This window comes from Ferribacterium limneticum (assembly GCF_020510565.1).
GTDB classification, from domain to species: Bacteria; Pseudomonadota; Gammaproteobacteria; order Burkholderiales; family Rhodocyclaceae; genus Azonexus; species Azonexus limneticus_B.
In genome coordinates this window covers 227,642-285,312 of the sequence record NZ_CP075189.1, presented here as the reverse complement: position 1 = coordinate 285,312, position 57,671 = coordinate 227,642, and the positions used below count along the sequence as shown (strand labels likewise).

General features: G+C 60.6%; 43 protein-coding genes (2 of these 43 running past the window's edge). 18 read left to right on the top strand and 25 right to left on the bottom strand.

What is annotated here, in order from left to right; translation table 11 throughout:
- On the bottom strand, positions 1-133 hold the beginning of the coding sequence (locus tag KI610_RS01355) for an ABC transporter ATP-binding protein (protein ID WP_226496936.1). 650 nt of this gene lie to the left of the window's left edge; the window shows 133 of its 783 coding nt (coding positions 1-133); it begins with the start codon at positions 131-133; the stop codon falls past the left edge of the window.
- 2 nt (positions 134-135) lie between these two features.
- Complete coding sequence (locus tag KI610_RS01350; protein ID WP_226496935.1) at positions 136-2,103, bottom strand: AMP-dependent synthetase/ligase; 1,968 nt, start codon at positions 2,101-2,103, stop codon at positions 136-138.
- A gap of 174 nt (positions 2,104-2,277) precedes the next feature.
- Between KI610_RS01350 and KI610_RS01345 the strand changes: the two genes are divergently transcribed.
- Together KI610_RS01345 and KI610_RS01340 are read left to right on the top strand one after the other, a co-directional pair.
- Positions 2,278-2,952, top strand: a complete 675-nt coding sequence (locus tag KI610_RS01345; RefSeq protein ID WP_226496934.1) for a Crp/Fnr family transcriptional regulator — start codon at positions 2,278-2,280, stop codon at positions 2,950-2,952.
- 157 nt (positions 2,953-3,109) lie between these two features.
- Positions 3,110-5,023, top strand: a complete 1,914-nt coding sequence (locus tag KI610_RS01340; protein ID WP_226496933.1) for a PP2C family protein-serine/threonine phosphatase — start codon at positions 3,110-3,112, stop codon at positions 5,021-5,023.
- A gap of 24 nt (positions 5,024-5,047) precedes the next feature.
- Here the strand turns inward: KI610_RS01340 and KI610_RS01335 are convergent, their stop codons facing one another.
- Positions 5,048-6,373, bottom strand: a complete 1,326-nt coding sequence (locus KI610_RS01335; protein ID WP_226496932.1) for a M48 family metalloprotease — start codon at positions 6,371-6,373, stop codon at positions 5,048-5,050.
- 190 nt (positions 6,374-6,563) lie between these two features.
- A complete protein-coding gene (gene icmF / locus KI610_RS01330; RefSeq protein WP_226496931.1) occupies positions 6,564-9,827 on the bottom strand; it encodes a fused isobutyryl-CoA mutase/GTPase IcmF in 3,264 nt (1,087 codons plus the stop codon).
- A gap of 140 nt (positions 9,828-9,967) precedes the next feature.
- On the opposite strand from icmF, the gene KI610_RS01325 reads away from it, so the two are divergent.
- The 3 genes from KI610_RS01325 to KI610_RS01315 all read left to right on the top strand — a co-directional run bounded on the left by KI610_RS01325 (position 9,968) and on the right by KI610_RS01315 (position 12,604).
- Positions 9,968-11,047 carry an AraC family transcriptional regulator gene (locus KI610_RS01325; protein ID WP_226498492.1) on the top strand — a complete coding sequence of 360 codons (1,080 nt, stop codon included), beginning with the start codon at positions 9,968-9,970 and terminating at the stop codon, positions 11,045-11,047.
- An 8-nt stretch (positions 11,048-11,055) separates the two neighbouring features.
- Entirely contained in the window at positions 11,056-11,619 is a 564-nt protein-coding gene (locus KI610_RS01320; protein ID WP_226496930.1) for a DUF1439 domain-containing protein, read from the top strand.
- Positions 11,620-11,779: 160 nt separating this feature from the next.
- Positions 11,780-12,604: a phosphate/phosphite/phosphonate ABC transporter substrate-binding protein gene (locus tag KI610_RS01315; protein ID WP_226496929.1), complete on the top strand. Its 825-nt coding sequence runs from the start codon at positions 11,780-11,782 to the stop codon at positions 12,602-12,604.
- Here KI610_RS01315 and KI610_RS01310 read toward each other — a convergent pair.
- The gene (locus tag KI610_RS01310) at positions 12,601-13,047 is read right to left on the bottom strand and encodes a hypothetical protein (protein WP_226496928.1); all 447 of its coding nucleotides are present in this window, start codon (positions 13,045-13,047) and stop codon (positions 12,601-12,603) included. The two genes, KI610_RS01315 and KI610_RS01310, sit on opposite strands and share 4 nt — an antisense overlap.
- 45 nt (positions 13,048-13,092) lie before the next feature.
- Between KI610_RS01310 and KI610_RS01305 the strand changes: the two genes are divergently transcribed.
- On the top strand, positions 13,093-15,639 hold the full coding sequence (locus KI610_RS01305; protein ID WP_226496927.1) for a response regulator: 2,547 nt from the start codon (positions 13,093-13,095) through the stop codon (positions 15,637-15,639).
- Here the strand turns inward: KI610_RS01305 and KI610_RS01300 are convergent.
- The gene (locus tag KI610_RS01300) at positions 15,612-16,370 is read right to left on the bottom strand and encodes a TerC family protein (protein WP_226496926.1); all 759 of its coding nucleotides are present in this window, start codon (positions 16,368-16,370) and stop codon (positions 15,612-15,614) included. The two genes, KI610_RS01305 and KI610_RS01300, sit on opposite strands and share 28 nt — an antisense overlap.
- A gap of 234 nt (positions 16,371-16,604) precedes the next feature.
- Between KI610_RS01300 and KI610_RS01295 the strand changes: the two genes are divergently transcribed.
- The 6 genes from KI610_RS01295 to KI610_RS01270 all read left to right on the top strand — a co-directional run bounded on the left by KI610_RS01295 (position 16,605) and on the right by KI610_RS01270 (position 19,546).
- Positions 16,605-17,027, top strand: coding sequence for a hypothetical protein (locus KI610_RS01295; RefSeq protein ID WP_226496925.1), 423 nt, complete (start codon positions 16,605-16,607; stop codon positions 17,025-17,027).
- Positions 17,028-17,058: 31 nt separating this feature from the next.
- A complete protein-coding gene (locus KI610_RS01290; protein WP_226496924.1) occupies positions 17,059-17,418 on the top strand; it encodes a hypothetical protein in 360 nt (119 codons plus the stop codon).
- A gap of 15 nt (positions 17,419-17,433) precedes the next feature.
- Positions 17,434-17,997 (top strand): low molecular weight protein-tyrosine-phosphatase, encoded by a 564-nt coding sequence (locus KI610_RS01285; RefSeq protein WP_226496923.1) that lies wholly within the window; start codon positions 17,434-17,436, stop codon positions 17,995-17,997.
- 129 nt (positions 17,998-18,126) lie between these two features.
- Complete coding sequence (locus KI610_RS01280; protein WP_226496922.1) at positions 18,127-18,642, top strand: phasin family protein; 516 nt, start codon at positions 18,127-18,129, stop codon at positions 18,640-18,642.
- A gap of 378 nt (positions 18,643-19,020) precedes the next feature.
- Complete coding sequence (locus KI610_RS01275) at positions 19,021-19,269, top strand: transcriptional regulator (protein ID WP_226496921.1); 249 nt, start codon at positions 19,021-19,023, stop codon at positions 19,267-19,269.
- 70 nt (positions 19,270-19,339) lie between these two features.
- Complete coding sequence (locus tag KI610_RS01270; RefSeq protein WP_226496920.1) at positions 19,340-19,546, top strand: hypothetical protein; 207 nt, start codon at positions 19,340-19,342, stop codon at positions 19,544-19,546.
- 108 nt (positions 19,547-19,654) lie between these two features.
- On the opposite strand, the gene gpmI is transcribed toward KI610_RS01270, so the two are convergent.
- Positions 19,655-21,295, bottom strand: a complete 1,641-nt coding sequence (gene gpmI, locus KI610_RS01265) for a 2,3-bisphosphoglycerate-independent phosphoglycerate mutase (RefSeq protein ID WP_226498491.1) — start codon at positions 21,293-21,295, stop codon at positions 19,655-19,657.
- 172 nt (positions 21,296-21,467) lie between these two features.
- Here gpmI and minC point away from each other — a divergent pair, with 172 nt between their 5' ends.
- From minC to clpX, 4 genes are read left to right on the top strand one after another with little or no spacing between them, the layout of a single operon-like run.
- Positions 21,468-22,238: a septum site-determining protein MinC gene (minC, locus tag KI610_RS01260; protein WP_226496919.1), complete on the top strand. Its 771-nt coding sequence runs from the start codon at positions 21,468-21,470 to the stop codon at positions 22,236-22,238.
- 51 nt (positions 22,239-22,289) lie between these two features.
- The gene (minD, locus tag KI610_RS01255) at positions 22,290-23,105 is read left to right on the top strand and encodes a septum site-determining protein MinD (protein ID WP_226496918.1); all 816 of its coding nucleotides are present in this window, start codon (positions 22,290-22,292) and stop codon (positions 23,103-23,105) included.
- Between the two features lies 1 nt (position 23,106).
- Positions 23,107-23,364 (top strand): cell division topological specificity factor MinE, encoded by a 258-nt coding sequence (minE, locus tag KI610_RS01250; protein WP_226496917.1) that lies wholly within the window; start codon positions 23,107-23,109, stop codon positions 23,362-23,364.
- 40 nt (positions 23,365-23,404) lie between these two features.
- Complete coding sequence (gene clpX, locus KI610_RS01245; protein ID WP_226496916.1) at positions 23,405-24,403, top strand: ATP-dependent Clp protease ATP-binding subunit ClpX; 999 nt, start codon at positions 23,405-23,407, stop codon at positions 24,401-24,403.
- A gap of 100 nt (positions 24,404-24,503) precedes the next feature.
- Here clpX and KI610_RS01240 read toward each other — a convergent pair whose 3' ends face one another.
- The 9 genes from KI610_RS01240 to KI610_RS01200 form a co-directional block, all read right to left on the bottom strand.
- Positions 24,504-27,563, bottom strand: a complete 3,060-nt coding sequence (locus KI610_RS01240; protein ID WP_226496915.1) for a bacteriohemerythrin — start codon at positions 27,561-27,563, stop codon at positions 24,504-24,506.
- A gap of 151 nt (positions 27,564-27,714) precedes the next feature.
- On the bottom strand, positions 27,715-30,507 hold the full coding sequence (locus KI610_RS01235; RefSeq protein ID WP_226496914.1) for a cache domain-containing protein: 2,793 nt from the start codon (positions 30,505-30,507) through the stop codon (positions 27,715-27,717).
- A 197-nt stretch (positions 30,508-30,704) separates the two neighbouring features.
- Positions 30,705-32,378 (bottom strand): cation acetate symporter, encoded by a 1,674-nt coding sequence (locus tag KI610_RS01230; RefSeq protein ID WP_226496913.1) that lies wholly within the window; start codon positions 32,376-32,378, stop codon positions 30,705-30,707.
- A complete protein-coding gene (locus KI610_RS01225; RefSeq protein ID WP_226496912.1) occupies positions 32,375-32,689 on the bottom strand; it encodes a DUF485 domain-containing protein in 315 nt (104 codons plus the stop codon). The genes KI610_RS01230 and KI610_RS01225 overlap by 4 nt, the downstream gene beginning before the upstream one ends.
- A 105-nt stretch (positions 32,690-32,794) precedes the next feature.
- Entirely contained in the window at positions 32,795-34,438 is a 1,644-nt protein-coding gene (locus tag KI610_RS01220; protein WP_226496911.1) for an electron transfer flavoprotein-ubiquinone oxidoreductase, read from the bottom strand.
- A 2-nt stretch (positions 34,439-34,440) separates the two neighbouring features.
- Positions 34,441-36,219, bottom strand: coding sequence for an acyl-CoA dehydrogenase C-terminal domain-containing protein (locus KI610_RS01215; RefSeq protein WP_226496910.1), 1,779 nt, complete (start codon positions 36,217-36,219; stop codon positions 34,441-34,443).
- Positions 36,220-36,242: 23 nt separating this feature from the next.
- Positions 36,243-37,172 carry an electron transfer flavoprotein subunit alpha/FixB family protein gene (locus KI610_RS01210; protein WP_226496909.1) on the bottom strand — a complete coding sequence of 310 codons (930 nt, stop codon included), beginning with the start codon at positions 37,170-37,172 and terminating at the stop codon, positions 36,243-36,245.
- 2 nt (positions 37,173-37,174) lie between these two features.
- Entirely contained in the window at positions 37,175-37,927 is a 753-nt protein-coding gene (locus KI610_RS01205; protein ID WP_226496908.1) for an electron transfer flavoprotein subunit beta/FixA family protein, read from the bottom strand.
- Positions 37,928-37,990: 63 nt separating this feature from the next.
- Positions 37,991-39,628, bottom strand: a complete 1,638-nt coding sequence (locus KI610_RS01200) for an acyl-CoA synthetase (RefSeq protein WP_226496907.1) — start codon at positions 39,626-39,628, stop codon at positions 37,991-37,993.
- 162 nt (positions 39,629-39,790) lie between these two features.
- Between KI610_RS01200 and KI610_RS01195 the strand changes: the two genes are divergently transcribed.
- Both KI610_RS01195 and KI610_RS01190 read left to right on the top strand, forming a co-directional pair.
- Positions 39,791-41,806, top strand: coding sequence for a PAS-domain containing protein (locus tag KI610_RS01195; RefSeq protein WP_226496906.1), 2,016 nt, complete (start codon positions 39,791-39,793; stop codon positions 41,804-41,806).
- Positions 41,803-42,525, top strand: coding sequence for a response regulator transcription factor (locus KI610_RS01190; RefSeq protein WP_226496905.1), 723 nt, complete (start codon positions 41,803-41,805; stop codon positions 42,523-42,525). Before KI610_RS01195 ends, KI610_RS01190 begins: the two co-directional genes overlap by 4 nt.
- A 628-nt stretch (positions 42,526-43,153) precedes the next feature.
- On the opposite strand, the gene fusA is transcribed toward KI610_RS01190, so the two are convergent.
- The 9 genes from fusA to pilQ all read right to left on the bottom strand — a co-directional run.
- Positions 43,154-45,205, bottom strand: coding sequence for an elongation factor G (fusA, locus tag KI610_RS01185; protein ID WP_226496904.1), 2,052 nt, complete (start codon positions 45,203-45,205; stop codon positions 43,154-43,156).
- Between the two features lie 80 nt (positions 45,206-45,285).
- Positions 45,286-45,600: a hypothetical protein gene (locus tag KI610_RS01180; protein ID WP_226496903.1), complete on the bottom strand. Its 315-nt coding sequence runs from the start codon at positions 45,598-45,600 to the stop codon at positions 45,286-45,288.
- Complete coding sequence (gene glmU / locus KI610_RS01175) at positions 45,600-46,958, bottom strand: bifunctional UDP-N-acetylglucosamine diphosphorylase/glucosamine-1-phosphate N-acetyltransferase GlmU (protein ID WP_226498490.1); 1,359 nt, start codon at positions 46,956-46,958, stop codon at positions 45,600-45,602. The genes KI610_RS01180 and glmU overlap by 1 nt, the downstream gene beginning before the upstream one ends.
- Positions 46,959-47,132: 174 nt before the next feature.
- Positions 47,133-47,867, bottom strand: a complete 735-nt coding sequence (locus KI610_RS01170; RefSeq protein ID WP_226496902.1) for a YEATS-associated helix-containing protein — start codon at positions 47,865-47,867, stop codon at positions 47,133-47,135.
- Positions 47,868-48,048: 181 nt separating this feature from the next.
- Positions 48,049-49,515: a glutamate synthase subunit beta gene (locus KI610_RS01165; protein WP_226496901.1), complete on the bottom strand. Its 1,467-nt coding sequence runs from the start codon at positions 49,513-49,515 to the stop codon at positions 48,049-48,051.
- Complete coding sequence (gene gltB, locus KI610_RS01160; protein WP_226496900.1) at positions 49,515-54,152, bottom strand: glutamate synthase large subunit; 4,638 nt, start codon at positions 54,150-54,152, stop codon at positions 49,515-49,517. The genes KI610_RS01165 and gltB overlap by 1 nt, the downstream gene beginning before the upstream one ends.
- 187 nt (positions 54,153-54,339) lie before the next feature.
- The gene (gene aroB, locus KI610_RS01155) at positions 54,340-55,422 is read right to left on the bottom strand and encodes a 3-dehydroquinate synthase (protein ID WP_226498489.1); all 1,083 of its coding nucleotides are present in this window, start codon (positions 55,420-55,422) and stop codon (positions 54,340-54,342) included.
- Positions 55,422-55,913 carry a shikimate kinase gene (locus KI610_RS01150; protein ID WP_264179231.1) on the bottom strand — a complete coding sequence of 164 codons (492 nt, stop codon included), beginning with the start codon at positions 55,911-55,913 and terminating at the stop codon, positions 55,422-55,424. Before KI610_RS01150 ends, aroB begins: the two co-directional genes overlap by 1 nt.
- A gap of 119 nt (positions 55,914-56,032) precedes the next feature.
- A protein-coding gene (gene pilQ / locus KI610_RS01145) for a type IV pilus secretin PilQ (RefSeq protein WP_226496898.1) crosses the window boundary here: on the bottom strand, positions 56,033-57,671 show its 3' portion. 545 nt of this gene lie beyond the right edge of the window; only the last 1,639 of its 2,184 coding nucleotides appear in the window; its start codon lies beyond the right edge, outside the window; it ends in the stop codon at positions 56,033-56,035.

The following is a 57,671-nucleotide window of genomic DNA, read 5'->3' as shown; positions in this document are numbered from 1 at the left end:
CGTTCGGGCCGATGATGGCGCGGATTTCGTGCTGACGGACATCGAAGGAAATGTCGGTCAGCGCCTTGACGCCACCGAAGCGCAGGGAAATGTTCTGCAGGTCGAGAATGACGTCGCCTATTTTCTTGCTCATGTTCAGGCTGCCTTTTTCACGATCGGGAAGGTCTTGGCATCGATGATCTTGAGATCGGCTGACACCTTGCCGCGCCGGCCATCTTCGAACTTGACCTCGGTTTCGATGAACTGATTGGCCTTGCCCTCATAGAGCGCGTCGATCAGCACCTTGTATTTTTCGGCAACGAAGTTGCGGCGCACCTTGCGCGTGCGTGTCAGCTCGTCGTCGTCCGGATCGAGCTCCTTGTGCAGGACAAGGAAGCGATGAATCTGCGAGTCGGCGACCATACTGTCGTGCACGAGGTCGGCATTGATCTGCTCGACGCACTCGCGGATCAGTTCCAGCACCTGCGACTTGCTGGCCAGATCGGTATAGCCGGCATAGGAAATTCCGCGCCGTTCGGCCCAGTTGCCCACCGCGCCGACATCAATATTGACGAAGGCGGTGACCATGTCGCGGTCGTGACCAAAGCACACCACTTCCTTGATGTGCTGGAAGAACTTGAGCTTGTTCTCGATGTAGTTCGGGGCGAACATCGCGCCGTTCGACAGCTTGCCGACGTCCTTGGCACGGTCGATGATCTTGAGGTGGCCATCTTCGTCAAGGAAACCGGCGTCGCCGGTCATGAAGTAGCCGTCGGCATTGATCGACTCGGCCGTGGCGTCCGGGCGCTTGTAATACTCCTTGAGCAGCATCGGACCCTTGACCAGCACTTCGCCGTTATCAGCAATCCTAATTTCGACGCCCGGGGCCGGTTGACCGACGGAATCGAACTTGATCTGGCCGTCCGGCTGCAGGCAAACGTAGGCGCAGGTTTCGGTCTGGCCGTAGAACTGCTTGAGGTTGATGCCCATCGAACGGTAGAAGCGGAACAGCTCCGGCCCGATCGCGGCACCGGCCGTATACGCAACCTTGATCCGGCTCATGCCGAGCACATTGCGCAGCGGACCGTAGATCAACAGGTTGCCCAGCCAGTATTGGAAGCGGTCGCCGAAACCGACCGACTTGCCGTCGAGGATGTCGGCACCGCAGCGCTTGGCGACGGCCATGAAGTGGTGGAACATTTTCTGTTTGATCTTGCCGGCGTCTTCCATGCGGATCATGACCGACGTCAGCAGACTCTCGAAAACGCGCGGCGGCGCGAAATAGCAAGTCGGGCCAATTTCGCGCAGGTCCGACATGACGGTTTCGCCCGATTCCGGGCAATTGATGGTGAAACCAGCGACCAACGCCTGGGCGTAGGAAAAGAGGTGATCACCAACCCAGGCCATGGGCAGGTAGGACAGGATGTCGCCATCGGCGCCCAGCTTGTCGACCTGCACCCCGCCCTGCGCCGCGGCGATGAAGGCCGCGTGCGTCTGGCAGACGCCTTTCGGCTTGCCGGTGGTGCCCGAGGTGTAGAGCATGACCGACACATCGTCAAAATGCCCTTGTTCAATCTCGGCATTGAGGAAGTCCGGATGGTTGCGGTCATGAATCCGCCCCATCTCCATCAATTCATGGATGTCGTGCAGGAAGGGCTGGTTGTAGTGCCGCATGCCGCGCGGATCGTCGTAGATGATGTGTTCGAGCGTGCCGACCTGATCGCTGACTTCCAGCATCTTGTCGACCTGCTCCTGATCCTCGACAACGACAAAACGAATGCCGGCATCCTGCAGCACGAAGAGCATTTCGCTGGCCACGGCGTCCTGGTAGAGCGGCACCGGCACGCCGCCGAGGCACTGGGCGGCGGTCATCATCATGTAGAGATGCGGACGGTTGTCGCCGATGATGGCCAGGTTATCGCCACGCTTGAAACCGAGCGAGGCCAGACCACAGGCCAGAGCACGGACGCGTTCGCCGACATCGGACCAGGTCCAGGTCTGCCAGATACCGAGATATTTTTCGCGCATGGCCGGCGCATTCGGCCGGATGCTCGCGTGATGAAACAGTAGCCGCGGGAAGGTATGCAAACCATCCAGCGCGGCGAAATTCGCCTGCGTGGGCATTCTTAGTCTCCTCCGCCGCGACTCATTGTTCGCGGTCTAACGTTCGTTTGAATCATTGTGGGGACGGCTGGCTTACACAGACCTTGCAGCCCCGGACAGTCTCTCACTTTGCGGCTCAGTGTATGCATCTGCCCGCCGTATAATTGTCATCCGGCAGACAATCCAGGAAATAAATTGAAAAACGCCGAAGAACTCCTTCGCACCTCCGTCTGGGGCCCGGCACTGAGCGCCGAGGAAATGGCCAGGGCGCTGGCCGGCACCTTCGAACGCAGCTTCGCGCCGGGCGCCTTCATCTGCATGAAGGGCGAGCCAGTCGATTACTGGATGGGCATCATCGACGGCCTGGGCAAGATGGCCAGCCACTGGACGACCGGCAAGACCACTTCGCTGACCGGCATCAGCACTGGCGGCTGGTTCGGCGAAGGCTCACTGCTCAAGAGCGAAGCGCGCCGCTACGACGTCATGGCCATCCGCGAAACGCGCGTCGCCTTCATGAGCCGCGCCACCTTCCTGTGGCTGCTCGACCACAGCATCCCGTTCAACCGCTACATGATCGCCCAGCTCAACGAGCGCCTCGGCCAGTTCATCGGCATGATCGAAAACGAGCGCATGCTCGACACCGATGCCCGCATCGCGCGCGGCCTGGCCGCCCTGTTCAACCCCGTGCTCTACCCCGGTACCAACCGCCTGCTGCAGATTTCGCAGGAAGAACTCGGCTATCTGGCCGGTGTTTCAAGACAACGGGCCAATCAGGCGCTCAAGGTGCTCGAAGACGCCGGGCTGGTGCGCAGCGAGTACGGCGGCATCAACATTCTCGACCTCGACGGGCTGCGCAGCTTCGGCGACTGATTCCCACGGTCAACCGGAAAAAGCGGCCAAAATCAAAATGGCCCGAGCCGACGCGACATGGCACAAGGCGTGAAATGGTCGACGGTATTTCGCTTCCCGATTCAGATACCCTGATGACCTTTGCTTAACCAGCGCCAGACTCCAGGCCCGAACGCCAGTGCCCCACTCAAACGCCACGCCGTCAACGGAAAACCTGCCCGACGACTCGGGACGCCTAACTACCCTGCTCAACGCCAGCGGCCTGATGTCGAGCTGGCGCAAACTGTCCTACTGCTGGCGAGACCCCGATGCACCGGCCGATGTCGCCGCCGTCCATCGTTTCCGGCAGTTCCGCGCCTTGCTCCAGCAAATGCCGGTCAGCGCCTTCGACTGCATGGTCTGCTCGCTCATCTACGCCTGGATTTTCTGGGCGGACGCCACGCCCGGCCTGCTTATCGGCTGGTGCGCCGCGGTCTGGGCCAGCTCCGGCGCCGGCCTGATCATCTGGCAACGCAACAAGGCCGAAACCAACCATCAAGCCTGTGCCCGTGCCGTTCGCCTGCTGACTGCCTCGGTCGCCATCTCCGGCCTCCTCTTCGCGGTCATGCTGGCCTATCTGTTCGGCCGCACCAACATCACCGGCCAGATATTGGTCACCGCCTTTTTTGCCACGGCCATTCCCCACGGCGCTTTCCACACCGCCCGCTGGCCATGGGCTGGCGCTTTGTGGGGCGCTGCCATGTGTGTCGGCGGGACGGTCACCATGCTCCTCCTCTATGGCATGACCTATGTCTATCTCGCCATCCTCCTCTCGCTCTACGGCATTTCGGTCGTTGCCTCGGTGCTCATCACCTCCCGCCTGTTCGTCAAGAGCCTGATCGCAGAAAGCGAAGTGGAGCGGCAAAAGCAGGTCATCGGTCTGCTCCTCAACGACTTCGAGGACGATGCCAGCGACTGGTTGTGGGAAACCGACGAACAGGGCCGTTTGCGCCACATTTCGACGCGACTGGCCGACACCCTGGGCATGCCAGTTGCCGCCCTGCACACCCAGCCGCTGTCGATCGCCCTGCTCGGCCGGAAAGGGTCGGCGGACGCCGAGGGGCGGCAAGCCTTTACGCAACTTGAGGACGCCCTTGGTTCAGCCACGCCGTTTCGTGACATTGTCGTGCCCATCGAGCTGGCCGGAGAAATCGGCTGGTGGTCGCTGAGCGGCAAGCCGCTGACCGACGCGGCGGGCACGATTACCGGCTGGCGCGGAGTGGGCTCGGACATTACCGCCGAACGCCGGCGCCAGAAAGCGGAACGCGATTTGCTGGCAACCCGCGAAGCAGCAGCACGCCTGGCCGGCGAACTCGATACGGCGCGCCGTATCCAGATGGGCCTGCTCCCCGACCTGGCAACCAGCTTTGCCGGCGAAACCCGCTTTTCGATAGCGGCCATCCTCGAACCGGCCCGCGAAGTCGGCGGTGATTATTACGAATGCTTCCGGCTCGACGAACGCCGGATCTGCTTTGCGGTGGCCGATGTCTCGGGCAAGGGCGTCCCCGCCAGTCTCTTCATGGCCATGACCAAGGCATTGGCTGCGAGCATGGCGAGACTGAGCAAAGATCTCGGCGCCGCGGTGCGGGAAGTCGCCAACGAGCTGGATCGAAACAACCCGGAAATGCTGTTCGTTACTGCCTTCATCGCCGTTCTCGACATCGTCAGCGGCGAGCTGTGTTTCGTCTCGGCCGGGCACGACGCGCCGGTGCTGCTTCGCCACGGGGCACTATCACGGATCGACCTGGGCGAGGCGCTTGGGCCACCGATGTGTGGTGTCCCGGATTATCCGTTCCGGGCTGTCACCCGCCAGCTCGAGCCCGGCGACACCCTTTGCCTGTTCACCGACGGCGTCACCGAGGCAACCGACGGCCAGAGCTTTTTCGGCACCGAGCGCCTGCTCCAGTCACTCGCCGCCCAGTCGGCACAAACACCGGTGGCGACCTGTGCCGAAGCCCTGCGCATCAGTGTGCGCAGCTTCGAAGCGACGCAGTTGCCGGTCGACGACCTGACCATTCTGGTCCTCCGCTGGCATGGCGGCTCAAGCCGCTAAGTCAGCCGGGATAAAGGGCCAGAATCATTTCAGATAGCCCCAGCTCTTCAAGCGGCTAATCGAATACTCCGCGGCCTTGCCCTGCTGCGTGCGTTGCAGATAGGCGGCATACTGTTTGGCAGCTTCCGGCCGCTTGCCCATGCCTTCCAGCGAAATCCCTTTCAGGAAGGTCACGCCGGCATCGCCGGGCAACTGCCGGTCATAGCGATCGAGATGCTCGAAAGCCATGCCAGGATCCTTCTGACCGAGCGCCAGCACACCGACCAGCTTGTGGGCCTGGGCTTCCTGCGGATAAACCCGGGTCGCCGTCTGGGCGTATTCCAGGGCCTGGGCATCCTTGTCCTGTTCCGACAGGCATTTCGCCATCAGCACATTGGCTGCGTAATCGTGTGGCGTGGCCTTCAAGGCCGTGCGGAAACGCTCCTCGGCCTTGCCGTACTCCTTGGCCGCCATCGCCACTTCGCCTTTCTGGCAGGCGTCGATGGTCGGCTTGATACGGCGCAGTGAGGCCGTGTTGTCCATGAAACGCTCACGCCCGGCGTCGCGCTTGTTGCTCGTCGCGTACTTGCTCTCAGCCAGCTGCTTCGCCGAGTCACGCCGTTCACTGCTCATCGGGTGGGTTGAGAACATCGTCTGCAACATCCCCGGCGATTCCTTCTGCTGTTCGACCAGCAATTGCTGCAGGCCGACCATGCCGCTGGCCGGATAGCCGGCCCGGACCATGTATTCCTGCCCCAGCGCGTCGGCCTCGCGCTCGTTGTCGCGTGAATAGCTGGAGAGCAGCACGCTGGCCCCGAGCTGGGTGCCCAGGTCGGTCAGGCCGCCGAACCCGGCAGCGGTACCGATGATGTTCACGCCAGTCATCGCCGCCTGCGTCACCATCGCCTGGCCCTGCCGCTGCGCGGCGTGACGGGCATTGACGTGACCGAGCTCATGGCCGAGCAGCGCCGCCAGTTCGGCTTCGTCGTCGAGATCGACCAGGATGCCGCGCGTCACGCCCATCGCCCCGCCGGGGAAGGTGTAGGCATTGACGTAGTTGGCATTGAGTACGCGGTAGGAATACGGCATCTGCGGCCGATGCACCTTGGCATCCAGACGCCGGCCAACATCGCTCAGGTACTGGTTGATGGCCTCATCCTGCACCGCCCCCAGATCCTGCGAGAACTGTTGCGGCGCCACCTTCTGATCTACGGCCTTTTCCTCGTCTTCGCTCATCCCGACCAGGATGGAACCGCCCCCGACCGGCGAGGTGGCACAGCCCGACAGGGCGCTGGCGCCGAGCATCCAGAGCACCTGGCGACGGGTAATGCGGTTGGACTGTAGGCAGGAAGCGAGATCCGCATGGTTCATGATGCACTCCGAATAGGCGGAAGAGAGGACAGCGCGATTCTCCGGCATCCGCCATCGATCTGGCAACTTGCAGCACAGGCCTCCGCTGGCGCCCGACGCGCCAATGAAAACGGCGAGGTACTTAGCCTCGCCGTCTTTTTTCTCCTCCGCCCTTTCGGGTAGGGTTTGCTGTTCGCCTTTTACGGCGGCCTTACATGCTGCGCCGATACTGGCCGCCGACTTCATAGAGCGCGCTGCTGATCTGGCCGAGCGAGCAGCACTTGACAGCATCGACGAGCACGGCGAAAACATTGCCGTCCTCGATCACGGTCTGCTTGAGCTTGGCCAGCATGACCGGCGCCGTTGCTGCATGGCGGGTCTGGAAGTCGCGCAGGCGCTTGATCTGCGACTGCTTTTCTTCGTCACTCGAACGGGCCAGCTCGATTTCCTGCTGGGCCATGCCCTTCGGGTTGAGGAAGGTGTTCACGCCGATGATCGGGTAGGAGCCATCGTGCTTCTTGTGCTCGTAATACATCGACTCTTCCTGGATCTTGCCGCGCTGGTAGCCGGTTTCCATGGCACCGAGCACGCCGCCTCGCGAGGCGATGGCTTCGAATTCCTTGAGCACGGCTTCTTCGACGAGGTCAGTCAGTTCGTCGATGACGAAGGCGCCCTGATTCGGGTTCTCGTTCTTGGCGACGCCCCACTCGCGGTTGATGATGAGCTGGATGGCCATGGCGCGGCGCACGCTTTCCTCGGTCGGCGTGGTGATCGCTTCGTCATAGGCGTTGGTGTGCAGCGAGTTGCAGTTGTCGTAGATGGCGATCAGCGCCTGCAGCGTCGTGCGGATGTCGTTGAAGTCCATCTCCTGCGCGTGCAGCGAGCGGCCGGAAGTCTGAATGTGGTACTTCAGCTTCTGGCTGCGCTCGTTGGCACCGTACTTGTTCTTCATCGCCACGGCCCAGATGCGGCGGGCGACGCGGCCGATCACCGAGTATTCCGGATCCATGCCGTTGCTGAAGAAGAAGGACAGGTTGGGCGCGAAGTCATCGATCTTCATGCCGCGTGCCAGATAGCTTTCAACGTAGGTGAAGCCGTTGGATAGCGTGAAGGCCAGTTGGCTGATCGGGTTGGCACCGGCTTCAGCGATGTGATAGCCAGAAATCGACACCGAGTAGAAGTTCTGCACTTGGTGATGGACGAAAAACTCCTGGATGTCGCCCATCATCTTGAGGGCGAATTCGGTGCTGAAGATGCAGGTGTTCTGGCCCTGATCTTCCTTGAGGATGTCGGCCTGCACCGTGCCGCGCACGGTGGACAGCGTCCATTCGCGGATTTTCTCGGCTTCGTCTTCGGTCGGCTGGCGGCCGTTGTCCTTTTCGAACTTGGCCATCTGCTGGTCGATGGCGGTGTTGAAGAAGCAGGCCAGAATGATCGGCGCCGGGCCGTTGATGGTCATCGACACCGAAGTGCTCGGGGCGAGCAGATCGAAACCGTCGTAGAGCACCTTGAGGTCGTCGAGCGTGGCGATCGAGACGCCTGAATTGCCGATCTTGCCGTAGATGTCCGGACGCTCGTCGGGATCGCAGCCGTACAGCGTCACTGAGTCGAACGCCGTTGAGAGGCGATGCGCCGGCATGCCTTCGGACACGCGCTTGAAGCGGCGGTTGGTGCGGAAAGCATCGCCTTCGCCGGCGAACATGCGGGTCGGATCTTCGCCTTCGCGCTTGAAGGCGAAGACGCCGGCGGTGTACGGGAAGGAGCCGGGGACGTTCTCGCGCATCAGGAAACGCAGGGTTTCGCCGTCATCGCCGAACTTGGGCAGGATGACCTTCTTGATCTTGGTACCGGACAGCGATTCCGACACCAGCTTGGTACGGATTTCCTTGTCGCGAATCTTCACGACGTATTCGTCGCCGGAATAAGCCTCGACGGTGGCCGGCCACATGTCGAGCAGTTTCTTCGCCTTCGGATCCTGCTGGGCATCCTTGAAGGCGAGCATTTCGTCGAAATCGCCCGTGTTTTTCTCGCAACCGGTGAAAATCTGCTTGGAAATTCGCAGCGCCTGACGCTCGCGGGCAATCGTCACCTGCGACTCGGTGTGCGCGTGATAGCCGCGCACGGTGTCGGCGATTTCGGCCAGGTAGCGGACGCGCTGGGCCGGGACGATGGCGCGCTGGGTCGACGACTGCTTGACGGTCACGATGGGCAACTGGCCAGGCTTGAGCTTGAGACCCTTCTCGGTCAGCGCCGGAACGAGGGCCTGATACAGAGCTGTCACGCCGTCATCGTTGAAGCGGGCGGCCTGCGTGCCGAACACCGGCATGTCGTCGGTCGGCGTGGAGAAGGCCTCGCGATTGCGCTGGTATTGCTTGCGGACATCGCGCAGCGCATCCTCGGCGCCCTTGCGGTCGAACTTGTTGATCGCCACGAAATCGGCGAAATCGAGCATGTCGATCTTCTCGAGCTGCGAAGCGGCGCCGAACTCGGGGGTCATGACGTACAGGGACAGATCGACGAAGGGCACGATGGCCGCATTGCCCTGGCCGATGCCGGAGGTTTCGACAATGACCAGATCGAAGCCGGCCAGCTTGCAGGCAGCGATGACCTCGGGCAGCGCGACGGAAATTTCGGAGCCGGTATCGCGGGTGGCCAGCGAGCGCATGAAGATGTTCGGGTGTTCGATGGCGTTCATGCGGATGCGGTCGCCGAGTAGCGCACCGCCGGTCCGCTTGCGCGACGGGTCGATCGAGATCATGCCGATCTTGACGGTATCGCCCTGATCGAGGCGGAAACGACGGACGATTTCATCGGTCAGCGAGGACTTGCCGGCACCGCCCGTGCCGGTGATGCCGAGAACCGGCGTTTCCAGCGCAGCTGCCGCCTTGAGCAGCGGCTCTTTGAGGGCCGGCACTTCGCCGTTTTCGAGCAGCGTGATGAGGCGTGCCAGCAGGCGCTTGTCGCCCGCCTGCAAACCGGCCAGCGCCTGCTCGACACCCGGCACGCCTTCATCAGCGACGTCGAAGTCAGCGTTCTGCACGACCTCGTTGATCATGCCCTGCAGGCCCATGTGCACACCATCTTCCGGCGCGTAGATACGGGTCACGCCGTAAGCGTGGAGCTCCTTGATTTCAGACGGGACGATTACCCCGCCGCCGCCGCCGAAAACCTTGATGTTGGCCCCGCCGTTGGCTTTCAACAGGTCGATCATGTACTTGAAAAATTCGACGTGGCCGCCCTGATACGAGGTGATGCAGATACCCTGCACGTCTTCCTGCAGCGCGGCATTGACGATTTCCTGCACCGAGCGGTTGTGGCCGAGGTGGATAACTTCGGACCCGGTCGATTGCAGAATGCGGCGCATGATGTTGATCGAGGCGTCGTGCCCGTCAAACAGCGAGGCGGCAGTGACGAAACGCACCTTGTTCTTCGGCTTGTACGGGGAAAGCTTCTTGGCAACGGAAAGATCGGTCATGACGCCTGCCTCAACGATAAGGGGGAAAGGCGCCCATGGTAGGCCGCTTTTGGCACGGCGCCATTGTTGCGAATGACGACAATCGTGCAAATTCCGCCAAGGTGATACAGTGCGACGGTGAACCGGAAAAAATGGCCAAAATGCTGCATAGCACCAACCAGGAATCCCCAGCCCGAACGCAAGCCACTGTTGCAATGGGTTTTGTTACCGGAATGCTGGCCGGCCTGACTCGCCGCCAGATCAACCCAGCCCCCCTGCTCGCCGCCACCGGGATCAATATTGCAGACACCGCCAGCCGGATTCCCATCGACCGCTACGCCGCCCTCTACAACCGACTGAACCGTGAGCTCGACGACGAGGGTTTCGGCCTGTTCGCCCAGCCCATGCGCATCGGCAGCTTCGAGTTCCTGTGCCGCGGCTGCCTCAGCGCACCGACCCTTGCCGACGCGCTCAACCGGGCCAGCCGTTTCCTGCATGTCGTCTTGCCCGATCTGGCGGTCAGCGTGCGGCGCTCGCACGGCCATGCCGAGCTGGTCATCGCCGAAACACGCAAGCTCGCCGACAGCTCCGACGACCCCGGCCGCATCTTCGCCTTCGAATGGCTGCTTCGCCTGCTGCACGGCCTGGCCTGCTGGCTGGCCGGGCGCGGCATCGGGCTCGACAGCGTCATTTTCCCCTACCGCCGACCGGCCCACTCGGCCGACTACCCGCTGATCTTCACCGAGGATTCGCGCTTCGCCCCGACCGTTCCCGGCGGCGTCGGCACGCTGGTCGCCAGCTTCAACGCCAACCTGCTCGACCTGCCCATCCGCCGCGATGACGCGGCGCTAACCACCTTCCTCGAGGGCGCCCCGGGCAAGATCACGATGCTCTATCGGCGCGACCGCGAAATGGTGATCCGCGTCCGCGACCTGCTGCGCGCCGCCCTGCCCGCCACGCTGAGCCTCGACGACATCGCCGACCGTCTCTACCTCTCGCCGCGCACCATCCACCGCCGGCTCGAAGAAGAAGGTTCGAGCTTTCGCGGCATCAAGGACGCCCTGCGCCGCGACATGGCGCTGGCCCGCCTGACCAAGAGCAAGGATTCGATTGCCCAGGTTGCCGCCGATCTGGGCTACGCCGACACATCGGCCTTTTATCGTGCCTTTGTCGAATGGACCGGCATGGCACCGGTACACTACCGACGCAAATGGGCGGGCAAGACCGCCGGGACGAATTGAGGACACGCATGAATACAAGCATCAGACTGAGAGCGGCGCTAACCGCGCTGGCCCTGTTCGCCAGCGGCACCTTGTGGGGCGCCGGCTTTCTCGAACGCGAAATCTACTTTTCCGAGGCCGATATCCAGACTCAGGTGGAAAAGAGCGGCACGATGCAGAAAAGCTACGGCAACGGCCTCGTTGTCGTGTCGCTCATCGAGCCACCCCGGATTTTCCTCGGCACCCCGGAAGGCAGAGCCACGCTGTCAGCCCGCATCAATGTCTCGCTGCTCGGCAGCCCACCCGTTCCGGTCGCCTTCGAAGGCACCTCCGGCATCCGCTACGACGACAACGCCAAGGCTTTTTTCCTCGAAAACCCGGTTGCCCACTCGGTCCAATCGCAAGCCATCGGCCGCGAGTCGGAACCAATGGCCCGCCAGGCTGTGACCCAGTTGATGAGCAATTATTTCCGCGCGAAGCCAGTTTACATCCTGCGCGAAGACGGCACCGCCCAGGAGAAGGCCGCCCGCTGGCTGCTTCGTTCGATCCGCATCGAACCGGGCCGCGTCGTCGCCATCCTCTCGCCGGTCTGATCAAGAGGCGAAGCGCAAAAAGATCTGCACTTCATGCCGATCATCGGGGCCCATGATCGTCCAAAAAATAGGCGGCGCCAAGCCATGAAAATGCTTTTACCTGGAGACAAATGAGGCAGATAATCTATAAATAACAAATACAAAAAATCCGGAGCCTCACATGGATTCCTTGCGCGCCATCACCTCCCTTCTGCTCATCTTCGCACTGCTGCTCAGCGGTCCGGCGAAGACCGAAGAGAGCTACACCTTCGCCGTCGCTCCCCAATACGAACAACGCAAGCTGTTCGCCATATGGCAGCCTGTCGTTGACGAACTCAGCCGGCGCACCGGCTACAAGCTCAAACTGGTTGCTACCCTGACCGTACCCGACTTCGAGAACGAACTTGCCAAGGGCCGCTTCGATTTCGCCTACATCAATCCCTACCTCGTAGTAAAGAAGGACCAGCGTCAGGGCTATATCCCGCTCGTCCGCGACCAGCAGCCACTGCGGGGCATACTGGTCGTTCGCAATGACAGCCCGCTCAGGACGCCGGCTGAACTCAACGGCGCCAAGCTAGCCGTTCCCGCGCTCGATGCGCTGGGCGCCTGCCTGTTGTTGCGCGCCGAACTGGAACAGACATTCAAGACAAGACTCACCCCGGTCGACGTCAAGTCGCATAGTTCCGTCTATCTGCAAGTTGCGACCGGCCAGCTTCCGGCCGGTGGCGGCGTCGAAAAGACGCTGCAGGTGCAGGAAAAGACGGTACAGGACGCGCTGCGCATACTCCACACCACGCGTGACATGCCGTCTCACCCGATTGTCGCCCACCCCCAAGTGCCGGCCAGGGTGCGTCAGTCGCTACAGCAATCCCTGCTGGGGCTCGCCACAACCCAGGATGGCAAGAGACTCCTGCAAACCATACCGATGCCAGATCCAGTCTCCACCTCGATGCAGGATTACTTGCCTTTGAAGAAACTGGGCTTGGAAGCTTATTTGAGTGACTAGCCGATACGGCCATGAAACTTCGCCAGAAACTCCTGTTGCCATTGATTCTGATCGGCGCGCTGATTGGCGGACTCCTGCAATTCACCTGGATACCGGATTCGATTCGCAACGCGGAAGAAAGCAATCTCCGCCTGATTGAACGGCATATCGATAGCGTGGCGGAAGGACTTGTCCCGCTGCTTCTCAGTGACCAGTTGGCAAATATTTACGAGAATCTCGACGCCGTCAAAACACGCAACGGGGAATGGCAGCAAATTAGGCTGATCAACGCCGACGGGCAGCAGCTCTACCCCCTTCAGCCAGCCCCCTCGGGCCAGCAGCCGCCAGATCAGGCGATAGCGCACACCCTGAAACGCCCGATTCGTTTCCTCGACAAGGATCTCGGCCAGTTGCAGGTAACCGTCGACATGCAACCCTTCATTGCCGACAACCTCGCCCATCATCACGAATTGCTCTACCTGCTGCTGGCCATCGTCCTCGCCCTGACCGTGATCATCGCTGTCGTTCTGGAACTTACCGTGATCCGCCCGGCCAGCCGCCTTGTCTCCGCCTCCAGCGCACTAGCCAGAGGACGCTATGACACCCCGCTCCCATCCGTTGGCAACGATGAGATCGGTGCGCTGGTCAGCAGCTTCGCAACCATGCGCAGTGAATTACAAACCAATCACGCGGAGTTGCTCGAAGAAATCGCCAAACGGAAAAATGCGGCCCATGCCTTGCAGCAACACCGCGAACACCTTGAGGAGGTCGTCTACCAAAGGACTCAGGAACTCGAACAGGCAAAGGATGTTGCCGAGTCAGCAAACCGCGCCAAAAGCGCCTTCCTGGCCAACATGAGCCACGAACTCCGAACACCGATGAACGCGATCATCGGGCTGACCCACCTGCTACACCGGGATGTCGAGAGCGCTCACGCCAACAGCCAGCTCAACAAGATCAACCAGGCTGCACAACACCTGCTCGGTATACTCAACGACATCCTCGACTTCTCGAAAATCGAGGCTGACAAGCTGACGCTCGACCCCGGCGACTTTGAATTCAGCCAGATATTTCGCCAGTTGAACAACCTGATCGGCATCCAGGCGGAAAACAAGAATCTGGAATTGATCGACCGCATCGACCCGGACATTCCCGAGTTCGTCCATGGCGACGCCATGCGCCTCAGCCAGATACTCGCCAATTTCGCCAGCAATTCAATCAAATTCACCGAGCACGGCAGCATCATCCTCAGCGCTCGCCTTATGGCGCAAGACGCGACCAGCCTACATGTGCGCTTCGAAGTCACTGACACTGGCATCGGGCTGACGCCGGATCAACAGATCCGGATTTTTCAGGCCTTCGAACAAGCCGATTCTTCGACCACGCGCAGATATGGCGGGACCGGACTTGGTCTGGCCATCTGCAAGCGACTGACCAAGCTCATGGGAGGAGAGATCGGCGTCTTCAGCACCCCGGGGAAAGGCAGCACTTTCTGGTGCGAAATTCCTTTTCAACATGCCATCAGCCAGATAAACCAGCTGCCCCGGGGAAGCCTGCCCGAAGGACTCAATGTTCTGGTCATTGACGACGATATCAACGCCCGCGACGCGATGAGCCACATGTTACAAAGCTACCGGGCACAAGTCAGCACTGCCGAGTCGGGCGAGGCTGCGTTGCGTTGTGTCGAAGCTGCACTCGCTCAGGGAAAAACCTTTGATGTCATCCTGACCGACTGGGCAATGCCCGGCATGGACGGCATCGAAACCGCACGCCGCATTCTCCGCATCGGCAAGGGAATCCCCCGCATCGTACTGGTTACGGCCTATGGCCGTGACTGGCCGCAGGCGCGCCTGAATGAAGCCGGCATCGTTTACCAGCTGAACAAACCCGTTATGCCATCGGACCTGCATGAGGCGCTGAACCATGCCCTGCTCGGCCCCGCCCGCTACATGGAGCCCCTCCTTCACCATCAGGACAGCCTAAACCTGGCCCCACTGAACGGTCGCCGCGTCCTGCTGGCCGAGGACAACCAAGTCAATCAGGAGGTTGCCACCGAACTTCTCAGGGATATCGGCATGCACGTTGACGTTGCGGCGGACGGCCAACAAGCCATCGACCTGGCCAGTAGCAGTGACTACGACCTTATCCTGATGGATATCCAGATGCCCAATGTGGATGGCATCGAAGCAACCCAAGCTATTCGCCGCATGCCCGGGCACACGTCGGTTCCCATCATTGCCATGACGGCCAACGCATTTAACGAGGATCGGGATATCTGCCTGGGGGCAGGCATGAACGACCACCTTGCCAAACCGGTCACCCCGGAGAAGCTGTACGCCACGCTGCTGCGCTGGATTCGCATCGAGTCTACGCGCCCGCCGTCAAATACGTCTGCCCCTGCAGCGCCTAGCGCGCCCGACGCCGGCACGCTGCGTACGCTGCACGGCATAACAAATCTGGATGTCAAAGAGGGGCTAAAAGTGGTGGCCGGAAAGCTGCCGCGCTACTGCCGCCTGCTGAAACTGTTCGCACTCAGCCACCGTGACAACGCTGACGAGTTGCTTCGCGCGCTCGATGACAACCGCCTCGATGAAGCCCGGAGCCTCGCCCACTCGCTGAAAGGTGGCGCTGCCAGCATTGGCGCTCGAAGAATCCGCGAAATTGCGGAGAGCATCGAACTACCACTCAAGCAGCAGCTGAGCAATGCATCCGCTCTCGCCCGTGAGCGCCTGCTCGATTTAAAGCCGGAACTTGCCAAATTCATAGCCCAACTCGACAGCCTGCCGGACGAAATTTGCGCCGCCCCGCTACCGACCGCTCCCCGTGAGGCGACCGATAGCACACTGCTGATCCGAAAACTGGGCGAGTTGCTGGCGACTGACGACATGGCTTCACAGGTCTATTTCGCGTTGTACCGTGCGGAATTCGAGCAGCTACTGGGCAGCGCGCGAACCCGGCAAATTGCCCAGTTGATTGAGACTTTTGACTTTGCACCCGCTTTCGAGGCCCTCGAGGGGAGCTTGCCGGATCAGGTTCCTTCCTGTTCGCGCACGTAGGGTTCACGCAGATCGACCGGCTTGACCGTCTTCTTGCGCATGCGGATGTTGAGCATTTCGACACCGACCGAGAAGGCCATGGCGAAGTAGATGTAACCCTTCGGCACATGGTGACCGAAACCATCGGCGATCAGCACGACGCCGACAACGACCAGGAATGACAGCGCCAGCATCTTGATCGTCGGGTGGTTCGAGACGAATTCGCCGATCGAGCGGGCGAACAACATCATCAGGCCGACCGAGGCGACGACGGCGGCGATCATCACGCCAACTTCGCTGACCATGCCGACCGCCGTGATGATCGAGTCGAGCGAAAACACCAGGTCGATGACGATGATCTGGGCGATGACGCCAGCAAAGCTCGACGCCACCTTGCTCGAGGCCTCGCCCTCCTCGCCTTCGAGCAACTGGTGCACCTCGCCAGTACTCTTCCAGATCAGGAACAGGCCGCCGGCGATCAGGATCATGTCGCGCCCGGAAATAGCAAAGTCGAACAGCGTCAGCACCGGCTCGGTCAGGCCGACGATCCACGACAACAGCAGCAACAACCCGATGCGCATGAACATGGCGAGAAACAGGCCGATGCGACGTGCCACCTCCTGTTTTTCCTTGGGCAGCTTGTCGACCAGAATCGAAATGAAAATGATGTTGTCGATGCCAAGTACCAACTCCAGCGCGGTCAGCGTGAAGAAGGCAATCCAGATTTCGGGGGAGAGCAGGAATTCGAGCATGGGGAAATAGCCAGGCGAAAGATCAGGCGACCATTGTAAGGAGCCCGGCACATTGAAACCACCCCACACATCATCATCAATGCTTCGAAAAAACCGAAGCATGCAACCCACTTAATCAAAGAATACCGCTCACATCCACCGACAAAAAATATTCCTTTTGCATTTTTTGTCCATTCTCTACGGCAGCGGCTATTCTTGTAGACTCAGTGCAGCCAGCGACACAGGAGAACACCGATGGAAAGTTCCACCTTACTGGGTAAGGAATGGCAAACCCTGCAGGACAATCACGAGCAGCACGAACAAAACGCCCTGTTCATCAAACTGGCCTGCCTGGCCTTGTCCATAGCCGGACTGGCCACCGGTTTGCCGCTGACCTGGATCGCCTTCACGGTCCTGATCTGCTGGATACAGGAAGGCATTTTCAAGACTTACCAGTCGCGCCTGGCCGATCGCCTGCTCAGTGTCGAGGCACGCCTCGCTCAACCGAACCCGACGCCGTCCGCCATGCAACTTCATACCGACTGGCTGGCCAGCCGCCCAACTGGCGGCGCCCTGCTCGGCAGTTACCTGGTCAGCGCCTTGCGCCCGACCGTCGCCTTTCCCTACCTGCCGATACTCCTGATGCTGGGACTTGGCCGCTGGTTGTCGTGGCTTTGATCGGCCCCGCCCAGAACCCCCGGAGAATCAAATGAACCACGCCAAGTCACGCGAAGTCACCCTCGCCGCAAAAATCACCGACGAACTCGGCGCCGCCCTGGAAACGCTTCGCCTGGCCTGGAAAGAGAATCCGTCCACCGTGCCAAAAGGGCTGTCGTGTTCGGAATCGCGCGAGGGGCAATTCGTTCTGGTCGCCGCCGAATCGGCTTTCGTCACCCTTCCCGGCGCCTGCGTCATCAAGGGCATTGGTGCCATCGAACTGCTCGGCGATGAACCCGCCTTCGACGCCGGGGCCAAGTCGAAATCCCTGCTCCTCAAAGCCACCCCGGAAGGCTGGCGGTTTTCAGTGAAATTCGTGCCCCCCATCGTGCGCGAAAGAAACCTGAAGTAGCGCCACCGTGGCCGAATGAAAACCCCCTTCCGCATCCTCTGTGTCTGCATGAGCAACGTCTGTCGCTCGCCGACAGCCGAGGCGATACTGCGCCAGTTAATCGAGCAAAACGGACTGGCCGACCGGATCGAGGTCTGTTCTGCCGGGACCCACGGCTATCGCGTCGGCGAGGCTTGCGACGGCAACAGCCAGCGGGTGGCGCGGGCGAAGGGCTATGACCTGTCACAAATCCGCGCCCGGCGTATCGGCTGGCAGGACCTGGACTATTTTGACCTCATCCTGGCCATGGACCGGACCAATCTGTACAACCTGCGGCGCATGGCGACCGAAGAGCAATTGATGCGAATCAGGTTGGTCATGGACTACGCCAGACGCTTCACCGAAGACGAGGTTCCCGATCCCTACCTCACCCTCGGCGGACGCTTCGAGCTGGTTCTCGACATGATTGAGGATGCCGTCGCCGGCTTGGTAGATGAACTCGGACGACAATTCGAGCCGGCCGAGAATAGTCGCCTTGAATTTCAAGCTCCCGAGCCGAAAGTCCTGCATTGGCAAGACTCTTCACAGAAACGAAAATGAAGTCGGCTGGCCACGTTCAATAACGCCTGCATCACCCACGACAACAAAATTGTTGCAGTGCACAATTTTCACAGATTGTGCGCTATACTCGTTGCCGAACACACCGATAACCCTTTCTGGAGACAACACATGTCTATCAATCCTGAGCAATTCGCCGCCGCCAACAAAGCAACCGTTGACTCCCTGTTGTCCGTCGCCAACACCGCCCTGGCATCCGCCGAGCGCATCGCTGCCCTCAACCTGAACACCGCCCGCGCTGCTCTGGAAGATACCGTTTCCGGCGTCAAGTCGGTCATGGGTGCCAAGGATCCGAAGGAAGCCCTCGCCGCTCAAACCGCCCTGGCCCAGCCGGCTGTCGAGAAGGCTGTTGCCTACTCGCGTTCCGTCTATGAAATCACTGCCCAGACCCAACAGGATCTGGCCAAGATGGTCGAAGCCCAGTTCGGTGACTTCCAGAAGTCCATCGCCGGCATGGTCGAAAAGGCCACCAAGTCGGCTCCGGCTGGTTCCGAAGGTGCTGTTGCCGCGATCCAGAGCGCCATCGCTGCCGCCAACTCGGCTTTCGGCAACATGAACACCATGGCCAAGCAATTTGCTGATGCAGCCCAGGCCAACATCGCTGCCGTCACCAAGAAGTCCAAGTAATTCTTTCGGGCCTCCCGAAATCGAAAGCCCCGCGCCTGCCGCGGGGCTTTTTTTGGCCTGCGTTTAATCGCTGGAACATCGACACAGAGAGCCAAAGCGACGATTAGCCAGTCGCGAAAAACCCGTCGACACAATTTGATACATAAAACATGTTGCGGTGCACAATACTTGGGGGCATAATGAACCTTGTCTCCTCCATCTCCTCCAAGAAATGGATTTAAGCCCGCCCCGTGCGGGCTTCTTTTTTTGTTTGCCTTGCCCCGGCCGCCGTGTGCAGGCGCAACAAAATGCGGAGTTTGTTTTATTGCCGAAAGCGGCCATCCATTCCGCGTCGTAACGCGGAAGCGAAACCCGTTCAAGCCATCGAAAGGAATCCTGATGCACGCCACAAAAGTTCTCGAACACCTCAAGAAACATGGCCAGTTGCTCGATTTCGATATCGCCGCAGCGATCAATATGCCCCTGGCCGATGTCCGCGCCTCGCTGACCGAGCTATCCGCCCGCGGCGACATTTCGCGCTGCAGCGTGACCAGCTACGTCAAAGGCAAGGCAATTGAAGGCTTTCAATGCCGGATTTCGGGGTATATTCCACGCCCGGCGCCGGGCCGAAAACCGGGCGTCAAATAACGATAGCGACTTGGCGCTGCCCACCCTGAGTGAAGCGCCAAGTCTGTAGCCGATCCTGATGGAGATTCCGATGCCGGACAAAGATCTCGACGAAAAAGTCGAGCGTATGCTCAGCGCTGCCATGGGCGGCCTGACACCGCACGAAGCGCTGCTCAAGGCGTCGCTGGACGAAGCCGCCAAGGTGGCCGAACGCGCCGCCGCCAAGGAAAAAAACCGGGAACGCGCCTTGCGACTGCTGGCGGAACTCGACAAGGCGCAAGGCAAGTCGAAAAGCTAGTTTTTTCTGGCTGCCGACCGGTTGCCACGGTCAACCGGAAAAAATCGCAAAAAATGAAATGGGCGTCTGCCACACGGCAAGACGCCCATTTTCTTGTGCCGGAATTCCTTATTTGATATCGAGCACGCTGTCGTCCCAGGCTGCATGCTTCTCCAGCCCGAGCAGGTTGGCAACGGTGGCGGCGATGTTCGACAGGCCGGCCGTTTCCGTCTGCTTGAGACCCAGTTTGCCGCCACTCACGTTGTCGTAGAGGATTAGCGGCACGGGGTTCAGCGTGTGCGCGGTCTTGGCCTTGAACGAGCCGTCCTTGTTCATGGCCGGCAGCTTGGTCTTCTTGTCCAGTTCGAACATTTCGTCGGCATTGCCGTGGTCGGCCGTGATCAGCGCCACACCGCCGGCCGCATCGACGGCCTGGAGCACGCGGGCCAGCGACAGGTCGACGGCTTCGACGGCGAGCGTCGCGGCGTAGAAGTTGCCGGTGTGGCCGACCATGTCGCCGTTGGCGAAATTGCAGCGCAGGGTCTGGTACTGGCCGGACTGGATGGCGGCGATCATGGCATCGGCGATTTCGGCCGCCTTCATCCACGGGCGCTGCTCGAAAGGCACGACGTCGCTCGGCACTTCCTGCCAGGTTTCGCCGTCGAACTTGCCGGAGCGGTTGCCGTTCCAGAAATAGGTGACGTGACCGAATTTCTGCGTTTCCGAGCAGGCAAACTGCGCGATGCCCGACTTGGCGAACCATTCGCCCGTCGTGTCTTTGATCGCCGGCGGGGCGACCAGGAAACGGGCCGGCAGCTTGAGGTCGCCGTCGTATTGCAGCATGCCGGCGTAGGTCACCTGCGGGGCGCGGATGCGGTCGAACTTGTCGAAAGCCGCTTCCTCGAAGGCCCGCGTGATTTCGATGGCGCGGTCGCCACGGAAGTTGAAGAAGACGACCGAATCGCCGTCCTCGATGGTACCGATGGCCTTGCCACCGTCGGCGATGACGAATTCCGGCAGATCCTGGTCGATGGTGCCCGGATTTTGCTCGCGCAGGCCGTTGACCGCAGCAGTCGCGTTCGGGAACTGCGTGCCCAGGCCGAGCACGTGCGTCTTCCAGCCCTTTTCGACCATCGCCCAGTTGGCGTCGTAGCGATCCATGGTGATGTACTGGCGGCCACCGCCCGAGGCGATGCGGGCATCGAAGCCGTCGGCGCTGATCTCGGCGAGAAAGGCTTCAAACGGCACGACGTAATCGAGCGCACTGGTTTCCGGCACATCGCGGCCATCAAGCAGGGCGTGCACGCGCACGGTCTTGATTCCTTCAGCCTTGGCCTGGACGACCATGGCTTTGAGATGGTCGATATGGCTGTGCACGTTGCCGTCGGAGAACAGCCCCAGCAAATGCAACACGCCGCGACCGGCCTTTGCGCCGGCAATGATCTGCTGCCACGCCTCGCCCTGCCAGATGGCGCCGGAAGCAATGGCGTTCGAGACCAGCGAGGCGCCCTGGCTGTAAACCTGACCGGCGCCGATGGCGTTGTGGCCAACTTCGGAATTGCCCATGTCGTCGTCGGACGGCATGCCGACGGCCGTACCGTGGGCGCGCAGGCGGATATTCGGGTAGTTGGCGAAAAGGCGGTCGAGTGTCGGCTTGCGGGCGGCGGCGATGGCGCTGCCGACATCGGTCTTGGGCAGGCCGTAGCCGTCCATGACGATGATGACGACCGGGCCGTGAACACCGGGGAAGGCGGAGAGCTTGTTCAGCATGGGCTGGCTTTCGGCAAAAACCGTCATTTTACCCGCTTGCTGCGACTCGCCCCAGCCCATCTCTATCCATTCTGCATTGGCCTGCACCGGAACGCACCGTTACACAAGTTTCATTTTTTACACTGGTCGCCTATGGGATAATCGCGCCCCTTTCCGCAACACCGCAGCAGGCATGGCCAAAGACGCACCGATTCAGTTCAAGGGCACTTCGCTCAAGATCATCCAGACACAGCTCCGTACCACCGACCTCGCCACGCTGCACGCCGCACTGGGCGAACTGACCGGCAATAGCCCGGACTTTTTCGAGAACGAGCTAGCGGTCCTTGATTTCAGCCCCGCCGAAAATCTACCGGATAGCCCCGATTTGGCCGGGATTTGCGATTTGCTGCGCGGTTCCGGCCTACACGCCATCGCCACACGCGGCCTACCGGAGGAGTTGGCCAGCACGGCGCTTGCCGCCGGTCTGCCGGCAGTTGGCGCCGATGCTCTGGGCCGCAGCACGGCCCGTCCGAAAGCAGCCGAAGCGCCGCCGCCCGCCACCGCGCCAGAACCGGCACCGATCGTCGCCCCGCCGCCCGCTCCCGAACCCGCCCCGCGCACCGTCACGCTCGACAAACCGCTGCGCTCCGGCCAGCGTTTCTACGCCAAGGGCAGCGACCTGATCGTCACGGCCATGATCAGCGCCGGCGCCGAGGTCATCGCCGACGGCAACATCCACGTCTACGCCCCGCTGCGCGGCCGCGCCCTGGCAGGCGCCAGCGGCGACAAGACAGCCCGCATCTTCACCACCTGCCTGGAAGCGGAACTGGTTTCCGTGGCCGGCATCTACCGCACTTTCGAGGCCGGCGTTCCCGCCGAACTCGCCCGCCAGCCGGCGACCGTCTGCCTGATCGAGGACGGTGGCGAAAGCCGCCTGACCGTCGCGGCCCTGGCCCTCCGTTAATCGCGCGTTTCGACGCGACTCCTTTTCATAACCTACCCAGCGAGAACTCACGTGACCAGAATCGTCGTCGTAACTTCCGGCAAAGGCGGGGTCGGCAAGACCACCACCAGCGCCAGCTTTTCCACCGGCCTCGCCCAGCGCGGCTTCAAGACGGCCGTCATCGACTTCGACGTCGGCCTGCGCAATCTCGACCTGATCATGGGCTGCGAACGCCGCGTCGTTTATGACCTGATCAACGTCATCAACGGCGAGGCGACGCTGACCCAGGCGCTGATCAAGGACAAGCACGCCGACAATCTCTACGTGCTGCCCGCCTCGCAAACGCGCGACAAGGATGCGCTGACCGAGGAAGGCGTCGAGAAAGTCATCAAGGAACTCGAACACCAGGGCTTCGACTACATCGTCTGCGACTCGCCGGCCGGTATCGAATCGGGCGCCATCATGGCCCTGACCTTCGCCGACGAAGCACTCGTCGTGACCAACCCGGAAGTCTCGTCCGTGCGCGACTCCGACCGCATCCTCGGCATCCTGCAGGCCAAGTCGCGGCGTGCCATCGAAGGCCGCGACCCGATCAAGGAACACCTGCTCATCACGCGCTACAACCCGACCCGCGTCGAGGCCGGCGAAATGCTGTCGTACAAGGACATCCAGGAAATCCTCCGGGTGCCCATCATCGGCGTCATTCCGGAATCGGAAGAAGTCCTGCAAGCCTCCAACCAGGGCTCGCCGGTCATCCACCAGAAGGATACCGATGCGGCCGAGGCCTACAACGACGTGATCAGCCGCTTCCTCGGCGAGGACAAGCCGCTGCGTTTCGTCGATTACGTCAAGCCGGGCCTCCTGAAGCGCCTGTTCGGAGGCAAGTGAGATGTCCTGGCTCCAGAAACTGTTTGGCAACCAGCCGAAAACCGCTCACCTGGCCAAGGAACGCCTGCAACTGATCATCGCCCACGAACGCGATGGTGGCGGCAGCAGCGCCAATTTCCTGCCCGACCTGCAACGCGAGCTGATCGCCGTGATCTCCAAGTACGTCAAGGTGAACACCGAGGACATTCGCGTTTCGCTCGAGAAACAGGGCAATTACGAAGTCCTCGAAGTCAATATCGTCCTTCCCGAAAAGGGCTGAGAAGACTAGCATCGGGGCATTCCGTCCGAGGAGCGCCCCGATGTCCACCCAGCTCAAACCCAGCGAAATCGTCCGCCAGCTTTCCGAACACGTCATCGGGCAGGAAGAAGCCAAGCGCACGCTGGCCGTCGCCATTTACGCCCACTTCCGGCGCATGGCGGCGAATGCTGCGGTGGACAGCGTCGAACTGACCAAAAGCAACATCCTGCTCATCGGCCCGACCGGCACCGGCAAGACCCTGCTCTGCGAAACGCTGGCGCGCATTCTCGACGTGCCTTTCGTCACCGCCGACGCCACCTCGCTGGCCCAGACGCAATTCGTCGGCGACGAGATCGAGGCTATCCTGCATCGCCTGATTGACCGCGCCAACGACGACATCGAGCTTGCCCAGCGCGGCATCGTCTTCGTCGATGAGGTCGACAAGCTCAAGGCCGTCGGCGGCCAGGCCCGCGCCACCTCGGGCGAAAGCGTCCAGCACGCCCTGCTCAAGATCATGGAAGGCGCGCCGGTGCGGCTCAAGGACGGGCGGCATATCGACACGACGAACGTGCTGTTCATTTGCGGCGGCGCCTTCGTCGGGCTCGACCACATCCTGACCAAGACGCACACCTTCGGCTTCATTTCGACGACCGAGGGCGAAGACCAGAAAATCCTCGAACGCCTGAACGCCCGCGTCAAACCGACCGACCTGCTCGAATTCGGCCTGATCCCCGAATTCGCCGGTCGCCTGCCCATCGTCACCCGCCTGCATGATCTTTCCCAGGACATGCTGGTGCGCATCCTGACCGAGCCGAAGAACGCCATCTACCGCCAGTTCCGGGCCATGCTGGCGGCCGACGGCGTCGACCTCCAGATCGCCCCCGACGTCTTCCGCCAGATGGCCGAGCTGGCCATCGAGTACAAGGCCGGGGCGCGCAGCCTGCGCGGCATTTTTGAGGAAATGATGACCGACGTGATGTACGCCGTGCCGGACAATCCGGGCATCCGCCGGGTCGTCATCCGCTCGCTGTTCGAGCGCGCCGAGATTGCCACGGGCTGAGAAGCCGGCCGTGTTCCCACGGTCAACCGGAAAAACAGCGCAAAAATGAAATCCCGGGCGACGCCAAGCACCTCGCTCCGCCCGGCACATCCGGCCTGATTCAGCTCTCCGGCAAGGCCTCGAAGTTCCTGAGCAAGGTCGCGAACAGCACATCCGGATTGACCGGCTTGGCGATGAAGTCGCTCATGCCGGCGACCATGCAGCGCTGCCGGTCATCAACGAAGGCGTTGGCGGTCATGGCGATGATCGGCGTCGCGCTGTATCCCGCCAGCCGGCGGATCCGCTGCGTCGCCTCGAGGCCGTCCATCTGCGGCATCTGCATGTCCATCAGCAGCAGATCGTAGGACTGGTCGGCAGCGGCGGCAACGGCTTCGACGCCGTCATTGGCGACATCGACGACGAGGCCGACGTCTTCCAGCAACATGCGGGCAATTTCCTGATTGATCGGTTCGTCTTCAACGAGCAGAACGCGGCGGCCGGCGAAATGGCCGCGCAGCGTTGCCTCGGTATTCGCCGGCGACGCATCGCCCGAGCCCGTCGCGGCCGGCCCGACAACTTTGAGCCGGGCCGTGAACCAGAAGGTGCTGCCCTGCCCGGGAACGCTCTCGGCCCCGGCATCACCCTGCATCAACTGGGCGAATTTCTTGGTGATGGCCAGGCCGAGGCCGGTGCCACCGTACTTGCGCGTCGTCGAATTGTCCGCCTGCTCAAAAGCAGAGAAGAGCCTGGGCAAGGCGTCGGCCGGAATTCCGATCCCGCTGTCCCTGACTTCGAGACGGATCAGCACCTCGTCCGGCGTCGATTCGACGACCCGGCAGCCGAGCTCGATCTGGCCGGCATCAGTAAATTTCACGGCATTGGACAGGTAGTTCAGGACAGCCTGTTGCAGCCGGGTCCGGTCGCCCCGCAGCCGCAGATTCGGGGCATGCGTGACCAGCAAGGCGACATTCTTGGCCCGGGCCTTGTCGTGCACCATGGCCGCGGCGTTGTCGAGAATGGCATTGATGTCGATGGCGCTGTCTTCCAGTTCCAGCTTGTCAGCGTCAATTTTCGACAGATCGAGCACGGCATTGACGATTTCCAGCAGATGCTGGCCGGCCGTATCGATTTTTTCGAGGCGCCCATCCTGTTCCGCTGTGACGCCCGAACGACGCAGCAGATGCACCATGCCGCTGATGGCATTGAGCGGCGTGCGGATCTCGTGCGACATGTTGGCGATGAAGGAGCTTTTGGCTTTATTGGCCGCCTCGGCCTTTTCTCGCTGGACCCGGGCGCGCAGGCCGATGATGCCAAAGCTCAGGTTGGACGCCAGCTCCTCGAGCAAGCTGACCTCTTCCGGGCCGAAGGCATGGGATTCGGCGGCATAGACGCAGAGCCCCCCGAGAACGCTGTCACCCTGCTTGAGCGGCAGGGCGATGGCGGCCTGGTAGCCTTGCCGGATGGCGGCGAGGCGCCAGGGCTCCTGGCCGTTATTGGCCGGCAGCTCCTGGTTGATTTGCGTCTGGCCGGAACGAATCGCCCGGGCCGTCGGCCCTTCGGAATAGGGGCTGACGCCATCCCAGGAAATTCTCGCCTTGTCGAGATAAGCGGCCTCGCAGCCTGACTGCGCGACCGGACGAACGGTTTTTCCCGCATCGTGTTCGCCATAGCCAACCCAGGCGCTCATGTAGCCGCCAGTCTTGACGATCAAACGACAGACGTCTTTCAAGAGCTCGACTTCGCTGTCGTTTCTGACCAGCGCCAGATTGCACTCGCTGAGCAGGCGCAAGGCCCGATTGAGCCGGTTTTGTTCGTTCAGCGATTTCTTGCGCTCGGAAATATCGGTATGAATGCCGATCATGCGCAGCGGGCGATTATCGCCATCGCGCTCGACAACCTCGCCGACCGACTGCATCCAGATCCAGTCGCCCGATGAGGTCCGCCGCCGGTACTCCATGGTCTGTGCCCCCGGGAGCTTGAGGCAGCGATCGAATTGCTGCTTGAGCGCCACGATGTCGTCAGGATGGATGTGGTCGAGCCAGTTGGCCAGGCTGGATTTGAACTCAGCCGCCTCCTCGCCGAGCATCCGTGCGTAGTTCGGGCTGACGACGACCGCCCCGGTGCCCAGGTCGAGGTCGAACCAGGCCTGATTTGCCGCCAGCAAGGCCAGCCGGAGTCGCTCCTCGCTCTCCCTGAGCGCTTCGACGCCGACCTTGCGCGCCGTGATGTCGTCGTAGATGCCGAGGACGCCGATGATCTCGTTGTTGCCGTCCTTGAGGGGAACCTTGGATGAGCGCAGCCAGATGGTTTTGCCGTCCGGCGTCGTCTGCGGCTCCTCGTAGTTGAGCTTGGGAATACCGGATTCGATGACCTTGCGATCATCGGCGCGATACAGATCGGCTTCCGGCGCCCAGCCCATCTCGTAGTCGCTCCGGCCAATCAGTTCCTGCGGCGACTGCTTGCCGGCATCCCGGGCAAAGGCCGGGTTGCAGCCCAGGTAGTCGAGCTCACGACTTTTCCAGAAAATGCGCACCGGCACGTTGCCGACGACCGTCTGGAGCAGGCTGTTCGACGCCTCCAGCGCCGCCTTGGCCTCGTTGAGCGAGGTCTGGGCCTGGCGGTGTTCGGCCAGTTCGCGCATCAGTCGCAAGGTATTGTTGGACAAGGTGCCGTAGATGGACAGGATGATGTCGATGAGCGTCCGCGTCGTTCCGCCCATCTGTTCCTTGGCCCGAACCTTGGCGGCGTCGACCGGCAATCCATCCTTGATGGCCAGAACGGTATAGGCCATGTAGCGGTCGGTCTCGAGAATGTGCGAGGCGAGCCAGCGTGCGAGAAAGCCGAGCGTCTCTTCGGCTACTTCCATCAAGGGCCGCGAAGCCAATCCCTGGCGCATGCGCACGACTTCGTCGACAAAGGAAGCATGCGTCCTGCGGTGCGCTATCTCGCCGGGGTCATTGACCAGATACGTGCGCCAGATCGCCTCTTCCGAGTCGAAATGGTAGACCGCGTACTCCGCCAGCTCGTCGAACAGGCGATCGAGCACCAGTTCATCGGTCTTGAATGCGACATGGCCGGCCAGCTCATTGAGCAGGCGGACCAACTGGTGATGCTGCTCATCGACCGTGGACAGCCCCGTATTGAAGTTGTCGTCCCAAGGGAAAATATCGATTGAATTCATCTGTGATGACACCACGAGGCAGTCACTGAATTACGGGAAGGCGGGAAGACGATTCTAATGCTTCGCTCCGCCTTGCTGGTGATTCTTCCGGCACATCGCTCCTTCCACGGTCAACCCGAAAAAAGGCGCAAAAATGAAATTTCCTGACCCATCAGCCGGGTTTTTCCAACCACTTGAGCAGGGTCACGAACAGCACATCGGGATCGACCGGCTTGCCGACATGGTCGTTCATGCCGGCAAGCAGGCACGCGTGGCGATCCTCCTCGAAGGCATTGGCCGTCATCGCCAGGACCGGCAGCGTCGCCTTGCCAGGCAGGGCGCGAATCGCCCGTGTCGCCTCGAGGCCGCCCATCACCGGCATCTGCATGTCCATCAGGACCACGGCGTAATCGTTGACCTTGACGCTGGCCACCGCCTGCTCGCCATTCTCGGCGACATCGACCGTCAGGCCGGCGATCGACAACAATTCGAGCGCCACTTCGCGACAGATCAGGTCATCTTCGACCAGCAACACCCGGGCGCCGGCAAAGCGCTGGGCGATGAGCGCCTCGGGCATGACCGGCGTCGCATCGGCCGGCGCCGGCCGGGCCGGCTGGCTGGTCGCCCGGGGCAGGCGCGCCGTCATCCAGAAGGTGCTGCCGACGCCCAGTTGGCTGTCGACGCCAACCTCGCCGTCCATCATGTGCGCCAGTTGGCGGCTGATGGCGAGGCCCAGACCGGTGCCGCCAAAGCGGCGCGTCGTCGTGTCGTCGGCCTGGGTGAAGGGGCTGAACAGGGTGGCGCATTGCTCGGCGGAAATGCCGACGCCCTGATCCGTGACCGCCAGGCGCAGCAGCACCGCGTCGCCGGTGTCTTCACTGAGCGAGGCACGGACGCTGATCGTTCCCGATGCGGAAAACTTGATGGCGTTGCCCAGGTAGTTGAGCAGGCATTGCTGGAGCCGCATCGGGTCGCCGGAGACCATGGCTGGCACCGCCGGATCAATCTCGCCGACCAGCTGCAAACCCTTGGCGGCAGCCCGTTCGGCCAGCATGCCGAGACTTTGTTCAACGACCTTGGCCGGTGAAAAATCGGCGACATTGAGCGCGAACTTGCCAGCCTCTATTTTCGAGAAATCGAGAATGTTGTTGATGATACCGAGAAGGTGGCGAGCCGAATCGGTCAGCTTGCCGAGCTGATCGATCGCCTTCGGCTCGCTGGCCCCCTTGCGCAGCAGATGGGCCAGACCGAGGATGGCATTCATCGGGGTCCGGATCTCGTGGCTCATATTGGCCAGGAAAGTACTCTTCGCCCGGCTCGCCGCCTCGGCTGCATCCTTGGCCTCGGCCAGTTCCTCGGTGCGAGAACTGACCAGCGCTTCGAGGTGATGGCGATACTGTTCGAGCTCCATCTCGTTCTGTTTGCGGGCGGTCACGTCCGTCGAAATGCCGCACAGCGCGTAGATTTTTCCGTCGGCGTCGCGCAGCGGCAGCTTGACCGTGGCGTAAGCGTTGGTCACCGTGCCGTCGCGGCTGGTATTGACCTCTTCCTCGGCCACCCGCTCGCCGTGCTCGAGCACGCGCCGATCATTGGCGCGAATGTTGTCGGCGGTCTTTTGATCGAAGAACGCGGCATCTTCATGCCCGACGATCTCCGCCATCGGCTTGCCGAACAAATCCCGCACCGGGCGGTTGGCGTAGAGATAACGGTAGTCGGGATCCTTGATGTAGATGTAGGCCTCGACGCTGTCGAGAATGGTCGCCAGCTTCTGCTCGCTGGCCTGCAGGGCAGACTGCTGGGCGAGGTTCTGCTCGTGGTAGTTGGCAAACAGACGCTTCGACCAGCGGGAGAAAAGCAGCGAACCAGCCAGCGCTATGCCCAGCGCGCCAAGTACGGCAAGCAGAAACTGCAGTGAACGCTGGTCGGAGCCGGCTTCGTAAACCTCCCTTTCGGCATCGAGCGCACTCTGGAATTCGTCGTTGAAAACCGTGGCAACGACCACCCAGCCCCAAGGTTCGACACGGTGCACGAGCGCCGTTTTGGTCGCCGCTTTGCCGGTTTGCGGGTGCGGCCATTCGTAATTGACGAAGCCGCCACCGGTCATCGCCTTGTCGATCATGAGGTCGCGCGCTGCGCGCTCCATCGCTGGCAGGGATTCGGTCGGCAGGCCTTCCTGCGCCTTGTTCGACGGCGAGATGAGCGGACGGCCGTCGCGACCGATGACGGCGATGTAGCCGGTCGCCCCGAAACGCACCGAGCGCAAGCGTTCCAACGCCTCCTGTTGCTGCAACTGGTCCCATTTGTAGGTGTAGTCGCCGGTACCGATCAGCCAGTCGTAGGGTGCAAAGCGACGGACATAGGCGAGCTTGTCCGACATCTTTTTCGGGTCGTCCGGCGAGTACCAGCGGTAGCGCGAGAATCCCTGGCCATCAGGCTTGCCGGCCGCCTCGATCAGGCCGCGCATGATGAAGTGGCCAGTGTCGTCCTTGTTGTCGAGGACGGTCTTGCCTTCCAGCTGCGGCGCGGTGGGGAGCAGGATGAACTGGCCGTTCATGTCGTCGATGAAGTAGTAGCCACGCCCTTCGTAAAAGCGCACGGGGCGCAGGGCTTCGATGATCAGGCGCTTCACTTCCGCGGCCGGACGGCGCGGCGATTCACGGTCGTATATGGCCTGGGCGATCTGGAAGGCGGTATCGACTTGCTGGATGAGGCTCTGGCGCAGAGCCGTTTCGCTGCGCGAGCGGGCGAACTCGATGTATTCGAGCGAGCGGTCCATTTCCGCCGTGACCCGGCCCTTCAGTTGGGCGGTGACGTCCTGCTCGATGCGGGCGAACGAATCACGGCGTTCGGAGAGGTTTTGCCAGGTAAAGAAAGCCGCCAAGGCCACGGTCAAGAACAGGACCATGGCGATACTGCCGATCAGGTGAATCCTCGGCACGGACTTTTCGTTGGCTACAAACCGCATGCTCTCCTTTCGCCCCTCAAAACGGAGGCTCTTTTTCTATTGTAACTCTGCCAAAAGTACTAGACCTCACAAAAAGATAAAAACCCCACGGTCAACCGGAAAAAATGCCCGATTTTGAAATAAAAAAAGGGGCCCGAAGGCCCCGAAAGGAATGAGACGGCGGGCACTGTTCTCCCGTATCTCACCCGCAGAGTGACTTAGTGCGCGTGCGCACCCGAAGCGCCGAGCCCGGTCTGGGCACGGATGTACTGCTCTTCGTAGGCTTCCTTCTCCTGGGCGGCGCGGGCGCTCTTGTCGGTGACCGAAAGCAGCCAGGTGACGAAGAAGGCGAGCGTCATCGAAACGATGGCCGGGTGGTCGTACGGGAAGATGGCGACCTTGTTGCCGAGAATCTTGACCCACACGGTCGGGGACAGGACAACCAAGCCAACCGACGAAACCAGGCCGGCAATGCCGCCCCAGAGTGCGCCGCGGGTGGTCAGGCCCTTCCAGTACATGGACAGGATGAGGACCGGGAAGTTGACCGACGAGGCGACGCCGAAAGCGAGCGCGACGAGGAACAGCACGTTCTGGTCCTTGAAGGCGATGCCGAGCAGGATGGCGGTGAGACCCAGACCAACGGAAGCAAAGCGGGTGACCTTCATTTCCTGGGCGCTGCTGGCCGTACCCTTCTTTATCACGCGGGCATACAAGTCATGCGAGATCGCCGAGGCGCCAGCCAGGGCCAGACCGGAAACAACGGCCAGGATGGTGGCGAAGGCGACGGCCGACAGGAAGCCGAGGAAGATGTCACCGCCGACGGCCTTGGCCAGGTGCATGACCGGCATGTTGTTGCCGCCGATCAGCTTGCCACCGACCTGGCCGCCTTCGAAGAAGGCCCCGTTGGTACCGACAATGGTGATAGCACCAGCACCGAGAATGATGGTGACGAGGAAGAACAGGCCGATGAAGCCGGTCGCGTAGAACACCGACTTGCGGGCTTCCTTGGCGTTCGGCACGGTGAAGAAGCGCATCATGATGTGCGGCAGGCCGGCGGTACCGAAGAGCAGGCCAAGCGACAGCGAGAAGGCAGAGACCGGATCGGCCATGAGCGAACCCGGCGCCATCATCTTTTCGCCCAGCTTGTGCGACTCGATGGCCTTCGAGAACAGGTTGTCGAGCGACCAGCCGAATTGCGACAAGGTCAGCAGCATCAGCGTGATACCGCCGCCGAGCAGCAGGCAGGCCTTGATGATCTGCACCCAGGTCGTTGCCGTCATGCCGCCGAAGGTGACGTACACCATCATGAGCAGGCCAACCACCACCACGGCATAGTTGTATTCCAGACCGAAGAGCAGCTGGATCAACTGGCCGGCACCGACCATCTGGACGATGAGGTAGAAGCAGACGACAGTCAGCGAACCGATGGCCGCGAAGGTGCGGATGCGGTTCTGGTCGAGGCGGTAGGAGGCGATATCGGCAAAGGTGAACTTGCCAAGATTGCGCAGACGTTCCGCCATCATGAACAGGATGATCGGCCAGCCAACGAAGAAGCAGACGGCATAAACAAAACCATCGTAGCCCTTGAAGTAGACCATCGAGGTAATACCGAGCAGGGTCGCTGCCGACATGTAGTCACCGGCAATGGCCAGGCCATTCTGGAAACCGGTGATGCCGCCGCCAGCCGTGTAGAAGTCAGCCGTCGTCTTGGTCTTGCCGGCCGCCCACTTGGTGATGCCGAGCGTGGCCAGCACGAAGATCATGAACATGGCGATGGCGCTGACGTTGATCGGCTGCTTCTCGACGCCTTCGATGGCGCCGGGACCGGCAAAGACGGCGAAGGAAACAGCGAGCAGGCTGCCGGCGAGCAATGCAGAGAGGGAGCGCTTCATTTGCGGGCCTCCTTGAGGACTTCAGCGGTGATCTCGTCGAACTCGCTGTTGGCGCGGTTGACGTAAACACCGGTCAGCAGCCAGCCGCCAACGATGATCAGCGCAGCAATCGGCCAACCAATGGTCACGACGCCGCCTTCTGCCACCTTGCTCGCAAACAATTGCGGCTGGGTGGAGACGAGGAACATGAAGGTGTAGTAAGGCACCAACACGACGAGAGAAAGAATGATGGCAAAGCGGGTGCGCTTGCCGACCAGTTCGGCGAATCGCGGATTGCTCCGAATCTTCGCCTGGATATTAGGTTGTGACATAAGACCTCCTGGAAACTCCGATAAATTTGTGTTGCTGCGCTGTTCTCGGGTTTTCATGTTTTTTTCCGGTCGACCGTGGAATTTTCCCGGTCGGCTCAATTTGAACTACATGTTTGGATAGTTCGGCCCACCGCCACCTTCCGGCACCGTCCAGTTGATGTTCTGGGTCGGGTCCTTGATGTCGCAGGTTTTGCAATGCAGGCAGTTCTGCCCGTTGATCTGGAGGCGGGGTTTGCCTTCCTCCTCGCCGAGGATTTCGTACACGCCGGCCGGGCAATAACGCGTTTCGGGCGAACCGTACTTGGCGTAATTGACGCTGATGGCGATGCTTTCATCCTTGAGGCGCAGATGCGTCTGCTGGTTTTCCTCGTGGTTGGTGGCAGAGAGGAAGACCGATGACAGGCGGTCGAAAGTCAGCGTGCCATCCGGTTTCGGGTAGGCAATCTTCGGATGGCTGTTCTTGTCGCCGAGTTGCGTGTGGTCGTCGTGGTGATGCAGCGTCCACGGCGCCTTGCCCTTGAAGACGTAGGTGTCGATGGCGCCGTAAGCCAGCGCGCCCCACAGGCCCCACTTGAAAGCCGGGCGGATGTTGCGCACGGTGTAAAGCTCGTCCCACAGCCACGATTTCTTGATCTGCTCGGCGTACTCGGTGGCTTCCGCCCCGGCGTCTTCTTTGGCGAGATGCTCGAAGACGGCTTCGGCCGCAACCATGCCCGACTTCATCGCCATGTGCGTGCCCTTGATCTTCGGCACATTGAGGAAGCCGGCCGTGTCACCGATGAGCAAACCGCCCGGGAAGGTCAGCTTGGGCACTGACTGGTAGCCGCCTTCCGACAGCGCGCGGGCGCCGTAGGAAATGCGCCGACCGCCCTCGAAGAAACCACGGATGGTCGGGTGCGTCTTGTAACGCTGGAATTCCTCGTAGGGCGACAGCCAGGGATTCTGGTAATCGAGACCGACGACCATGCCGATGGCGACAAGGTTGTTTTCCAGGTGATAGAGGAAGGAGCCGCCGTAAGTGTCCGAGCTCAGCGGCCAGCCCACCGAGTGCACGATCAGCCCCGGCTGGTGTTTGGCCGGATCGATTTCCCACAGTTCCTTGATGCCGATGCCGTAGGTTTGCGGATCGACGCCATCGCGCAGATTGAATTTGCCGAACAATTCCTTGGTCAGCGAACCGCGGCAGCCTTCGGCGAAGATGGTCTGCTTGGCATGGAGTTCCATGCCCGGCTGGAAGTTATGGCCGGGCTGGCCATCCTTGCCGATGCCGAGGTCGCCGGTGGCGACGCCCTTGACGGAACCATCCTCGTGGTAAAGCACTTCGGCCGCAGCGAAACCCGGGTAGATTTCAACGCCCATCGCTTCGGCCTGCTCACCGAGCCAGCGGGCCAGATTGCCCAGGCTGATGATGTAGTTGCCGTGGTTGCCCATCTGCGGCGGCGTTGGCAGTTTGTAAGCGCCTGCTTCCGTCAAATACAAGAGCCTGTCTTCACCGGCCGGCGTATTAAGCGGCGCGCCGCGCTCCTGCCAGTCGGGGAAAAGTTCGGCCAGGGCGTGCGGTTCGAGCACGGCGCCGGACAGGATGTGGGCGCCGATTTCCGAGCCCTTTTCGAGCAGGCAAACCGAGACGTCCTTGCCGCTCTGCTCGGCCAGTTGTTTGATGCGAATCGCCGACGACAGCCCCGAAGGGCCGCCGCCGATGATCACGACATCGTATTCCATTGCATCACGATCGGTGCGCGTGCTCATGATCAGAACAGGCTTTCCGGCAGGGCGAAGACCGAGTCAGCACCGCCGGTCATTTCGGCAGAGTAGGCAGCGGCGAACGGCAGCTGGTGGGCGGCGAAGTAGTTCGCGGTGGCCAGCTTGGACTTGTAGAAATCGTCGCTCGTGCCGGCGGCGATGTGGCGGACGGCGATGGCCGCCGACTTGGCCATGAGCCAGCCGCCGACGACGATGCCGGTCAGCTTGAGGAAGGGCACGGAACCGGCATGCACAGCGGCCGGGGCGCTCTCGTAGTTGGCGATGATCCAGTCGGATGCGGTCGTCAGGGCGGCGATGCCGTTTTTCAGGTTGGCGGCGATGCCGGCCAGTTGCGCGTTGGCTGCGAAGACTTCAGCATCGGCCGACATTTCGGCGATGAGCGCCTTCATGGCAGCGCCCGGCACCTTTTCGCGGGCCAGCTTGCGACCGACCAGGTCGTTGGCCTGAATCGCCGTCGTGCCTTCATAGATGGTCGTGATGCGCGAATCGCGGTAGTACTGCGCCGCGCCGGTTTCTTCGACAAAGCCGACACCACCGAAGACCTGCAGCGCGGTCGACGACAGCTCGACGCCCTGCTCCGTGCTCCAGCCCTTGACGACCGGGGTCAGCAGGTCGACACGGGATTGGGCAGCGGCATTGCCGGCATGGGCACGGTCGATGTTGGCAGCCGTGTAGTAGGCCAGCGTGCGCATGGCTTCGGTGCGCGATTTGATGTCCATGAGCATGCGGCGGACATCCGGGTGATGCAGGATGGTCTTCTTCTCGCCCGAGGTATCGCCGATGATCTTGCCCTGCACGCGTTCGCGGGCGTACCACAAGGCGTGCTGGTAAGCGCGCTCGGCGATGCCGACGCCTTCGAGGCCGACATTGACGCGGGCGTGGTTCATCATCGTGAACATGTAGCCGATGCCCTTGTTCTCGTCGCCGATCAGGTAGCCGACGGCCCCTTCGTTCTCGCCGTAGGACATGACGGCAGTCGGGCTGCCGTGGATACCGAGCTTGTGTTCGATCGAGGCGCAGATCAGGTCATTGCGCTTGCCGAGCGAACCGTCGTCATTGACCAGGAATTTCGGCACGAGGAAGAGCGAAATGCCCTTCAGTCCCGGCGGCGCGTCCGGCAGGCGGGCCAGCACGAGGTGAATGATGTTTTCGGCGACGTCATGCTCGCCCCAGGTGATGAAGATCTTGGTGCCGCTGACCAGGAAGGTGCCGTCGCCGACGGCCTTGGCCTTGGAGGAAATGGCGGCCAGATCGGAACCGGCGTTCGGCTCGGTCAGGTTCATGGTGCCGGTCCACGTACCTTCGATCATCTTCGGCAGGTATTTCTGCTTGAGTTCGTCGGAAGCGTGGTGGGCGATGGCTTCGATAGCCCCGCCGGTCAGCATCGGGCACAAGCCGAAGGCCATGTTGGCGCCCTTCCACATTTCATTGACGGCCATCGAAACGACAGCCGGTAGCCCCTGACCGCCATATTCCGGGTCGAAAGGCATGGAATTCCAGCCGGTTTCGGCGAACAGCTTGTAGGCTTCCTTGAAGCCGGGCGCCGTGGTGACGACGCCGTCCTTGCAGACGTGGCCGACACGATCGCCGACGCTGTTGATCGGGTCGAGGACGCCGGTGGCGAACTTGGAGGCTTCGTCGAGAATGGACTCGACGAGATCGACCGAACATTCCTCGTTACCGGGCAGGGCACAGATTTCTTCGAGGCCGGCCACTTCGTTGAGGACGAACTGCATGTCGCGAATCGGGGCGATATAGGTGCTCATGGGTTTCTCTCCGTATTTCTTGATTAGACCGCGGCGACGAGGGCCGGAATGGTTTCGAACAGGTCAGCCACGAGCCCGTAATCCGCCACCTGAAAGATCGGTGCATCCGGATCCTTGTTGATGGCGACGATGACTTTCGACTCCTTCATGCCGGCCAGATGCTGGATGGCACCCGAGATGCCGACGGCGATGTAGAGCTGCGGGGCAACGATCTTGCCGGTCTGGCCAACCTGATAGTCGTTCGGCACGAAGCCGGCATCGACGGCGGCGCGGGAGGCACCGAGTGCCGCACCGAGCTTGTCGGCCAACGGCTCGAGGAGCTTGTGGTAGTTCTCGCCACTGCCCAGGCCACGACCACCGGAGACGATGATCTTGGCCGCACCGAGTTCGGGACGCTCGGACTTGGTCAGTTCGCGGTTCGTGAGGGTGCTTTGGGCGGTGTCGGCTGCAGCGGCGATGTTTTCGATTTTCGCGGCATTTTCCCGGTTGACCGTGTCAAAGGCGGTGGTCCGGACGGTGATGACTTTGACGGCGTCAGCGCTCTTGACGGTGGCCAGGGCATTGCCGGCGTAGATCGGACGCACGAAGGTGTCCGGGCTTTCAACGCCGGTGATTTCGGAGATCTGGGCGACGTCGAGGAGCGCGGCGATTCGGGGAGCGAGGTTCTTGCCGAAGGTGGTGGCCGGGGCGAGGATGTGGCTGTAGCCGGATGCATTGGCGATGACCAGGGCGGTGAGGTTTTCGGCGGTCTGGCTCTGGTAGTGGGCAGCGTCGGCGACTTTGACGAGGCTGATGCCTTGCAGCGTGGCGGCTTCCTGGGCGGCGGCTTGGCAGCCTGATCCGGCGACGAGAACATGGATGTCGCCACCGATCTTGGCTGCGGCGGCAACGGTGTTGAGGGTGGCGGCTTTGAGCTGTTGGTGGTCGTGTTCGGCGATAACGAGAATGGTCATGATCAGATCACCTTGGCTTCGTTCTTGAGTTTGTTGACGAGTTCGGCGACGTCGGCGACGCGGATGCCGGCGCTGCGCTTGGCCGGTTCGGCGACCTTGAGGGTGGTCAGGCGCGGGGTGACGTCGACGCCAAGGTCGGCCGGCTTGACGGTGTCGAGCGGCTTTTTCTTGGCTTTCATGATGTTGGGGAGGGTGGCGTAGCGCGGCTCGTTCAAACGCAGGTCGGTGGAAACCACAGCCGGGAGATTGATTTCGAGGGTTTCGAGGCCGCCGTCGATTTCGCGGGTGACGCTGGCTTTTCCGTTGGTGATGACGACTTTGGAGGCGAAGGTAGCTTGCGGCCAGTTTTGCAGGGCGGCGAGCATCTGGCCGGTCTGGTTGGCGTCGTCGTCGATGGCTTGTTTGCCGCAGATGACGAGTTGCGGTTGTTCTTTGTCGCACAGGGCCTTCAAGAGCTTGGCGACGGCCAGCGGCTGGATTTCGGTGTCGCCACAATCGACGAGGATGCCGCGGTCGGCACCGATGGCCATGGCGGTGCGCAAGGTTTCCTGGCAGGCGGCAACGCCACAGGAGACGGCGATGACTTCGCTGGCAATGCCGGCTTCCTTGAGACGGACGGCTTCTTCGATAGCGATTTCGTCGAAGGGGTTCATGCTCATTTTGACGTTGGCCAGGTCTACGCCGGTGCCATCGGCCTTGACGCGGACTTTGACGTTGTAATCAACGACTCGTTTTACGGGTACGAGAATCTTCATGGGATTTCCTTTTCGCACGCGCAGCCCCCTGCCGATCAAGGCATGACGACAGGGGAGTGCGGATTACTCGATGGCCAGCGCCGAATTGGCGTGCTGACGCAGGACGTATTTCTGGATCTTTCCGGTGGACGTCTTCGGCAATTCGCCAAACACGACCTGCTTGGGCACCTTGAAGCGGGCCAGATGGGCGCGGCAGTGCTCGATCATCTCGGCCTCGGTGCAGCTCGCATCAGCCTTGAGTTCGACGAAGGCCGCGGGCACTTCGCCCCACTTCTCGTCGGGCTTGGCGACCACGGCGGCGGCGACGACTGCCGGGTGGCGGTAAAGCACGTCTTCGACTTCGAGCGACGAGATGTTTTCGCCGCCGGAGATGATGATGTCCTTGGAGCGATCCTTGATCTTGACGTAGCCGTCGCTATGCACGACAGCCAGGTCGCCGGTATGGAACCAGCCGCCTTCAAAGGCTTCTTCGGTCGCCTTCGGGTTCTTGAGGTAGCCCTTCATGACCAGGTTGCCCTTGAACATGATTTCGCCCATCGTCTCGCCATCCCAAGGCACCGGCTCGAGACTGACCGTGTCGCGGACCTCGATGCCTTCCTGCATGTGGTAGCGCACGCCCTGGCGGCCGTTGCGGGCAGCCCGCAGGTCGATCGGCAGCTTGTCCCATTCCGGGTGCTTGGCGCAGACGGCAGCGGGGCCATAGGTTTCAGTCAGGCCGTAAACGTGGGTGATGTTGAAGCCCATCTTTTCGCAGCCTTCGATGATCGCGGCCGGCGGCGCGGCGCCGGCGATCAGGCCATTGACCTGATGCTCGATGCCTTCCTTGAGGCTGTCGGGCGAGTTGATCATCATGCCCCAGACGATCGGTGCGCCGCACATGTGGCTGACCTTGTGCGCCTTGATCAGGTTGAAGATCAGGGCCGGATCGACCTTGCGCAGGCAGACGCTGGTGCCGGCATTGGCGGCCAGGGTCCAGGGGAAGCACCAACCGTTGCAGTGGAACATCGGCAGGGTCCACAGGTACACCGAGTGCGGCGGCATACCCCAGGAAATGATGTTCGAGGCGGCATTGAGGTAGGCGCCGCGATGGTGATAAACGACACCTTTCGGGTTGCCGGTGGTGCCCGAGGTGTAGTTGAGCGCGATGGCATCCCACTCGTCGTCGGGCAGGCTCCAGGCGAAATCGGGCTCGCCTTCCTTGAGGAAATCCTCGTAGCTCTTTTCGCCAAGCGACTCGCCGCCCGTGAAGTCCGGATCGAGGCTGTCGATGACCAGCGGTTTCGGCCCTTCGAGCAGGGCCAGCGCGGCCTTGATGATGCCCGAGAACTCGGGGTCGGTGATCAGCACCTTGGCTTCGCCGTGGGCCAGCATGAAGGCGATGGCTTCGGCGTCGAGACGGGTGTTCAGGGTATTGAGCACGGCGCCGGTCATCGGCACGCCGAAATGGCATTCGAACATCGAAGCCGTGTTGGGCAGCATGGCGGCAACCGTGTCGCCCTTGCCGATGCCGCGATTCTTCAGGGCGGAAGCCAGCTGGCGGCTACGGTCGTAGCTTTCCTTCCAGGTATATTGGCGGGCACCCTGGATGACCGAGATACGCTTCGGGTAAATGAAAGCTGAACGCTCGATGAAGCTGAGCGGGGACAGTGCGACGAAATTGGCCGGATTTTGCTCCAGCCCGACGGAATACGGGTTAACCAAGATTTATCTCCTCACGATTTTCTTGCCGAGTTGCTGTTCTCATTGCCGCAAGTTTTTTTATTGATCGTGAGAATGACAAAACACTCTTGCGCAACTATTGGCAGAATGTAACGAATCGTTACATCACGAAATCCGCCCCGAACCGTGCACTAGAATCGACCGATGCTTATCGAGACCGCCTCGTCCCCTTCCTCCCCGCGCCATGAAATGCTGCAGGCCGGGCTGGACCTGCTCGACCAGGGCATCACGGTTTTCGACGCCGACCTGCGCCTCGTCGCCTGGAACCGCCCTTTCCTCCAGTTGCTCGAGTTTCCCGATGAACTGGCCTACATCGGCGCCCCTTTCGCCGGCTTCATCCGTTACAACGCCGAACGCGGCGAATACGGCCCGGGCGACATCGAGGCGCAGATAGCCGAGCGCGTCGCCGCGGCGCGAAACTTCGCGCCACACGTCACCGAACGCCAGCGGCCGAATGGCCGGGTCCTGCTCCTGCGCGGCGAACCGCTGGCGCACAAGGGTTTCGTCACGCTGTACAGCGATGTCACCGAGCAGCGCTACATCGAGCACCTGACCGAACACCAGAACATCCAGCTCGACGAACGGGTGCGTCGGCGTACCGCCCAGCTCGAGAACGCCAACGCCAACCTGCGCCGGGCCAGCGAGGAAAACGAACGCATCGCCGCTGCCCTGCGCCGCAACGAAGAACGGCTGCGCCTGATCAACGACACCATTCCCATCATGATCGGCTACGTGGACCAGAACGAGGTCTATCAATACGCCAACAAGGGCTACTCCGACTGGTATGGCTACCCCGGCGAGAGCGTCACCGGCCGGGCCGTGCTCGACCTGATCGGACCGCACGTCTACAGCCAGGTGCGCGACCCGGTCAAACGCGCGCTGGCCGGCCAGCAGGTGACCTACGAATACCAGATGGAGCGCCAGGGGCAGACGGTTTTCGCGCGCAGCACCCTGGTCCCGGAGTTTGCGGTCGACGGGAAAAACCTCGGATTTTTCGTTTTCTCGCAGGAAATCACCGAACAGAAGCGCATGCAGGCCGCCCTCGTCCAGGCCCAGAAAATGGAGGCCATCGGCCAGCTGACCGGCGGCCTGGCGCACGATTTCAACAACCTGCTCACCGTCATCATCGGCAACCTGGCCGCCCTCCAGGATCACCGCCCGGACGATGCCGAAATCAACGAATTCGTCGAGCCGGCGCTGCAGTCGGCACGGCGCGGCGTGCAACTGATCAAGCGCCTGCTCACCTTCTCGCGGCAACAGCCGCTCGAACCGAAGGCAGTCGATATCGGCAACCTGATCGGCAGCCTGGCCAAGCTGGTCCGCCGCTCGCTGCCCGAGTCGATTGCCGTATCAACCGATCTCGGCGGCATGACGCTGCACGCGCTGGTCGACCCCGGCCAGCTCGAAAGCGCCCTGCTCAACTTCGCCCTGAATTCGCGCGACGCCATGCCGGAAGGCGGCCGGCTGCACATCGCGGCGCGCGCCGTCGAACTATCGACCGATGCCGCCGCCTTCGATGTCAGTCCCGGCCAGTACGCCCTGATCGAAGTCGCCGACAACGGTTGCGGCATGGATGCCACTACGCTGGCCCGCGCCTGCGAACCCTTCTTCACGACCAAGCGCCTCGGGCTGGGCAGCGGCCTCGGGCTGGCCATGGCCTACGGTTTTGCCAAGCAGTCGGGCGGCGGCGTGTCGATTCAAAGCCAGCCTGAACAAGGCACGACCGTGCTCATGGTGCTGCCGCTGGCGACACCGGAAGAAGATGTCGATGCGCCGGGCGAGGACGCCACCCTGCCGGCCGGTGGCGAACTGGTCCTGCTCGTCGAGGATGAGCCGAACGTCCGTCGCGTCGTTCGCCAGCAACTGATCGATCTGGGCTACCCGGTGATCGAAGCCGAAGACGGCGTGCAGGCGCTGGCCATGATCGACCAGATTCCCGACATCGCCATCGTCGTCAGCGACGTCATCATGCCCGGCGGCCTCGATGGCCGGCAGCTGGCTGACCGCGTACTGATGAGCCAGCCCGACATGCGCATCGTGCTGATGAGCGGCTACACCGACGAGGCCGAAGTCGGCAGCGACCTGCCGGTGCTAGCCAAACCCTTCGTCCGCCAGGACCTGGCCCGCGCTCTGCGTGCCACCAACAAAGAAAAACAATGAAAGACAACGAACCCGCCAAGCTGATCGCCATCGTCGAAGACGACCCCGATGTCGCCAAGATCATCGAACAGGTGCTCGCCGACTTCGGTTTCCGCACCGTCTGGTGCCGCAGCGCCGGTGACCTCCTGCGCCGCCTGCGCACATTGGCTCCCGACCTCTGCATCATCGACCTCGGCCTGCCCGACATGGACGGTATCGAAGCCATGCAGCGCGTCCGCGCCCAGTCGGGCTGCGGCATTCTGATCCTGACCGGGCGCGCCCACGTCAGCGACCGCGTCATGGGCCTCGAACTCGGTGCCGACGATTACGTGCTCAAACCATTCGAACCGCGCGAACTGGTGGCCAGAGTGCGCAGCATCGTGCGCCGGCGCGAAGGCAGCGAAACGCAAGCCCGCCAGATCGCCGAGTTTTCCGGCTGGCGCTTCAACCTCGGCAACAACACGCTGACCGCCCCCAATGGCGAAGAGCATGCGCTAAGCACGGCCGAGGCCGATTTGCTCAGGGTCTTCGTCAATAACCCGAACCGCATCCTGCAGCGCGAAAAACTCATGGGCACGCGGGACTTGGCTCCCAACGACCGCGCCATCGACGTCCGCATTTCCCGTCTGCGACGCAAGCTCGAACCCGACCCACAGAGTCCGGCGTTCATCAAGACGGTGTATGGCGCGGGTTATCTGTTTCTGGCGACGGTTAATTGGTCGGGTGGGGGTACTGCTTAATTAGCAGGGGGTTCCATCCTCAAGCTCCAGGAGCCTCTTCGTAACCCTTGTTTTCCGCGCTTGAGGCGCGGGCGTACTTTCTTCTTGCTTCGCCAAGAAGAAAGTAGCCAAAGAAGAAGGCGACCCTGGGTCGGTGCCGGCTACGCCGGTTCCCTGCGCTACTCGCGACTGACGGGGGCTGCGGAACTCGGGCTTCGCCCTCAGACAGTCCTCGCCCTTTATCCGCCAGCCCCTGCGTTGCTCGGCACCTCTCAAGGGGCCCGGTGAAACAATCCGAGCTTGAGCTTGGGTGCCTGAATGGCAGATTTCATTTTTGGCCCTTTTTTCCGGTTGACCGTGGGAGTCTGAATTTTCGGCAAAGCGGCCGAGCCCGGACGCCTTTGTGGTCCCCGTGGAAGGCGCTGAGCAACGCAGGCGGGCCGGGGGCTGTCGGCTTGCGTTGTCTGAGCCGCAGGCGAGTTTAGCAAGCCGCCCGGCCTGCCGAGTAGCGCAAGGAACCGGGCAGAGCCCGGCGCCGCCCCCGGGGTCGCCTTTTCTTTGGCTACTTTCTTTTGGCGAAGCAAAAGAAAGTACGCCCGCCAGCAAGGCGGAACCCCAAGCTAATTAGCACCCCGGGGGGACTAACCCCTCACTCATCCTCATCATGCAACTGAAACTTGCTCGCCAGTTGCTGCTGCACATTCGGCGGCACAGCGGCATAGCGCGCAAACTCGATGGTGTAGCTACCCTGCCCCCCCGTCAGCGACTTAAGCCGCGACTGATAGTCGTTAAGTTCAGCCAGCGGCACTTCGCCACTAATCGCCGACATGCCATGCCCGCGCCCATCAGTGCCGGTGATATGACCACGCCGACCGGACAGATCGCCGGTCAGGTCACCAATGGCCGATTCCGGAACAATGATCTCGATACTGACAATCGGTTCGAGCACAATCGGCTTGGCGCCGCGAATCGCTTCGATGACGGCCTTGCGACCAGCCATCGTGAAGGCGACTTCCTTGCCATCAACGGCATGCGTCTTGCCATCGAAAACCGTGACTTTGAGGTCGTCGACCGCATAACCGGCGACAACGCCGCCTTCCAGCCCCTGACGAATGCCCTTCTCGACAGCTGCCATGAAGACGCCGGGAATGACGCCGCCCTTGACGGCATCGACGAACTCGAAGCCCTCGCCACGCCCCTTCGGCTCGATGCGCAGATGCACTTCACCGAACTGGCCGGCACCGCCCGACTGCTTCTTGTGGCGATACATCGCCTCGGCCGGGGCGGTGATCGTCTCGCAATAGGGAATGCGCGGCGGCTTGGTATCGACTTCCAGCTTGTACTGGCTGGCCATGCGCCCGAGCTTGGCTTTCAGATGAATCTCGCCGAGGCCGCGGATGACCGTTTCATTGCTTGTTGGATGACGCTCGACGACAAAGGTCGGATCTTCCATGGCCAGCTTGGCCAGGATGTCGAACAGGCGCTGCTCGTCGCCCTTCTTCTTCGTTTCGACGGCCAGCCCAGCCATCGGCTTGGGAAATTCGAGCGGCACGAGGTGAATGTGATCCTCGTCGTGCGAATCGTGCAGCACGCAGTCGAAATCAACCTCGTCGATCTTGGCAATCGCACCGATGTCACCTGGCAGCAGTTCATCGACCTCGATGCTGTCCTTGCCCTGCAACTGATAGAGATGGCCGACCTTGATCGGCCGCTTGCTGTCGCCGACGAAAAGCTGCATGTCCTTCTTCATCGTGCCCTGATGGACACGGAAGACGCCAATCTTGCCTAGGTAGGGATCGGCCACCACCTTGAAGACGTGGGCCAGCACGTGTTTGGCGGCATCCGGCTCGGCCTGGAAAGGCTCGGTCTTGTCGCCCGGCTCACCCTTGTAGAACGGCGGCGCATTGCCTTCGGCCGGGTTCGGCGCCAGCGAGGCGAGCACATGCAGCAACTCCTTGATGCCGGCACCGGTCTTGGCCGAGGTGAATAAAATCGGAATCAGGTGGCCTTCGCGCAGCGCCTTCTCGAATGGCGCATGCAAGGCGGTGGCGGTCGGATCGGCGCCATCTTCAAGGTACTGAGCGAGCAGGTCTTCATCTTCCTCGACGATCTGGTCAATGAGCGCCCGGTGCGCCGCCGCGACCGATTCGAAATCGGCATCGCCGGCATCGTGCTCGAGCACTTCGACGACATCGGCCGCGCCGTGCGCCGGCAGGTCTAGGAGCATGCACTGCTTGCCGAAACGCTCGCGAATGTTGGCAACCAGGCCCGGCAGATCAAGGTTTTCGGCATCAATCTTGTTGATGACGATCATCCGGCACAGCTTCCGCTCGCCGGCGTAGCGCATCATGCGCTCGGTCATCAGTTCGACGCCGGTCTGCGCGTTGACGACGATCAGGGCCGTATCGACACCGGCCAGCGCGGCGATGGCCTGACCGGAAAAGTCGGGGTAGCCCGGGGTGTCGATCAGGTGGACATGCGTGCCTTCATAACCGAAATTGACGACAGCAGAGGTCAGGGAGTGACCAGCCTCTTTTTCCTGGGCATCGAAGTCGGCAACGGTATTACCTTTCTCGACGCTGCCCTTCGCGTTGATGGCGCCGGTCGCGAACAGTAAGGACTCGGCCAGGCTGGTCTTGCCGGCGGCGCCATGGCCGACCAATGCAACAGAACGTAGAGCCTCGGTGGTGTACTTGGACATCTTCTTCTCCCTTAGCTTAGAAAATTCAGCGAAAAATCAGTTCACATCAGTGGCCAGCCTTGCGATCAGCGAGCCGTCATCTATTCGCGATACATGCCACTGGCCGCCATGCGATCGACAAAGTGGGGGCCAAAACCGTAAAGCAAGGCAATTGCCACAACGAAGAGCAGCACGCCAAAAATCAGTTGCTTGCCCGGCTTGGAAAATTCCGACCAGTGCCTGCCGGCAAACCAGATCGGGCCGACGATGGGCAAGGCCAGCGTCGGCAACCAGCTCTTCCAGCCAAAGGCGAAAGAGGCGGGCAAAGTGCCGAAATAGCCGACCAGTAACAAAGAGCCGCCCACCGCAATGAGAATGGCGATGGCAAACATGAAAGCCGTGAACCAGAAATCCATTATTTCTTTACCTTTTTCGGACGTTCCCAGCCGGGCAACGTCATTTGTTTGGCTCGTGAGACGGTCAAGGCGTCCGGTGGCGCATTCTTGGTCAGCGTCGTGCCGGCGCCAAGCGTTGCCCCGCGGCCAACCGTCACCGGGGCAACGAGTTGGGTATCGGAGCCGATGAAGACATCGTCCTCGATGATGGTCAGGTGCTTGTTGGCACCGTCATAATTGCAGGTGATCGTGCCGGCGCCGACATTGACGCGCTGACCGATCTGGGCATCGCCGATGTAGGCCAGATGGTTGGCCTTGGACTGGGCGCCGATGATGCTCTTCTTGACCTCGACGAAGTTGCCGATGTGCACCTCCGGCCCGAGTTCGGTACCCGGACGCAGCCGGGCATAAGGCCCAAGCACGCCGTCCGGCCCGATCACCGCGTCCTCGAAGTGACAGAAGGCGGCGATGCGCGTTCCGGCGCCCACCTTTACGTTTTTCAGCACGCAGTAAGGACCGACCTCGACGGCATCGGCCAGTTCGACCTTGCCTTCGAAAACGCAGCCGACGTCAATGGACACGTCGCGGCCATGGCTCAGTGAGCCACGAATGTCGATACGCGCCGGGTCGGCCAGGCGCACGCCGGCGACGAGCAGTTGATCGGCCAGGTTGCGCTGGTGCTGACGTTCCAGTTCGGCCAGCTGCACCTTGCTGTTAACGCCGAGCACCTCCCACTCGCCCTCGGGCTGGGCGGAGCGTACTGGCAAGCCCTCGGCCACGGCCAGCGCGACGATGTCGGTCAGGTAGTACTCACCCTGGGAATTGTTGTTCTTGAGCTGGCCCAGCCAGTCGGCCAGACGCGCCGTCGGGATCGCCATGATGCCGGTGTTGACCTCGCGGATCGCCTTTTCTTCGGGCGTAGCGTCGTTTTCCTCGACGATGCGCACGATGTTGCCATTTGCATCGCGCACCATGCGGCCATAGCCGGTCGGGTTGGCGAGGTCGACGGTGAGGATGGACAAGCCGTCCTTGCCGGCCTGCAGCAGGCGCTTGAGCGCACCGACCGTGGTCAGCGGTACGTCGCCATAGAGCACCAGCGTCTGCGCCGCATCGCCCAGTTGCGAGACGGCCTGGGCGACGGCGTGGCCGGTGCCCAGTTGTTGCGCCTGCTCTGCCCATAGGATGTCGTCGGCGGCCAGTGTGGCGCGTACCACCTCGCCGCCATGACCATAGACGACAATCAGTTTTTCCGGCGAAAGAAGACGAGCGGTGTCGATGACATGTTGCGCCAGGGCCTTGCCGGCAATCGGGTGCAAGACCTTGGGCAGGTTGGAATGCATGCGCTTGCCTTGGCCGGCAGCGAGAATGACGATATTCATATTGAGCAGAATCTTGTGCGGTTGGGTAATCTGCATTTTCACATGATCGGCCCGCACTGTCGAAGCCGGCGACGCATTTGCCATGCTTGCCCATTGATCCAGCGCAACTCGCGTAGAAAAACAAAAGCCCCGGCGGCTTTTCAGACGGCGGGGCTTTCTTCGGTGAGGAAGGGATCAGGCGCTCTTTTTCTGTTCCTGACCGCCGAGAATGTCGCCGAGCACGGCCTTTCCGCGGGTCGAAACAAACCAGTGCAGCACATTCTTGTCGTTGATTCGCGTCTCGATGACACCCATGGCTTTCATAACGGTCAGGCGCTGGCTGACATAATCGCGGGCCAGTCCGGTGCTGTCGCAGATCGCGGCCAGATTTCCATAAACGAAGCCGCCTTCGGACAAGGCGCGCAGGATTTCGACGTCGTTGTAGGAGAGAACGTCCTTGGGATCGGGCTCGACGGCCTTCAGCACCTCGGTTTCGGCTTTGGGCACAGCCAGGATGGGCTCGTCACGCTTTTGCTGTTCGATGCGACCAACGTCGCGCCGGACCTGGTCGATCTGCGCCATCAGGCGCTGCACCATGTTTTCGAAAAAGCGCCGCGAGGCGACGACGTAGATCAGGCAGAAACCTGAAAACACGTAGAGATCGATCGGCTTGGTCCGCGCCCCCTCGAGCAGCGTGCTCGACAGCATGTTGAGAAAGAGCGGCACGGTCAGCGCCGCCACCACGCCGAAGACCGGATATTTGAGCCAGTCGTGGCGGCCCGCATCGCCGCGCCGGTCGGCCAGAAAGTAGTTGGCCGTACCGCCCAGTATCCCGGCGACGAACATGATGCCGAGAATTACCAGCATGTGCCCGTCGAGGGCGCCGCTTGGCGTTGTCACGAGCAAGGCAGGTTGCAGTTCAGTTGACATGTTTTCCCCTTGAAATCAGCAGCCATTCTCACACGACAGAGACAATGTTTCGCCAGCCTGCCACCTGATCATGAGAAAAATAGTCAAAAAGAGAATCCCACGGTCAACCGGAAAAAAAGGCCAAAATTGAAAAGCCCCGCCGGCTTTTCAGGCGGCGGGGCTTTTTTCGAGAGCGCTCGACTCAGCGTGGCAGCGTCGTCGAACCCATCAGGAATGCATCGACCTCACGGGCAGCCTGACGACCTTCGCGGATCGCCCAGACCACCAGCGACTGGCCGCGACGCACGTCGCCAGCGGCGTAAACCTTGTCGACATTGGTCTTGTAGCAACCTTCGCCGTCGGTCGTCGCCTTGGCATTCTGGCGCGCATCCTTCTCGACGCCGAAGGCATCCAGCAGGCCGCCAACCGGGTTGGTGAAGCCCATGGCCAGGAAAGCGTTGTCGCACGCCAGCTCGAATTCCGAACCGGCAACTTCGCTCATCTTGCCGTCCTTCCAGTCCAGACGAACAGCCTTGAGCGCCTTGACGTTGCCCTTGCCATCATCGACGAAGCCCTTGGTGGCGACGGCGAAATCGCGGGTACAACCTTCGTCGTGCGAAGACGAAGTGCGCAACTTGTACGGCCAGTACGGCCAGGTCAGCTCCTTGTTTTCCTCTTCCGGCGGCATCGGCATCAGTTCGAACTGGGTGACCGAGGCGGCACCGTGGCGATTCGAGGTGCCGACACAGTCAGAACCGGTATCGCCGCCACCGATGACGATGACGTGCTTGCCCTTGACGTTGACCGGATTGGCCTTGCCCTGCTGGACTTCCTTGTTCTGCGGAATCAGGAACTCGAGCGCGGCGTAGATGCCCTTGAGTTCGCGGCCAGGCACCGGCAGATCGCGCGGCACTTCGGAGCCGGCGGCGAGAATCACCGCGTCGAAATCCTGCTTGAGCTGATCGGCCGAAACGACGGTGGTCGCATCATTGTTGATGCCGGCCGGCACGTTCTTGTCACCAACCACGACCTTGGTCTTGAAGGTGACGCCTTCGGCTTCCATCTGGGCGACACGGCGGTCAACCAGGGTCTTTTCCATCTTGAAGTCAGGAATGCCGTAAGCGAGCAAGCCACCAAGGCGGTCACTCTTCTCGAACACGGTCACGTCGTGGCCAACGCGCGCCAGTTGCTGGGCGGCAGCCAGGCCGGCCGGGCCGGAACCGACGATGGCGACCTTCTTGCCGGTCTTCGCTTTCGGCGGCTGCGGCACAACCCAGCCCATTTCCCAGCCCTTGTCGATGATCGCGTGCTCGATCGACTTGATGCCGACCGGCGCGGCATTGATGCCGAGCGTACAGGCAGCCTCGCAGGGTGCCGGGCAGATGCGGCCGGTGAAATCCGGGAAGTTGTTGGTGGAGTGCAGCACTTCCAGCGCCTGCTTCCAGTTGCCGCGGTAAACCAGATCATTCCAGTCCGGAATGATGTTGTTCACCGGGCAGCCGTTGTTGCAGAACGGGATACCGCAGTCCATGCAACGCGCGCCCTGGATCTTGGCATCGTCGTCAGACAAGGCGTGGACGAATTCCTTGTAGTGCTTCAGGCGCTGTTCGACCGGGTCGTAAGACTCGGACAGGCGCTCGAATTCCATGAAGCCAGTCGGCTTGCCCATTATGCAGCCTCCTTCTGTGCAGCAACGGCCATCTCGGTGAGGGCGCGCTTGTATTCGTGCGGATAGACTTTGACGAACTTCTCGCGATAGGCGTCCCAGTTGGCCAGAATGGCCTTGGCGGTCGCGCTGCCGGTGTATTCGGCATGACGGGTGATCAACTCCTTGAGCTGAGTCTCGTCAGCGATACCCAGATGCAGCGGTTCGCCAGCGGCGTGACGCGACGCCGGCAAGACCTTCTCGAGAGCCACCTGCGCGAGGTTGCAGCGATGCTTGAAGCTGCCATCCTCGTCCAGCACGTAGGCGATACCGCCCGACATGCCAGCCGCGAAGTTGCGGCCGGTCATGCCCAGTACAGCGACAGTGCCACCCGTCATGTATTCGCAACCGTGGTCGCCAACACCTTCGACAACTGCAGTACCACCGGAGTTACGGACACAGAAGCGCTCGCCGCCGACACCGGCAAGGAAAGCCTCGCCTTCGGTCGCGCCGTACATGACGGTATTGCCGCAAATGATGTTCTGCTGCGTATCGCCGCGGAAATCCGGGCTCGGCTTGATGATGATGCGACCACCCGACAAACCCTTGCCGACGTAGTCGTTACCTTCACCAGTCAATTCCAGCGTCACGCCCTTGGCCAGGAAGGCACCGAAGGCCTGGCCGGCGGTACCGGTCAGCTTGACGTGGATGGTGTCGTCCGGCAGGCCGGCATGGCCGTAGCGGCGGGCAACTTCGCCTGATAGCATGGTGCCGCAGGTACGGTTGACGTTGATGATCGTCGTTTCGATCTGGACCTTCTGGCCCTTTTCGAGAGCCGGCTTGGCCTGGGCGATCAACTTGTGGTCGAGCGCCTTCTCGAGTCCGTGGTCCTGCGTTTCGGTGTGCAAGCGTGGCACATCGGCCGGCACATTCGGCTGGAAGAAGATCTTGGAGAAATCCAGACCCTTGGCCTTCCAGTGTTCGATACCGGCACGCATGTCGAGCAAATCGGCACGGCCGACCAGATCGTCGAACTTGCGAATGCCCAACTGGGCCATGATCTCGCGGACTTCTTCGGCAACGAAGAAGAAGAAATTGACGACATGCTCAGGCTGGCCGGAGAAGCGCTTGCGGAGCACCGGATCCTGCGTGGCCACACCGACCGGGCAGGTATTGAGGTGGCACTTGCGCATCATGATGCAGCCTTCGACCACGAGCGGCGCCGTGGCGAAACCGAATTCGTCCGCACCCAGCAAGGCACCGATCACGACGTCACGGCCGGTCTTCATCTGGCCATCGACCTGGACGCGAATGCGCGAACGCAGGCGATTCAGGACCAGGGTCTGCTGGGTTTCGGACAAGCCGAGTTCCCACGGCGTACCGGCATGCTTGATCGAGGACTGTGGCGAAGCACCCGTACCACCGTCAAAACCGGCGATCACGACGTGATCGGCCTTGGCCTTGGCAACACCGGCAGCAACCGTACCGACACCGACTTCGGAGACCAGCTTGACCGAGATGGAAGCCTTGGAATTGGCGTTCTTCAGGTCATGAATGAGCTGAGCCAAGTCTTCGATGGAGTAAATGTCATGGTGCGGCGGCGGCGAAATCAGGCCGACACCCGGCACCGAGTGACGCAGGAAACCGATGTACTCGGAAACCTTGTGACCCGGCAACTGGCCACCTTCGCCCGGCTTGGCGCCTTGCGCCATCTTGATCTGGATCTGGTCGGCATTGACCAGATACTCGGTGGTCACGCCGAAGCGACCGGAGGCAACCTGCTTGATGGCAGAGCGCAGCGAATCACCTTCCTTGAAGGTGTAGTCGCGTTCGATACGCGAGGCACCAACCACTTCGGAAAGCGTCTGACCGGCCTTGAGCGGCACGAAACGCTTGGCATCCTCACCACCTTCGCCGGTGTTGGATTTACCACCGATGCGGTTCATGGCAATGGCCAGCGTCGTGTGCGCTTCGGTCGAAATGGAACCGAGCGACATGGCCCCGGTGGCAAAACGCTTGACGATTTCCTTGGCGGACTCGACTTCTTCGAGCGGAATGGCGGTACCAGTCGGCTTGAATTCGAACAGGCCGCGCAGGGTCAGGTGACGCTTGGTCTGATCATTGATCAGCTTGGCGTATTCCTTGTAGGTCTCGTACTTGCCGGAACGGGTCGAGTGCTGCAGCTTGGCAATCGAATCCGGCGTCCACATGTGTTCTTCGCCGCGAATACGGTAAGCGTATTCACCACCGGCGTCGAGCATGCTGGCCAGTACGGGATCGCCTGAGAACGCTTCATCGTGCAGACGAATGGCTTCCTCGGCAACCTCGAAAACGCCTATACCCTCGACATTTGACGGCGTGCCGGTGAAGTATTTTTCGACGAACTCCTTCTGCAAGCCGATGGCTTCGAAGATCTGAGCGCCGGTGTAGGACATGTAGGTCGAGATGCCCATCTTGGACATGACCTTCATGAGGCCCTTGCCGATCGCCTTGACGTAGTTCTTGGCGTACTTTTCAGCCTTTTCGGCATCACCCTTGGCAAAACCAGCGATGGTTTCGAGCGCCACGTAGGGGTGGACCGCTTCGGCGCCGTAGCCGCCAAGCAAGGCAAAGTGATGGGTTTCACGCGCCGAACCGGTCTCCACGACGAGGCCGGCGCTTGTGCGCAGGCCCTTCTTGACCAGGTGCTGGTGAATAGCCGACGTGGCTAGCAGCGCCGGGATGGCGACATGCTCGGCATCTACCTTGCGGTCGGAGACGATCAGGATGTTGGCACCGGAACGCACAGCGTCTTCAGCGTCAGCAGCCAGCGAAGCGAGGCGTGCTTCGATACCGTCCTTGCCCCAGGCGACCGGGTAACAAATATCCAGCTCAAAGGAGTGGAACTTGTTGGACGTGTATTTCTCGATGTTGCGCAGCTTTTCCATGTCGTCGAAGGACAACACGGGTTGCGACACTTCAAGACGAATCGGCGGGTTGATATCGTTGGTGTTGAGCAGGTTTGGCTTTGGTCCGATGAAGGACACCAGCGACATGACCAGCTCTTCGCGAATCGGATCGATCGGCGGGTTGGTCACCTGTGCAAACAACTGCTTGAAGTAGGTGTAAAGCGTCTTGTTCTTGGCCGACAGCACCGGCAAGGCAGAGTCGGTACCCATGGAACCAGTGGCTTCTTCGCCATTCTGGACCATCGGCTCAAGAATGATCTTGACATCTTCTTGCGTGTAGCCGAAAGCCTGCTGTCGATCCAGTAGCGAAGCAGCTGGCGCCGAGCACTTTTCGTGCGGTGCCGGCACTTCGTCGAGCTTGATACGGATCTTTTCGATCCACTCGCGATACGGTTTGGCGTTGGCCAGGGAGTTCTTCAGTTCTTGGTCGTCTATGATGCGGCCCTGCTCCATGTCGATCAGGAACATCTTGCCCGGCTGGAGGCGCCATTTCTTGACGATTTTCTTTTCCGGAATCGGCAGTACGCCAGACTCGGAAGCCATCACGACGAGGTCGTCATCGGTGACCAGATACCGGGCCGGACGCAAACCGTTACGGTCAAGCGTGGCACCAATCTGGCGACCGTCGGTGAAAGCCACGGCAGCAGGGCCGTCCCAAGGCTCCATCATCGCGGCATGGTATTCGTAGAAGGCGCGACGGTTCTCGTCCATCTGGGTATGCTTTTCCCAGGCTTCCGGGATCATCAGCATGACCGCTTGGGCCAACGAATAACCTCCGCCCATCACCAGCAGCTCAAGCGCATTGTCGAAGGAAGCCGAGTCGGACTGACCGGGATAGTGCAGCGGCCAGACCTTCTTCAGGTCATCGCCGAGAATCGGCGAGGAAATTGCCTGTTCACGGGCCTTGAACCAGTTGACATTGCCACGCACCGTATTGATTTCGCCATTGTGGGCGATGTAACGGAACGGATGCGCCAGGTCCCAGGTCGGGAAGGTGTTGGTCGAGAAACGCTGGTGCACGAGCGCCAGCGCCGAAACAGTCCGCTTGTCCTGCAGATCAAGGTAGTACACCCCAACCTGATCAGCCAGCAGCAGACCCTTGTAGTTAACTGTGCGGGCCGAGAAGGACGGGACGTAGAACTCCTGACCGAATTTCAGCTTCAGCGACTTGATCGCGTTGGCGGCACGACGACGAATGATATACAGCTTGCGCTCAAGGGCATCCGTTACAAAAATATCCGGGCCGCGACCAACGAATACCTGGCGAATCACCGGCTCCTTGGCGCGCACAGTCGGTGACATGGGCATTTCACGATTGACGGGCACATCGCGCCAGCCAAGCAGAACCTGACCCTCGGCAACGATAGAGCGCTCGATCTCCTCAACGCAGGCGTGGCGCGAAGCAGCCTCCTGCGGCAGAAATACCATGCCGACCCCATATTCGCCAGCGGGCGGCAATTCGACTCCCTGACGCGCCATCTCTTCGCGATAGAACTGGTCCGGAATCTGGATCAAAATACCCGCGCCATCACCCTGCAAGGGATCGGCGCCAACAGCACCACGGTGATCGATATTCTTCAGGATCAACAAACCCTGCTCGACGATGCCATGGTTTTTCTGACCTTTGACATGGGCGACAAAGCCCACACCACAAGCATCGTGCTCATTGGCTGGGTCGTACAACCCTTGCCGCTCAGGTACTCCCGGTTCCATCACACGCATTCCTTCAAATAACTTGGCCAAAAACTACGGGCCAATGTTGAAAAAAGCCGAGCATCATATTTTCTGCTTCGGCCTGTAGGAAAATTAGAGGCAACCATCAAATATACTGGCAAACCCCTGTCAATTCAAGATGCTGCAACGCACCAACTAAGCACACCAAGAAAAGACGACTCCCTGTTCAGGTGCATCTGGCCTCAATGGCAGCGCTGATCTGCGTATCGCTAGCTCGATCAGAAACAACAGCCTTGCCGATTTCCTGAAGAAGCACCAAACGGAGTTTTCCATCCTGCACCTTCTTATCGTGGCTCATCAACTCGAGATATCTGGCCACACCAAGCTTGGGTCCAAATACCGGTAAACCGGCTCGAACAAATATGCGTTCAATTCGCTTGAGCGCACTTTCATCCAGCAATCCCAACTGACGCGATAACTCCGCAGCAATTAGCGTGCCGGCAGCAATGGCTTCGCCATGCAACCATTCGCCGTACCCCATCCCCGTTTCGATCGCATGGCCAAAGGTATGCCCCAAGTTGAGCAGTGCACGCTCACCGGTTTCTTTTTCGTCCGCCGCGACAACCTCGGCTTTATTGGCACAGGATCGGTGAATTGCATACGTCAGCGCGGCAGGATCTCGGGCCAGCAGTTTTTCAAGATTTTCTTCAAGCCATGCGTAGAAATCCAAGTCTCTAATCAAACCGTATTTGATCACCTCGGCCAAGCCCGCTTTCAACTCTCGCTCCGGCAGGGTGTTCAACGTCGAAATATCGGCAAGCACAAGCTTAGGCTGATAGAAGGCGCCAATCATGTTTTTCCCGAGAGGATGATTAATCGCCGTCTTGCCACCAACGGATGAGTCAACCTGCGACAAAAGTGTTGTTGGCACCTGGATAAAAGGCATTCCTCGTTGGTAACAGGCGGCAGCAAATCCCCCCATATCTCCTATCACCCCCCCACCAAGGGCGACCAAGGTCGTTCCACGCTCACAGCGCGCCCCCAACAAGGCATCAAAGACAAGGTTCAACGTTTCCCAAGTCTTGAATTGTTCTCCATCAGGCAAAATAACTGGCAACACCGATACCCCTGCACTCTCCAACGCTGACTGAATTGTTTGAAGATACAGGGGAGCAACGGTGGTGTTCGTCACCACAACGACCTTCTTTTGCCTGATATGAGGCAGGATCAATTCAACTCGCGTGAGCAGGCCGCTTCCGATGTGGATAGGGTACGAACGATCCCCTAAAGCGACACAGAGTGTTTCCATCAGGTTTTGCATTGACAGTTAAATTCTCTCAGGAGATGCAGCACAATACCGGAGGCAACCAGACGCCCACCATCCACCACAATGTGCGCAGTATCTCGATACAAAGGGTCGCGGACAGCATGCAGTTCCTCCAACTTGGCTAGGGGATCCGCAACGTGCAACAACGGGCGATTCCGGTCATGCCGTGTGCGCTCAAAAAGCAAGGCCGGGGGAACGTTCAGATATACAACCCACCCTGTTTCGTGCAATCTCCGACGATTTTCCGCGTTGAGTACAACGCCTCCGCCGGTAGCCATCACGATATTGGATGTCTCCGTCAACTCGTGAATGGTCTGCACTTCTCGTCGCCGGAAACCATCTTCGCCTTCAATTTCGAAGATTGTTGGGATCGGCACACCTGTCCGCTCAACTATTTCATGATCTGAATCGAAGAACGGGCGAGCCAAGCGCTTCGCCAATTGGCGACCGACTGTTGTTTTGCCGGCCCCCATGAGTCCGACGAGATATATGTTACGACGATTTTCCACGTTTGGATTTTAGCCGACTACCCGCCAAGCACAAAAAAACAGGGCCGGCATCGCCGACCCCGTGAGTTTCCGATGAATCTCGATCAGTCGAATCGCATCTTGTCGGAAATCACACGTGGAGTAATGAACACCAACAATTCACGACGTTTTCCGGTGTCATTCTTGTATTTAAACAGCCACCCGAGGAATGGTATATCACCCAGCAACGGCACTTTATCAACCGTATTCTGGGTATCGGTGATAAATACGCCACCGATCACTACTGTTCCACCATTTTCGACAACAACATTAGTCTCCACGATTGAGCTCTTGATTGGCGGATTCAGGAATCCATTTACGCTAACAGCTCTCGTCCAGTCCGGCTCTTCTTTTTTTACAATCAAGTTCATTCTGACTGTTCCCTCTGGAGTTATCTGAGGAGTCACTTCGAGCGACAATTTTGCTGGTTTAAAGCTAACTGTATATGTCGTAGATCCGCTGGATGCCTGCGCAGTTATGTATGGAACTTCCGTACCATCCTCAATTTTTGCCTTTACGTTGTTAGCCGTTATCACCCTTGGGCTGGAAATGATTTTTCCTATCCCATCCGACTCCAAGGCTGCAAGTTCAACATTGAGGATTCGTGTTATCGAGGAATTGAACAGCGAAAATGCAAGCGCCCCTCCGGTAGAAGGAACCGGCAAATTTACACCGACCATCGAATTTTGTACCAGAGTAGCGGGAGTGGTCGTCGTAGTCCCTCCCGAAGTCGTAGTTATCGCGGGGGTCATTTTGCCACCGGCAACGTTGATGCCTGTACCTAAAATCTCGCTTGACTTGGAATTTATCAGGCCCAGCTTTGCGCCAATCTCCCGCTTAAAACTATCCTGGGCTTCAACAACCCGCGCTTCAATCAGCACCTGCCTTGCGGCAGTATCGATCGAGCGAATAAATGTACGAATTTCCTCAAGCTTGCTTGGTATGTCGTTGACGAAAATAATATTCGACTGTGGATCAGCAACCGCACTCCCTCGCTTGCTCAGGATGCGCTGGGCAGCGATATTCACCCCAGCCGCCGGAACTGGTGCAGCTCCAACACCGGTCAACGGCAAACCAGCCAGCAATCTCGCCACGTCGGCTGACTTTTGATAATTCAACTGGAACTGCTCCAGCTTGAGCGGCTCAAGTTCGCTGATCTGTTGCTTTGATTCAAAATCCAGTTTTTCGCGGGTAGCAATTTCATCGCGCGGGGCAATCAGGATAATATTGCCCTTTTTCCGCATATCGAGACCCTTTTGCTGGAAGATGATGTCGATTACCTGATCGGCGGGCACATCCTTCAGCACCAATGTGGTCGTCCCAGTCACTGTTTCACTGATAACCGCATTGAGATTCAGTTCTTCGGCCATCAGGCGCAACAGCGCACGCACGTCACCATTCTGATAATTGATGCTTACCCTTGGCCCTTGATAGCCAACCTTCGCACCTTGAACCAGCTTGTTGGGATCTTCAACAATCTGTTTAACTTCAACAATAAACTGGTTGTCACTTTGATATGCGTTGTGCTCCCACAAGCCTTTTGGTGAAATAATCATCCGGACATTGTCACCAATGACCTTGGTTTCAACTGCAGTGACAGGCGTGGCAAAATCAGTGACGTCAAGCTTGCGACGCAAACGATCTGGCACCGTTGTTTTCATGAAATCGACTACGAGATTGGCCCCCTGCTGCCTTATATCTATT

Excerpts from the sequence above, each read along its gene's own strand:
- KI610_RS01350 (WP_226496935.1), bottom strand. The coding sequence starts at position 2,103 with ATGCCCACGCAGGCGAATTTCGCCGCGCTGGATGGTTTGCATACCTTC.
- KI610_RS01335 (WP_226496932.1), bottom strand. The coding sequence starts at position 6,373 with ATGAACCATGCGGATCTCGCTTCCTGCCTACAGTCCAACCGCATTACC.
- icmF (WP_226496931.1), bottom strand. The coding sequence starts at position 9,827 with ATGACCGATCTTTCCGTTGCCAAGAAGCTTTCCCCGTACAAGCCGAAG.
- KI610_RS01325 (WP_226498492.1), top strand. The coding sequence starts at position 9,968 with ATGCTGCATAGCACCAACCAGGAATCCCCAGCCCGAACGCAAGCCACT.
- KI610_RS01320 (WP_226496930.1), top strand. The coding sequence starts at position 11,056 with ATGAATACAAGCATCAGACTGAGAGCGGCGCTAACCGCGCTGGCCCTG.
- KI610_RS01315 (WP_226496929.1), top strand. The coding sequence starts at position 11,780 with ATGGATTCCTTGCGCGCCATCACCTCCCTTCTGCTCATCTTCGCACTG.
- KI610_RS01310 (WP_226496928.1), bottom strand. The coding sequence starts at position 13,047 with ATGATGGGCGAGGTTGTCGGCAATGAAGGGTTGCATGTCGACGGTTAC.
- KI610_RS01300 (WP_226496926.1), bottom strand. The coding sequence starts at position 16,370 with ATGCTCGAATTCCTGCTCTCCCCCGAAATCTGGATTGCCTTCTTCACG.
- KI610_RS01295 (WP_226496925.1), top strand. The coding sequence starts at position 16,605 with ATGGAAAGTTCCACCTTACTGGGTAAGGAATGGCAAACCCTGCAGGAC.
- KI610_RS01290 (WP_226496924.1), top strand. The coding sequence starts at position 17,059 with ATGAACCACGCCAAGTCACGCGAAGTCACCCTCGCCGCAAAAATCACC.
- KI610_RS01285 (WP_226496923.1), top strand. The coding sequence starts at position 17,434 with ATGAAAACCCCCTTCCGCATCCTCTGTGTCTGCATGAGCAACGTCTGT.
- KI610_RS01280 (WP_226496922.1), top strand. The coding sequence starts at position 18,127 with ATGTCTATCAATCCTGAGCAATTCGCCGCCGCCAACAAAGCAACCGTT.
- KI610_RS01275 (WP_226496921.1), top strand. The coding sequence starts at position 19,021 with ATGCACGCCACAAAAGTTCTCGAACACCTCAAGAAACATGGCCAGTTG.
- KI610_RS01270 (WP_226496920.1), top strand. The coding sequence starts at position 19,340 with ATGCCGGACAAAGATCTCGACGAAAAAGTCGAGCGTATGCTCAGCGCT.
- gpmI (WP_226498491.1), bottom strand. The coding sequence starts at position 21,295 with ATGCTGAACAAGCTCTCCGCCTTCCCCGGTGTTCACGGCCCGGTCGTC.
- minC (WP_226496919.1), top strand. The coding sequence starts at position 21,468 with ATGGCCAAAGACGCACCGATTCAGTTCAAGGGCACTTCGCTCAAGATC.
- minE (WP_226496917.1), top strand. The coding sequence starts at position 23,107 with ATGTCCTGGCTCCAGAAACTGTTTGGCAACCAGCCGAAAACCGCTCAC.
- clpX (WP_226496916.1), top strand. The coding sequence starts at position 23,405 with ATGTCCACCCAGCTCAAACCCAGCGAAATCGTCCGCCAGCTTTCCGAA.
- KI610_RS01240 (WP_226496915.1), bottom strand. The coding sequence starts at position 27,563 with ATGAATTCAATCGATATTTTCCCTTGGGACGACAACTTCAATACGGGG.
- KI610_RS01235 (WP_226496914.1), bottom strand. The coding sequence starts at position 30,507 with ATGCGGTTTGTAGCCAACGAAAAGTCCGTGCCGAGGATTCACCTGATC.
- KI610_RS01230 (WP_226496913.1), bottom strand. The coding sequence starts at position 32,378 with ATGAAGCGCTCCCTCTCTGCATTGCTCGCCGGCAGCCTGCTCGCTGTT.
- KI610_RS01225 (WP_226496912.1), bottom strand. The coding sequence starts at position 32,689 with ATGTCACAACCTAATATCCAGGCGAAGATTCGGAGCAATCCGCGATTC.
- KI610_RS01220 (WP_226496911.1), bottom strand. The coding sequence starts at position 34,438 with ATGAGCACGCGCACCGATCGTGATGCAATGGAATACGATGTCGTGATC.
- KI610_RS01215 (WP_226496910.1), bottom strand. The coding sequence starts at position 36,219 with ATGAGCACCTATATCGCCCCGATTCGCGACATGCAGTTCGTCCTCAAC.
- KI610_RS01210 (WP_226496909.1), bottom strand. The coding sequence starts at position 37,172 with ATGACCATTCTCGTTATCGCCGAACACGACCACCAACAGCTCAAAGCC.
- KI610_RS01205 (WP_226496908.1), bottom strand. The coding sequence starts at position 37,927 with ATGAAGATTCTCGTACCCGTAAAACGAGTCGTTGATTACAACGTCAAA.
- KI610_RS01195 (WP_226496906.1), top strand. The coding sequence starts at position 39,791 with ATGCTTATCGAGACCGCCTCGTCCCCTTCCTCCCCGCGCCATGAAATG.
- KI610_RS01190 (WP_226496905.1), top strand. The coding sequence starts at position 41,803 with ATGAAAGACAACGAACCCGCCAAGCTGATCGCCATCGTCGAAGACGAC.
- fusA (WP_226496904.1), bottom strand. The coding sequence starts at position 45,205 with ATGTCCAAGTACACCACCGAGGCTCTACGTTCTGTTGCATTGGTCGGC.
- KI610_RS01180 (WP_226496903.1), bottom strand. The coding sequence starts at position 45,600 with ATGGATTTCTGGTTCACGGCTTTCATGTTTGCCATCGCCATTCTCATT.
- glmU (WP_226498490.1), bottom strand. The coding sequence starts at position 46,958 with ATGAATATCGTCATTCTCGCTGCCGGCCAAGGCAAGCGCATGCATTCC.
- KI610_RS01170 (WP_226496902.1), bottom strand. The coding sequence starts at position 47,867 with ATGTCAACTGAACTGCAACCTGCCTTGCTCGTGACAACGCCAAGCGGC.
- KI610_RS01165 (WP_226496901.1), bottom strand. The coding sequence starts at position 49,515 with ATGGGCAAGCCGACTGGCTTCATGGAATTCGAGCGCCTGTCCGAGTCT.
- gltB (WP_226496900.1), bottom strand. The coding sequence starts at position 54,152 with ATGGAACCGGGAGTACCTGAGCGGCAAGGGTTGTACGACCCAGCCAAT.
- aroB (WP_226498489.1), bottom strand. The coding sequence starts at position 55,422 with ATGGAAACACTCTGTGTCGCTTTAGGGGATCGTTCGTACCCTATCCAC.
- KI610_RS01150 (WP_264179231.1), bottom strand. The coding sequence starts at position 55,913 with ATGGGGGCCGGCAAAACAACAGTCGGTCGCCAATTGGCGAAGCGCTTG.